The organism is Vibrio kanaloae (assembly GCF_024347535.1).
In the GTDB taxonomy this organism is placed as follows: Bacteria; Pseudomonadota; Gammaproteobacteria; order Enterobacterales; family Vibrionaceae; genus Vibrio; species Vibrio kanaloae.
In genome coordinates this window covers 2,706,862-2,764,532 of record NZ_AP025497.1, presented here as the reverse complement: position 1 = coordinate 2,764,532, position 57,671 = coordinate 2,706,862, and the positions used below count along the sequence as shown (strand labels likewise).

Sequence of the window (57,671 nt, the reverse complement as noted above, 5' to 3'; positions counted from 1 at the left end):
CTCCAGATAAACTCGGAGTGGATGGAGCAGAGGCAACGCCTGCAGATTTTACTGATGTTGATGACTATATCGGTTGTTGGTACACAGATACCACCGAGTCTGCGTGTGTTTCATCACCTAAGTATCCGCTCGCTAATATCCTAGATGAAAATATCAAAGACAGTTATGCCAATTTTCGTGTTGAGGTTTCGGTGTTTTATGATCAAAACATGGATGGAATTGATGATGAATCTATTGGCACAATGAAACGCGTTGAGTTACAGATCTTTGGTGGTAACAACCGTTATAGTTTGGTTGCTTATAAGGGGAACTACTAATGAAACAACGTGGTTTTACCCTAATTGAAATGATTGTGACGATCGTGGTTGTTGGTGTGATTGGGTTGGCTATCGCTGGTTTTGTTGAATACGGCATGAAAGGGTATGTTGAGACTATTGATCGGCAGAAGGTACAAGTTAAAGGACAGTTTGTTGTTGAAAAGATGTCGCGAGAAATCAGCCACGCGGTCCCCAATAGTTTTGATTCGGACTATACTCCTGCATCGGCTTATGACCAAAAATGTCTTACTTTTTACGCTATTAAATACTCAGGCTTTTATCACCTTGATGAAGCGACAGATGAACTGAATTTTATTATCGGCCAAGACTCCCCAATACTCGATGTAAATGATTTTCTTATTATTAACCCAACCGCGTACTCGGAGTTGGTGGCTGGTTCAACTAAGCGGATTCCTGTGTCGGGCTTGGTTTCAACAGCCAATGTATTTACCGCGCCTTCCGTTAACTTAAGTAGTCAGTCTATTGCTCAACGACATTATATTTATGATGGTAGTGATGCGGTGAGTTACTGTTTAGTGAATGATACTGTTCAGAATCAAGGCCTAATTCAACGTAATGGAATTACCGTTGCAGACAGTATCAATTATGCTAAAAGTAACTTCCACTACGAAGAACCAAGTTTGCAGCGTGGTGGTGTGATTCACATCGACCTCGTGCTTGAGCAAAACAGTGAAGTAAGCGTTTACCAACAAGATGTGCAGGTACTCAATGCGCCATAAAAAATCGTCTCAACAAGGTAGTGTTTTGGTTGTCGCCATATTTGTTATTGTGGTGATGGGCTTTCTTGCGACTTCTTTAGTGCAAGTGCAGTGGTCAAATCACGATACCTTGACGCGTAAACAGCTTGGCACACAAGCTTGGCTATTAGCACACTCCGCTAATGAGTGGGCACTTACTCAAGTTTATCCACTAACGGTTTCGCCTGCGGTTTCCACCAGTGTGAGTACTGTATGTAACACCTTAAATGCCAATCAAGTGAGTAGTGGTATGTCGACTATTTGTTCCGTAGACCAATTAACCTGCAGTCAAATTAGTGTTTTGGATGATGTCGGTTTTTTCAAGATTGAATCAACTGCAATCTGTGGTTCGGGTATTAACCAAGTACAGCGTATTCAAGAAGTTTGGGTGAGGGAGTGAGTATGAAATTTTTGGTTGGTCTTTTCAGAACACTTAAAAATTATGTTCATTATGATGTTAATTTTTTGAAGCTAAGTGTAATCATGATTGTCTTATGTGGAGCTTCTTTTGTTTCGATAGCTGATGAATTTTCACCTCAACAATGTGATGACCTCAAAAGACAGGATGGCTTTTCTGTTGCTTTTATTGTGCCAAACCCAAAGACAGTTACAGTAGTACTTGAGTCAAATAAACCAGATGTTGTCTTATGGTCGAGTGTAGCTAGTAGTGCTGCCAAGATAACCGATGAGAGCGTGAACCCTGAAGAAAGAGTCCTGCTAGTTTACAAACCTATATCTAATAATGGTAAGTATGGACGCTTAATTTACAAGCTTGATACAGGTGCGGGGTATATAGAAAAACAGTCATCTCTAATTTTGATTGATGGGGGAAATGGTACTTTACAAGTTTCGGGAGATACTGTTGTCGTTGAGTGTGCCGATGGAGAAGAAGAACCCGACCCGATTCCCGAGTTAGAAGACGTATCCTATGAGTTTGGGTCTATTGAAGGGATGGATTGCACTCATGGTTGTAACCTATTGTTCCAAAAGCAATATGAGAATCCTATTGTATTCTTAATGTCGACTATCAACTCTGATGATATCGTGAATAGCGTACCAACAAAGGCTAGTGTTGCAACTATTTGGGATTCGAAGAAAGGTGCAACAATTGAGAGTGAATCGGCTGAAAGTTATAACTCCACGGATCGAATGTCGCCGATTTATTATTTTGTTACCGAGCCAGGAAGGTTAACATTTTACGATGACAATGGTTCCAAGGTTTATGGTGAAGCTGGAAACATCATAACTTCTAAGGCTCAATGTAAAGGCAATGCCTGTGGCAGTTCTGATTGGGAAACGGTCTCATTTCAGGGAGGTGATATTGCAAACCCCGTGATCATGGCTCAAGTTCAGGGCAAGGACCGAGATTGGGCTACAACTGCTATCTCTGGTTTAACTAACCAAAAATTTAAGCTTGCTTTAGAGCGTGGTCGACAGGGGCCAACTTCTTCAGCTAAGCAAATAGCTTATTTAGCTGTCCCTACTTTTTCAGGGCAAGATGAGTCTAAAACATCAAAAATAGAGTTTTTCCAAGCGCCTGGTACATACAACCAAAAAACTGAAATAGAGCCAGGTAAATCTATAGGCTGGTCATGTCTGAATAACGAAATATCATTACATCAAAACTTTAATAAGTTTGGTGTTATTGCTAATAAGCAAACCCGAAATGGTGGTGATGGTGGTTGGCTACGTTATTGTAAGCAGTATGTGAGTGGAGGAGAGTCGCAATTTACGTTCGCATTTGATGAAGATGCTACTTCTCTTAGTACTCGTAAACATGGTGCTTATGAATCAGTAGGCTATTTCGCATTTGAAATTCCCGAGGTCGAGATTCCTGTTAACGTATGTAACTTGTTCCCTGAGCCTATCCAAAGTTGGACTGGGGTTGAGAGTTCATTGATTATTAATAATGGGGCTGTCACAACTTTCAATGGCTGGTCTCCCGATTATCTTGACGCTTTTTCAATTGAAAATGATCGATCTTGGAGCCCATCTAATCCTAATCCCGAGAGTTTGCTTTTAGTCGGATTTGATTTAGAGGGAGGTACAAATCAAATGTACAACCATGATGTCTGTGGAGATGATTTAGGTTGTGCTGTAGGGAATGAGGATAGCCAACTAAATCGACGAAAGATTGACCATAACTTGCTGCCTAATGTTCCGAGTCGTTCTGTAACAGAAACCCTGCCTATTGATAAAAACATCAAGTCTAGATGTGATGCGTCAAACTTGTGTTCATTTGAGTTAGTAGGAGCTAATGCTAATGTGTATATTAATGAAGACTTGAAACGACTATATATAAATGATTTAGGCAATGAGTATCCAGAAATAAGGGTTCACCTCAAAGATGGTTTATATATTGATGATTTTGAAATATCAAATGGTAGTGGTTTAGTATTAATTATCCCTGAACAATCCTCAGTAACTTTTAATGATTTTTTTGCTTCGGATACAAACCGAAGTGATTTTATATTTGGAAATAACTCTAAAATAAATGTAGTTACAAGTTTTAAATTTAGTAATAGCGTCGATATTGTTAATGAGAACGCATACCCAATCATTTATGCTCCAGATGCAACTGTACAGTTGAAAGGAAACTTTAGAGGCTTTATTTTAGCGAAAACACTTAACCTGCCAAACTTACTTACAGTAGAAGGTGCAGTTACTGCTGCGAGCGTTGTTTCGCAGAGTGGTTTAGTTATTAATAAGCCTGACTATAGCTGTCCACTTCCTCCACTTTCAACTGGTTCTCTTGTCGTTACCCCAAAATATTCGCATGTTCTAACTTGTGAGGTCGCTGAGGTTGAGTTTAAAGTCGTAGATGATGATGGCAACGTGATTAGCACCGTTCAAGATAACTTCACTGCATCACATTCACCAAATTCTACTGGGAAGTGGTGTGAAGATGAGAACGGAAACCGTTGCTCTACATCTTCGGGGGATTACCAAAGTCACTTTGTGAATGGGCAAAAAACTTTGTACTTATCTTCTTATAAATTAGAGAGTTATGATGTCAGTGGTACTTGGAATGATGACTTAGAAACGGCTGCATCACAAATTAACTTTGTACCCTATAAGTTCGATGTTGATGAGCAGTTTGTTGTGGCTGGTGATGGGTACGAAGTGACGGCAAAGGTATCGTCTTGTAATACGCAGGATTCTTCTTTATCACAAGATTATGTAGGCACCCCTAAAGTTAGTTTAGACATCGTTCAACCTGCGAACGGAAATGATGCGATAAGCTTATTTGATTACACTCCAGATTTTGAGCTAAGTGATAAAGGAGAAACAACCGATACACTTTCGATTCACGAGTCAGGTCAATTTAAAGTCACGTTGACTGACAACAGCTTTGACTGTAGTGAGATATCGGGTTGCCCTGAGAGTGGTATTGATAAACTTTCAGGTAGCTTCTTTGTTAACTCTCGTCCTTGGAAATTTGCAATCTGCACGAACAGCAATTCTGATGGTAACAGTAGTGGTGGTAGTGCGTTCGTGGCAGCAGGGGAAGAGTTTGATGTGTTTGCTAAACCTATTAGGTTCACGAGTGACGCTAATGGGTTGTGTAGTAATAGCTTAGTAACACAAAACTATTTACTGTCCTCGGGTGCTGTTGTTGCCACTCATACTCTTGATACACCTAGTATGAGTGGTGCTGTAGTGGGTAGCTTAGAACCAACGAATCAACTTACTCAATCTAGTTCTGATATTGTTTCTTCTGATAATGGTTATAAATTCAAAAGCTTAAAGTATTCAGAAGTTGGTAGTATTAACTTTGAAGTAACTGAAAACTCAAACAGCTTTTACGGCAAGATTCTTGGTGGATTTGCAGGTAACAAGAACATAGGGCGCTTTTACCCTGAACATTTGACACTTATTAGCAACAGCTGGAACTATTCTAGCGACCACGATAGCTTTGCTTATATGGCACAGGGTATTTCTTTCAATTTTATCGTTGAAGCCCGCAATCGAGATAACGAACCAGTGACTAACTATGGTCTATTTACGGGTTCGTTAAAGGCATCGATTAAGCACGTAGCGATAAACGAAGAAGATGGTGCAGTTTTAAATACAAGGGTTTGGTTATCAGGAGGAAATGATGCGGACAGTGTTAGTTGGGGAGAAGATGATTGGTCTTCGGCTCGTTTAACAATTGAAAATTTTGATTATGAATTCTTAAGGTTAGCTAGTGAAGATGGCCCGTACGATCATACTAATAGTCAATTTGGATTGTGGGTCAGTGATAAAGTTGATGGTGTAGATTTACAATTTCTAGACTTAGAAAATACTAATGGAGGCTATACCAATGGGACGAAGTTTAGTTTTCAACCGGATTTTAGATATGGACGAATGTCTCTAAAAGATGTGGGAGGCAATCAAGGTCGTAATATCCAAGTTCCATTAGAAGTTCAGTATTGGTCCGGAAGTAAATTTGAAATTAATTCTGATGATAGTGGAAGCCAGTTTAACGGTAGTGATTACTGTGTGACTAAAATTTGGGATGAGCCTGATGCTACAGATGCCAAACTAACTAGCGATACAGATGATAATGAAAGTGACGATACAGTATCAGTATTGAATGGGATATCAAGTGACCTTATTGCTAAACAAGATACCAGTCGTCGTGAGCAAGTTAGGCTATTTTTAAGGCAGGGTAGTTCACCAAGTGGAGCTACTTGTTTTGGAAGTGAAGGGACTCAACCTTGGCTCCAGTACAACTGGCGCCAGCTAGGTGATGAAGATCCCTCCACCGTCATCACATTTGGTATCTACCGCGGTAACGATCGTGTGATTTACCGAGGTGAAAGTGGTTTAACAGGTCAGTAATAATATAATTTTTGCCTCTTAAGTTAGGAATCTGTAAGAAATTGCGGGTTTCAGTCCATGTTTATACTTCAATGCCTTGCCGTGACAGCAAGGCATTGGTACATTTAGTGCAATTTTTGTCTTCTAATTCTTGCAGGATGAGCGAAGAATATGTTTAAAAAACTTCGTGGCATGTTTTCAAACGACCTATCGATTGATTTAGGTACCGCCAATACCCTTATATATGTAAAAGGCCAAGGCATTGTTCTTGATGAGCCTTCAGTTGTCGCTATTCGTCAAGATCGCACGGGATCGGCAAAAAGTGTTGCTGCTGTTGGTCACGCAGCTAAGCAAATGCTTGGTCGTACGCCTGGTAACATCTCAGCGATCCGTCCAATGAAAGACGGTGTGATTGCCGACTTTTACGTAACGGAAAAAATGCTTCAACACTTCATCAAGCAAGTGCACGACAACAGTGTGCTTAAACCAAGCCCTCGTGTTTTGGTTTGTGTTCCTTGTGGTTCAACGCAAGTTGAGCGCCGTGCTATCCGTGAATCGGCGCTAGGTGCTGGTGCTCGCGAGGTTTACCTTATCGATGAGCCTATGGCTGCTGCGATTGGTGCTGGCCTGCGCGTATCTGAACCAACGGGTTCTATGGTGGTTGATATCGGTGGTGGTACCACTGAAGTTGCCGTTATCTCACTTAATGGCGTGGTTTACTCATCTTCTGTTCGTATCGGTGGTGACCGTTTTGATGAAGCGATCATCAACTATGTTCGTCGTAACTACGGCAGTTTGATCGGTGAAGCGACAGCAGAGAAGATCAAACACGAAATCGGTTCAGCTTACCCTGGCGATGAAGTGGAAGAGATCGAAGTTCGTGGTCGCAACCTTGCTGAAGGTGTGCCTCGTAGCTTTAGCCTAAACTCAAACGAAATTCTTGAAGCACTTCAAGAGCCTCTATCTGGCATTGTTTCTGCAGTAATGGTTGCACTTGAACAGTGTCCACCTGAACTGGCTTCTGATATCTCAGAAAACGGTATGGTATTGACTGGTGGTGGTGCACTACTAAAAGATCTAGACCGTTTGTTAACTGAAGAAACCGGCATCCCTGTTGTTGTTGCAGAAGAGCCATTAACGTGTGTTGCTCTAGGTGGCGGTAAAGCCTTAGAGATGATCGACATGCACGGTGGTGACCTGTTCAGCGAAGAATAATATTTAGTGTTAGGCTCTTTTCTTATCTAGTTTTATGTGAAGAGCCTAGGACCTTGTCTATAGGATCAAATGTAGCTCTAGGACCAAATATAGAATGAAGCCAATTTTTGGTAGAGGTCCCTCTCTACAATTGCGCCTGTTTTTTGCTGTAACTTTATCAGCCAGCCTTATGCTGGCTGATAGTCGTTTAGATGCTTTCTCAAATGTTCGCTATCTATTAAACAGCGTGGTTGCCCCTATTCAGTATGCAGCCAACTTGCCTCGCACTATGTTCGATGGTGTATACGACCGTTTTAGTACCCGTAAAGTGCTAGTCGAATCTAACCATAATATTAAACGAGAAGTCTTACGGTTGAAGAGTGAGCTGATTCTGCTTGACCAATATCAAGAAGAAAATAAGCGCCTTCGTAAACTGTTAGGATCGCCGTTTATCCGTGATGAGAAGAAAGTTGTCACAGAAGTGATGGCAGTCGACACTTCACCATACCGTCATCAAGTCGTGATCGACAAAGGTCAGATTGATGGGGTGTATGAAGGGCAGCCGGTGATTAACGAGAAAGGCATTGTCGGCCAAGTGACGTTTGTTGCTGCTCACAATAGCCGTGTTCTACTGCTTATTGATGCAAACAACGCAATTCCTGTGCAAGTTATTCGAAACGATATTCGGGTGATAGCTTCGGGTAATGGCATGATGGATGAGATTCAGCTAGAGCACATTCCAACCAGCACCGATATCCAACAAGAAGATCTATTAGTGACGTCTGGTTTGGGTGGGGTTTATCCTGAAGGGTATCCAGTGGCTCATGTTTCTTCGGTTGACTACGACCCGAAACGCGAGTTTGCCGTTATTAAAGCAGAGCCAGTGGTTGAGTTTGATAAGCTCAGATACTTGCTTCTTGTATGGCCTGATGAAAACAAACAGATGAAAGCAGAGCAATCCAGCATTGAACAAGTATTGTTAGAGGGTGAAGATGGCCAATAGTGTTTTAAGAAGTAAAATAGTAATTGGCTGCTCATTTTTGATAGCACTTATTCTGCAAACTATCCCTTGGCCTGGTAGCTTAGATCTTTTTAGGCCATCTTGGTTATTACTGGTTACCTGTTACTGGGTTTTGGCTATGCCTCATCGTGTTAACGTGGGTAGCGCTTTGATTCTTGGCTTATTGTGGGACCTCTTGATCGGTTCTACGCTAGGGATTAGAGGAATGATGATGGCAATTGTTATGTACATAATTGCGCTTAACTTCCTTGTCATTCGTAATATGGCATTGTGGCAGCAAGCCATGATCATTGCAGCGTTAACGGTGTTATTTGAAGTATTGATATTCTTTGGTGAATATTTGATTCAAGATGTCGTATTCAATCCATTGTCGTTATGGAGTGCACTGATAAACTGTATACTTTGGCCTTGGATGTTTTTATTAATGAGACGAGTTCGTCGTCATTGGCATGTAAGGTAGCGTGACGATGGAAAAGAAGTCTTTAGTATTAGCATCTGGTTCCCCGCGCCGCAAAGAGCTGCTATCTCAACTTGGTTATGAGTTTTCTGTTCTTGTGACTGATGTGGAAGAGTGTAAACACGCTCAAGAAACCGCCGAAGAATATGTTAAGCGGCTATCATTGGATAAGGCTTTAGCTGCTTTGTCTTTGTTAGGTGTTAGTGATCCTGAAAAGCAGCATGTCGTTCTAGGTTCTGATACCGTAGTCGTCAGTCAAGGGCAGGTACTCGAGAAGCCTGCGGATTTTTCTGATTCTAAGCGAATGCTTACTCAATTAGCTAATCATCGCCACCAGGTGATGACGGCTGTCTCTGTTGTCTCGGCTACACAACAAAATACAAAAATCGTTATTACCGACGTATGGTTTAAACCCCTCAGTGAAAAAGAAATAGAACAATACTGGGAAACAGGGGAGCCATGCGATAAAGCCGGTAGCTATGGGATCCAAGGTTTGGGTGGACGCTTTGTTACCCGAATCGAAGGTAGTTATTACGCCGTTGTCGGCTTACCTTTATTTGAAACGGACCAGCTACTGCAAGAATTCTTATAATTACAGATCTGAGGTGCACCATGAGTGCTGAATTGTTGCTGAACGTGACCCCGAGTGAAACTCGTGTGGCCATGATTGAAGGGGGAACTCTTCAGGAGATCCATGTCGAACGAGATGCTCGACGCGGCATCGTAGGAAATATCTATAAAGGACGTGTCAGTCGTGTTCTGCCAGGGATGCAGGCAGCTTTTGTGGATATAGGTCTTGAGAAAGCAGCTTTTTTACACGCCTCTGATATTGTTCCGCATACTGAATGTGTCGCTGAAAATGAAAAGAAACAGTTTCAAGTTCGTGATATATCAGAGCTTGTTCGCCAAGGGCAAGATATCGTGGTTCAAGTCGTCAAAGATCCCCTAGGTACCAAAGGGGCCCGGTTAACGACAGATATCACTCTACCATCTCGTTATCTGGTCTTTATGCCGGGTGCTAGCCATGTTGGTGTTTCTCAGCGTATCGATAGCGAGTCTGAACGTAATCGCCTTAAGAAAGTGGTCTCTCGTTACTGTGACGAACACGGTGGCTTCATCATCCGTACCGCAGCCGAAGGTGCTGATTCTAATGAGCTTGCACAAGATGCCGCATTCTTGAAGCGACTTTGGCTAAAAGTGTTAGAGCGTCGTGGTAAGCACAAAGCACGCACTCGTTTGTACGGTGAGCTTTGCTTAAGTCAACGTATCTTGCGTGACTTTGTAGGGACTGAGCTGAGCAAGATCCAAGTCGATTCTCGTTTAGAATATGAAAACCTAAAAGAATTCACTTCTGAGTATGTGCCAGAGCTGACCGACAAGCTAGAGTTGTATGAAGGCGATAAGCCGATCTTTGATATGTACGATACCGAGAACGAGATTCAGCGCTCTTTGGATCGGAAAGTCGAATTAAAGTCTGGTGGTTATCTGATCATTGACCAAACAGAAGCGATGACGACTGTCGATATTAACACTGGCGCATTTGTCGGCCGTCGTAACTTAGAAGAGACGATCTTCAATACTAACGTCGAAGCGACACAGGCGATTGCCCGTCAGCTGCGTCTGCGTAACTTAGGCGGCATTATCATTATCGACTTTATCGATATGCTGTCTGAAGAGCACCGTAAGCGAGTACTAACTTCTTTGGAGGCGGCGCTGGACAAAGATCGTGTGAAAACCAATATTAACGGCTTCACACAGCTTGGGTTAGTGGAGATGACGCGTAAACGAACTCGTGAAAGTATTGAGCATATTCTGTGTTCGAGTTGCCCTGCCTGTGAAGGTCGCGGCAGTGTGAAAACGGTTGAAACGGTTTGCTATGAAATTCTTCGAGAGATCACGCGAGTGAATCGTGCGTACGACGCCGATAAGTTTGTGGTCTACGCAGCGGCAGCTGTGGCTGAGGCGCTAGAAGGCGAAGAGTCTCATGCGCTTGCGGAGCTTGAAGTCTTTATTGGCAAGCAAGTTAAAATCCAGGCTGAGCCTCTGTACATACAAGAGCAGTTTGATGTGGTTATGATGTAATGGAAATTTTGTGAGCTCAAGCGTTACTCTGATTCTACGTGCATGTTTGTGGTTAGTGGTTACTATCTTAGTAACGCTAGCCATTGCCGTTACTACACTACGTGTAGCTTTACCCAATTTAAATAAGTATCAATCTGAGATTGAGCTTTGGGTAAACCAACATTCCGGCTTTGAGTTTTCTATTCAAGATGTGAGTGGTTTTTGGCGTAACACTCACCCTTCCATTGCACTACAAGGTGTTAAAGCCAGCCTTCCTAACGTAGAAGATACGACTTTTTCTGTAGAGCGTGTTGAAGTTGAGTTCGACTTGATTCAATCACTTGTTCAAATGCGTCCTGTGGTTGCCGATCTTGTGATGAATCAAATGTATCTTGATATACGTTCAGTTGAGCTGTTTCCTGACCGGAATGAAGATGATAAGAATCCAACGAAATCAAACACTTCAAAACGGGTTATACAAGAGCTAGATAATTTACTGTTGAAAACGCTGGTGGACGTGACCGCTACAAATTCAACTCTCGTATACCGCACGATTTCTGACGAAGAGCGTCAACTCGATATCGAAACATTAAAGTGGCAAAACTCCGGTAAACATCACCTGGCAGAGGGCGTGGTGAGTATTAAAGAAGCCAACCTAAACTCTTTGTCAGTGAGTGCTAACTTTGTCGATGGTGGCTCGTTAGCCGATGTTACGGGTGAGTTCTATGTCAGCGCTGATAGTATCTCGGTGAATCCGTGGCTAACGCATTATATGCAAGCTGAATCCGGCATTGAAAGCGGAACAGTGAGCCTCAATAGTTGGGTAACTCTGCGAAACAGTCAGCCTGTGAGCGCTTATGTTGAGGTATTGCCTTCTGAATTGACGTGGAACGAAGATGGTCAGCATGACTTGATGGTTGAGTCGGGCATCTTTAAGTTGGCTCCAGTCGATGATGGATGGCAAGTGAATGGTCACTCACTCAATTTAAGAACGGATTTCAGACCTTGGCCTGAGTTTGACGTTGCGTTTAAGTGGATTAAAGGTTCATGGCAACTCAACGTGTCTGAACTTGATATTGCAACCATTACCCCGCTGATTAAGTTGTTGCCAGATTCCGAGCAATCTACTCAAATGATTCATTCGTTGGCTCCAGGAGGCTCTGTTTCAGATATTCGTGTCTCGATGGGATCAGAAATGGAAAGCTTACGTTATTCAGCTCGCTTTTCTGACCTTGCAATCGAGCAATGGGAATTATTGCCAGGTTTTAGTCAAGTTTCCGGTAGTGTCTTTGGGTCGTTATCAGAAGCGAAAGCCAGCCTGAATGTTATTGACGATGTATTTCCTTATGGTGACGTATTTCAAGCCCCTCTGAATATCAAACAGGGTCAGGTTGATATTGTTTGGCAACAAGATGAAAACGGCTGGAAGCTTTGGTCTGACAAAGTCACGGCAGCCACGCCAGATCTACAAGTACTAGGCGCATTCCGCTTAGACTTCCCAAAAGATGCGAGCCCGTTCTTATCCTTTTATGGAGAAGCAGACGCTTACAACGTCGGTGAAACCTGGCGTTACTTACCAACGTTGGCACTTGGCCAAGACTTAACCGACTACCTTTCCACTGCTATCCAAGCAGGTAAAGCCGACACCGTTAAATTACTTTGGCATGGTGAATTAGCTCAATATCCGTATACCAATCATGATGGAATTTTCCAAGTTTGGGTTGGTTTAGAGGACGCTAAATTTAGCTTTGACACAAGCTGGCCATTGATCACTGACCTTCAGCTTGATCTACTGTTTGAAAATGCTGCGATGCATCTGGATTCTCGTTCAGCTCAATTGATGGATGTCACTGCAGATCGTATTACGGGGCGAATTCCTTATTTAGGGGAAGGCGGCCATATCGAAATTGAAGCTAAGGCGACAGCGTCAGGTAATGCGGTACGTGATTACATGACGGCTTCGCCATTAGTCGACTCTGTAGGAGCTGCCTTAACCGCACTTCAGGTCAGTGGTGATGTTTCTTCTGAATTTCAGCTTAATATTCCGTTTGACTCTGAAAAAGAACCAAGGGCTTGGGGTTATGCCGACCTGAATGGGAATCATGTTGAGATTGAAGCCCCGCCGATAGTGCTTGAAAATACCACTGGACGTATTGAGTTTGATAATGATGTGGTAACGGCACATGGCCTGGCGGCGGAGCTACTTGAGCAAGGGGTCTCGATTGACTTCAAAGGATTGAATGATGGCCCTGGTTATGCAGTCGATATCGATGTGTTAGGGGATTGGGACGTTAAGCCTCTAGAACCTTATATTGGAGAAAAGTGGTTAAGTCGCCTATCCGGTCATGCGTTATGGCAAAGTCAGATTGATATACAGCTCAATGATATCGGTTTTAGTTATCAATTGGATTTGCAGTCCGACCTTAAGTATCTGGCGAGTGATTACCCATATCCATTAGCGAAGAAATCTTTAGAAAGTGGCTCTGCGCGGTTGCAGGCATCGGGTAACCAAGAAGCTATTACTGCACGTTTACAGCTCCCTAGCACCAAATATCAGGCTGAGATTGATATTAAAGGTGATATTCCTGAGCTAACAGCCACCAGTTTAGTGCTTGGTCGTGGCGGTTATAAAATTAGCCCTGTTGTAGGGCATCATGCGTTAATTCGTACTGACAAATTCAATGCCGATGATTGGTTATCGGTCTTGATGAACTCCAGTAGCCAACCCTCAAATGCAGTGCTTAGCCAGATGGACACACCAAGCATTCCGGCACCAAGCCGTGTGACTTTCGAGAGTAAAGAGTTGATCTTAGGTGGTATTTCTTGGAACGATGTCGACTTTAGCGCTCGAAAGAATAAGCAAGCGTGGCAAATGGAAATCTCTAGCCAAGAGTTAGAAGGTGATATTAATTATCTCCCTCCTTATGATTTAACGGTTTCACTTGACCGTCTGCACTTATTCTTCCCTGAGTGGAGCGAGAAAACAAACCAAGAGACTCTGCTTCGACGAAAAGAGAAAGAGGCTCCATTGGTCTCTGAATTAGATAAAAAGGTTCATGATTCGATGCCCAACTTGACGATGACACTTAACGACTTTTGGTTGCAAGGTTATAAGGTCGGCAAGGTGGACGTCGAAATGACCAGAAAAGAAGATCGCATTGAGTGGAACAAGATTCAGGTTCGAAGTGGCGGCAACAAAGCGGATGTAAGTGGTTGGTGGAAGCTGAAAGGCGACACAAGCCATTCATCCTTAACCGTTGATTTTGAAGGTGAAAACAATAGTGAGTTAATGGAGCGTTTTGGAATCACTTCCGGGATTCAAAAAGCACCTTTTGCGTTAGAGGGGAAGCTGGACTGGGATGGTTCACCTTGGGGGATCAAAATAGATACCCTTAGTGGTAATGTTGAAACTCAGTTTGGTAAAGGCATTATTTCTGATGTAAGTGGTGCCGCCCGCTTACTGGGTTTGTTTAGCTTAGATTCCATACTTCGTAAGATGCAACTCGATTTCTCAGACGTGTTTGATAAAGGCATGGCATTCAATAGCATCACAGGAACTGGCGAGATCCAAAATGGTATCTTCCTGACTAATGATCTGAATATGGATGCGGTCGCGGGTGAGATGAAGATCAAAGGCATCGCTAACCTCAATACTCGTCAGGTTGATGCTGAGGTGAACTTTACTCCCGATATTACCTCGGGTATTCCTGTGTTAACAGCCTTTGCGGTCACCCCACAAACCGCTTTGTACGTATTGGCGGTGACGACGGTTATTTCGCCTGTGGTTGAGGTATTTACTCAAGTTAACTACTCGGTTAAAGGGCCCTTGGAGTCGCCAACGGTGAGTGAGCTTTCCCGTAGTTCTGGTGAGTTCAAATTACCAGAGAAGCTGAGAAAGTTGGCGCAATAGACGTTAGTACACGAGTTGTTTATTGGCGAGTTAGTTAATTGATGAGCTAGTTAAATGACGAGCTAGTGAAGACGGCCGTCGTTTAATAGGGTAAGTGGTTAATACGGTCAATGCTGGTTTCTGAATCAAATGAATGGAGGAGTAATACGCATGGATTGTGTTGGATTGATTCAAATGACATCTGGCCCTAACCCTGAGCTAAACTTTGATTACCTTGTTCAAGAAGTGGCAAAGTGCAAAGCTTTAGGGGCTAAGTGGGTGGTTTGCCCTGAAAACGCGTTAGTTTTTGGTAGCAAGGCTGATTATCACAAATATGCGGAACCTTTAAATAATGGTCCATTGCAAAATAAACTGTCTGAGTTAGCAAAACGTCATCGAGTTTGGATCGTAGTTGGCAGTATGCCAATAAGTACGACAGAAGGTGTGACGACCACAACCTTAGTGATTGATGACTTTGGCAGTTTAGTGGCTCACTACGACAAGTTACACATGTTCGATGTTGATGTCGCTGATGCACACAAGTGTTATCGAGAGTCCGATATTTTTGCGCCGGGTGATCGAGTTGTGACAACAGAAACGCCTTTTGGTCGCTTAGGTTTGAGTATTTGTTATGATGTGCGCTTTCCTCACTTGTATTCAGAATTACGCAAGCAAGGTGCGCAAATTATAGTTGTACCCGCAGCGTTTACCGCAGTGACAGGTCAAGCGCACTGGGAAGCATTATTGAGGTGCCGTGCGATCGAAACACAGTCGTGGGTTGTCGCGGTGGGGCAAGGGGGGAAGCATCCTTGCCAAAGAGAAACATGGGGACACTCAATGGTGGTTGATCCATGGGGACGAGTGGTCTCACAGTTAGGCCAAGATCCTAAAAGTATGGTGGTTGAGATAGACACATCCAGTTGCGAATCTATTAGGCAAAATATGCCAATCGCGCAACACTCTCGATTTACCAATCAATTTTAATTACAAACAAGAGCCATTTATGAGCATTAATCAAATTGAAGAAGCGCTACTGAACCCAACAGGGCTTACGGAGCAGAATATCGCAGATACATTGGCGAGCATTGCTACCCGCCAAATTGATTATGCTGATATCTACTTTCAGTCAAGCTGGCACGAGTCTTTAGTGCTAGAAGACAGCATTATTAAAGACGGCTCTTTCAATATCGATTGCGGTGTTGGCGTTCGTGCAGTATCGGGTGAAAAAACCGGTTTTGCTTACGCGGATCAAATCCAATTGGATGGACTTAAACAGAGCGCGATTGCGGCTCGTGGTATCGCTAAGCAAGGCCAAAACGGCAAGGTACAGGCTTTCAAACGTAACTCTAACCAAGCTTACTATGACGCGGTAAACCCACTAGCAAGCTGGGAAAAACAGCAAAAGACAGAACTGCTTAAAGCGCTTGATGCTTACATTCGTACTAAAGAGCCGATGGTGACTGAAGTATCGGTAAGCCTAAGCGGTGTGCATGAGCAGATGCTGGTTGCCGCGACTGACGGCACTTACGCTGGTGATATTCGTCCACTAGTTCGATTATCGATTAGCGTGCTTGCTCAGAAAGGCGATCGCCGTGAACGCGGTAGCGCGGGTGGTGGTGGCCGCTTTGGTTACGACTTCTTCCTAAGTGATGACAACGGTACTCAAGTTGCTTACCAATTTGCTGACGAAGCGATTCGTCAAGCTCTCGTTAACCTTGAAGCGGTGGCTGCGCCTGCTGGTGCAATGCCTGTTGTCCTTGGTTCTGGTTGGCCGGGCGTTCTTCTACACGAAGCAGTAGGCCACGGTTTAGAAGGTGACTTCAACCGTAAAGACTCTTCGGTATTTTCTGGTAAAGTTGGCGAGCAAGTAACGTCAAGCTTATGTACGATTGTCGATGACGGCACATTGACCGATCTTCGTGGTTCATTGAATGTGGATGATGAAGGTGTTAATGGTCAGTACAACACGCTAATCGAAAACGGTATCCTAAAAGGCTACATGCAAGATAAGCTGAACGCTCGTCTAATGGGTGTGGCACCGACAGGTAATGGTCGTCGTGAGTCTTACGCGCATCTTCCAATGCCACGTATGACCAATACATACATGCTACCGGGTGAGCACACGCCGGAAGAGATCATTGCTACGGTTGAGAAAGGCATCTACGCGCCGAACTTCGGCGGTGGTCAGGTTGATATCACCTCTGGTAAGTTTGTGTTCTCTGCTTCTGAAGCGTATATGATTGAAAACGGTAAGATCACCCACCCTGTGAAGGGCGCAACGCTGATCGGTTCTGGTATTGAAGCAATGCAGCAAGTGTCTATGGTCGGTAATGACCTAAGCATCGACCGTGGGGTTGGCGTGTGTGGTAAGGCAGGTCAAAGTGTGCCCGTCGGTGTTGGTCAACCAACTTTAAAGTTAGACTCGCTAACCGTTGGTGGTACTGAGTAATTCAGGCTAATCTCTGCCAATTTACTTTAAGATATTAAATTGAAAAGCGCCTCCAATGTGAGGCGCTTTTTGTTTTTAGATTACTGATTCAGTGAGCGTATAGAGTCACTACATGTTCTCTTCAGCAAACTCTGCCAGTCGGCTACGTACTACACCGTTGAGGTGGATATTGGCGCTGCCTTCGAAGTTTTTAAAACGCTCGACCATATAGGTTAAGCCAGAAGTCACAGGGGTTAAGTAAGAAGAATCTATCTGTGCTAGGTTACCAGAACAGACAATCTTGGTGCCTTCACCACAACGGGTGATGATGGTTTTGATTTGTGATGCGGTCAGGTTCTGACACTCATCCAGAAGCACAAAGGCATTCTGGATTGAACGGCCACGCATAAAGTTAATCGATTTGAACTGAATGTTGGCTTTGTCACAGATGTATTTCATTGACCCTTCGGTGCAGTGGTCATTCTTGTGCAGTGCTTCGAGTGTATCGGTCACCGCGGCCAACCAAGGCAACATCTTCTCTTCTTCGGTACCCGGAAGGAAACCAATCGACTCACCGATATCCGGTGTATTTCGGGTTACGATGATCTTATCGAACTGTTTACGTTCGATGGTTTGTTCAAGCGCAGCAGCCATGGCTAACAGTGTCTTACCACTACCCGCGGCGCCGGTGAGAATTACCAGATCAATATCAGGGTCGAGCAGGGCATCGATCGCCATACCTTGATAGATGTTCTTTGGTGTAATGTCCCATGCTCTGCGATTCATTAAGCGTTCTCGGCTTAGATCGCGAAGCGTGATCGTTTCGGACTCAATCTCTTCGACTCGAGCGGCAAAGTCACTCTCTTCGTCAATCACATATTGATTGAGGAAGGTGGGCTCGAAAGGGGCTCTTGCTAGAGTGTGTAACGTCTTTCCCCCTAGAGCCTTACTCTCGACATTATCAATGCCATCCCAAAATGCCCCTTCGAGTTGTTGAAAGCCTTTGGTGAGGTATTGGATGTCATCAATCAGCTGATCGGTTTGATAATCTTCAACAAAGCGAACACCAGCGCCTTTGGCTCGTAAGCGCATGTTGATGTCTTTGGTGATGAGAACCACTTCGCGTGGTGCGCGTTTATTCTGAAGATAGAGGACAGCGTTGAGGATTCGGTTATCACCTGCCTTATCGTCGGCGAAGGCCTTAATGCTTTCTTGAAGTTCGTAGTCAGCGAGTATGGAAATACTGCCGGATGCGTTTATTTCTTTAGAGAAAGGAATGCCTTCCGAGATTTGATCGGGTGTGGTTTCCCTGAACAAGTCTTCGAGCGTGCGAATCGCAATTCTCGCGTCTCGAGCAACGTCTCTTTTACTGTCTTTGATTCTGTCGAGTTCTTCTAGCACTGTCATGGGGATAACGACATCGTGCTCTTGGAAAGAAAATATAGCGAAGGGTTCGTGAAGTAGAATATTGGTGTCTAAAACAAATAGCTTCCGGTTGGTCTCGCCCATAGCATCTCCTTGCCGACATGCGGCTTGCCTTGCATTCATTGAACGTAGATAAAGCTCATATAAAGATTAGTATCTGATTCTGCAGATAGTCAACTACTTACCTAAACTTCATCTTGAGGAACAGCGCCATATCGTTGTCGATGGATATGACGTATTCGTCTGAGAGCAGCAATCTGCTACCTATAGATTAACCATGATTTTTTTACAGTTTGATTGCACTAGCGAAAACAGAAAAAAAGCATGAAATCATTGCCTTTAGGCGTGACCTAAATCACAGCATCGAGTAAGATTAGCGACCTTTTTCTGCACCATTTCCTCAAGATATTTATTATCTAGAGCGCACTTAAAAAGTGGCTGCAAACTAGGCGTTTTTGGCTATATTTTCAGTTCGGGAGTGAGAACGCTCGTGTTTAAAAATGCAGTTAAAAAAGACCAAATTCCAACTATAAGATTGAGGTAGTCGATTCATGACATTTGCTTTGGGGCAACGCTGGATAAGCGATACGGAGAGCGATTTAGGTTTAGGTACCGTTGTAGCAATGGATGCTCGCACAGTGACACTAATGTTTGCAGCGTCAGAAGAAAACCGTGTCTATGCACGTACTGATGCTCCCGTAACCCGAGTAACGTTTAATGTAGGCGATGTCATCGAATGCCAAGAAGGTTGGTCTCTGTCTGTCGAAGAAGTTATCGAAGACAAAGGGCTGTTAACCTACTTAGGTACTCGCGAAGATACCCAAGAAACAGAAGTCACTCTGCGTGAAATCTTCTTAAGCAACCAGATCCGCTTCAACAAGCCACAAGACAAGCTATACGCAGGTCAAATCGACCGTATGGATAACTTTGTGCTGCGTTATCGTGCGCTGAGCAATCAGTACCAACAACACAAGAGCCCTATGCGTGGCTTGTGTGGTATGCGTGCTGGCTTAATTCCTCATCAGCTGTACATTGCTCATGAAGTGGGTCGCCGTCATGCTCCACGTGTTTTACTGGCCGATGAAGTGGGTTTAGGTAAAACCATCGAAGCGGGCATGATCATCCACCAACAGGTGTTGTCTGGCCGTGCTGAACGTATTCTGATTGTGGTGCCTGAAACTCTGCAACACCAATGGTTAGTTGAGATGATGCGCCGTTTTAATCTGCATTTCTCTATCTTTGACGAAGAGCGTTGTATTGAAGCGTTTGCTGAATCAGACAACCCATTCGATACCCAGCAATACGTTCTGTGTTCTTTGGATTTCCTACGTAAGAGCCGTAAGCGCTACGAGCAAGCACTTGAAGGTGAGTGGGATCTTTTGGTTGTCGATGAAGCACACCATCTTGAGTGGAGCCAAGACAAACCAAGCCGCGAATACCAAGTGGTTGAAGGATTAGCTGAAAATACTTCTGGCGTACTGCTACTGACAGCAACCCCTGAGCAATTGGGTCGTGAGAGTCACTTTGCACGTCTGCGCCTGCTGGATCCTGATCGCTTCTACGATTTCGAAGCCTTTGTTGAAGAAGAAGACCAATACGCCCCTGTTGCTGATGCAGTAACGGCACTGTTTTCTGGTGTGAAGCTGGAAAACAGCGCGAAGAATCAGATAACAGAGCTACTTTCTGAGCAAGATGTAGAGCCCCTATTCCGCATTATCGAAGGTGATAGCAGCGAAGAAGAGCAAGCACTAGCTCGCCAAGAACTGATTGATAACCTTATGGATCGCCACGGCACAGGTCGTGTTCTATTTAGAAACACACGTGCGGCTATCAAAGGCTTCCCTAAGCGTAACGTAAACCTACTGCCGATGGACATTCCAACGCAGTACACAACGTCGATGCGTGTATCGGGCATGATCGGTGGCAAGATGGCTCCAGAAGCTCGTGCAATGAAGATGCTGTATCCAGAAGAGATCTTCCAAGAGTTTGAAGGTGAAGATTCAAGCTGGTGGCAGTTCGACTCACGTGTTAACTGGTTGATTGAAAAGATCCAAGATAAGCGCAGCGAAAAGATCCTAGTGATCGCATCACGTGCAAGTACTGCTTTGCAATTAGAGCAAGCACTGCGTGAGCGCGAAGGTGTACGTGCAACCGTATTCCATGAAGGCATGTCGATTCTAGAGCGTGATAAAGCGGCGGCTTACTTTGCTCAAGAAGAAGGCGGCGCTCAGGTTCTTATCTGTAGTGAGATCGGTTCTGAAGGCCGTAACTTCCAATTCGCTAACCAATTAGTGATGTTCGATCTACCGTTCAACCCTGACTTGCTTGAGCAACGTATTGGTCGTTTGGACCGTATCGGTCAGCTACGTGATATCGACATTCATGTCCCTTACCTAAAAGGCACATCACAGGCGATCCTTGCGCGTTGGTTTGATGAAGGTCTGAATGCGTTCGCTGAGACCTGTCCAACGGGGCGCACGGTTTACGACAAGTACTCTGATGTACTTATCGAAATGCTGGCTTCTGGTAATACAGAGCAGCTTGATGAAGTGATTGAAGAGTCTGCCAAGCTAAACCAAAGCCTAAAAGCGGATCTAGAGAAAGGCCGAGATCGCCTGCTAGAGATGCACTCAAACGGTGGCGACAAAGCGCACGACATTGCAGAGAAGATTGCATCGACTGATGGCGATACTAACTTAGTAACGTTTGCACTGAGCCTGTTCGACACGATTGGTTTGAACCAAGACGACAAGGGTGAAAATGCGCTAGTTGTGACACCATCTGAGCACATGATGGTACCAAGCTACCCAGGTTTACCTTATGAAGGCGCAACCATCACGTTCGACCGTGATACCGCCCTTTCTCGTGAAGACATGAACTTCATCAGCTGGGAACACCCAATGATTCAAGGCGGTATCGATCTGCTACTGAGTGAAGGTGTTGGTGCGTCAGCGGTATCACTGCTGAAAAACAAAGCGTTGCCTGTAGGTACTATCCTGCTTGAACTGGTTTACCTTGTGGATGCGCAAGCACCGAAACGCAGCGGTATCAGCCAGTTTTTACCTAAAACGCCAATTCGCTTGATGATGGATGGCCGTGGTAACGATTTATCTGCTCAGGTTGAATTCGATAGCTTTAACCGTCAGTTAAGCCCGGTAAACCGTCACTTAGCAAGTAAGCTAGTAAATTCGGTACAAGGTGAGATTCACAAGCTTATCGAAGCGGGTGAGACGCATGTACTTCCGAAAGTGGAAGAAGTGCGTGAACAAGCTCAACGAGACATGCAGACTAATCTAAACGGTGAATTAGAGCGTTTACAAGCGCTTAAAGCGGTTAACCCTAATATTCGTGATGAAGAGCTAGAGGTTATCGAAGCTCAAATCAATGAACTGACCGGTTACATCAGCAAAGCTCAAGTTCAGCTAGATTCATTACGCTTGATTGTGGTTTCTCACAACTAATTTTGAATCAGCGAAATGCTTTAACAAAAGAAGGCCTTCATCATGAAGGCCTTCTTTTTATCTCGCGTTTGAAAGGTGTAAGAGCCGAGGAATTACATTAACCACTTCCACCAAACAAATACCGCTAGGAAGCCAAATAGGTAAACAAGACCCGCAACTGACAACCATTTCAGTTTTGCACCAATCGCCAGCGCTTCTGGTAGTTTGGCTTTGCTTACCAAAATGAAGTTAAGCAGAGCGAAGAAGGGTGTCGTTGCAAACGCAAGCACCATCGCAAAATCAAGCATTGTCATCAATGCGGCACTGAAGAACATCACAATTGCGAGTGCTGTGATAGATACGATAACGATCCAACCCTGTAGCATTTTTGGGCTGCTTTCTTTTTTAAGCAATAGACGTTGTGATTCAGCAAGCACGCGTGAGTAGCCGTCGATAACGGTAATCGTACTACCAAAGATACAGAAGAAAGCGATAAGAGCGATCAGTGGGCGAGACCATTCCCCAATGGTAGAGGCGTAAATGCCGACTAATTGATGAGTGAAGCCAACGCCAGAACCAGACAATTCAACACCTGAACCGTGAAGGACCAGAGCGCCTAAAGCAACAAATACCAGTGCCAGCAATGCCGTGCCAATATAACCTATATTGAAGTCGAACAGCGCTGATTGAGCGGTTACTTCTTGTTTCTCTTTTTGGCTCTTTAGCCACATTGAAGTGATGCTTGAGATCTCGATAGGCGCCGGCATCCAACCCATGGTTACCACGATAAAGCCGATAGCAGCCAATGACCAAGGCGACGGTGGAACAAAAGCCGCGTCAGGCTCGACTGGAGATCCGATAGCAATGGCAACCGCGGCTAAGGTTGTGATGGTCAGGATCGCCATGATTGCTTTAGATAGGGTGTCAAGCGCACGATAATGGCCAGCAAACAGAATGATCAAACAGGTTGCTAGTACGATCATGCAAAGCGTGCTAGTCGCTAGATCAAAAGGAACAAAGTAGCTAAGTAGGCTCGCACTGAATAGTAACAAAGCAGCCGTGTTCACGACGGCGGAAATGGCGCTCAGCATCGAAAAGATCACTAGATATGGACGGCCTAGGTTAGAGTAACCTTCAACTAAACTTTGACCTGTGCCTAGCGTATATTGAATGCCAGCTCTAAAAAATGGGTACTTAAATATATTAACGAGGATAATAAGAGCAGCGAGCTGCCAGCCATAAATGGCACCAGCTTTGGTTGAGGCTACTAAATGAGAGCCTCCCACCGCCGCCGCAGCCATCATGATACCTGGGCCAAGAGACTTAATTAAGCTTGATAGGGGAGTAGAGGTTTGTGCTTTTTTTGTGGTTGTTTTAACCGTACTTTCCATTATTTTTCCTTTAATGCTGACTTCTTATTTTCCATTCCCCCTATCAATACCATGTTTTGTAAAGTCGTCAACTTTTATGTACGAAAATGTTGAAAATCGTATTTATTAATAAACGAGTTAACCATAAGTTATTTATTCACCAGCAATTAAGAGGCTCCAATGGCGTTAGAAGAGTACACACCACCACGTGAACCGTGGATTGATATTGTTTATCAAGATGACGATATTCTTGTGGTGAACAAGCCAGCAGGTCTGCTTTCTGTGCCGGGGAGATTACCAGAGCATTACGACAGTATGTGGAGTCGGCTGGTTGAGGAGTTTGCTGATATTCAAGTCGTGCATCGATTGGATATGTCGACATCGGGCTTGATGCTGCTCGCTAAACACAAACACGCTGAGCGCCATTTGAAGAAGCAATTCCAATATCGGCTGACCCATAAGCTCTATTACGCACGAGTATGGGGAAAGGTAGAAGGAAAGGAAGGCGTGATCGACCTTCCGCTTATTTGTGATTGGTCAAACCGCCCTCGTCAGAAAGTGTGTTTTGACGAGGGAAAACCATCACAGACTCGGTATGTGGTGGAGCAAGAAGACGCTCAAACGACCTTATTGAAGTTATTGCCGATTACCGGTCGTTCTCATCAGCTGCGTGTGCATTGTATGGAAATAGGTGCGCCTATTGTTGGCGACGAGTTTTATGCAACGCCAGAAGCGTTTGAGTATAGCGATCGGCTGGCTTTGCATGCGTGTGAACTGAGCTTCTATCATCCAGCGACTAATCAACGCTTCAAAATCTTTGTTCCTTGTGAGTTTTATCCTCAAGCTTTACCACAAATTGAACAGCACTTTGAAATTGCGCCAGAGCTTCCAGACTACAGTAAGCTAAAAGCTTAGAATAAGACCATTCAATCGACTGAACCAAGGAAGTACAATGCCGAAGTTGAAAGTGGTTTTTCTCGACCGAGCCACCATCCCATCTCAAATTATTTTAAAACCTCTTAGCTTTGAGCATCAGTGGGTTGAGTATAATTTCACCGCGCCAGAGCAAGTGTCTGAGCGAATTGAGGGAGCGGATATCGTGATCACCAATAAAGTGGTGCTCAGTGAATCGAATTTGGCTCAAGCACAACAGCTTAAGCTCATAGGCGTTTCAGCGACGGGTGTGAACAATGTCGATGTTGGCTACTGTAAAAGTAACAACATCGCAGTGGCTAACGTACAGGGCTACGCGACTCAATCGGTACCGGAACATGTTATCGCGATGCTATTTGCGTTAAAGCGTAACCTCGTTGGTTATCATCAAGATATTGAAGCGGGAGAGTGGCAAAAGGACAAGCAGTTCTGCTTTTTTACTCATCCGATTCAAGATGTGGCGGGTAGCACATTCGGCATAATGGGCAGTGGTAGCTTAGGGCAAGCAACCGCGATACTAGCGAAAGCCATTGGCATGAACGTCATCTTTGCTGAGCGTAAAGGGGCTGAATCTTGTCGAGAAGGGTACCTGCCTTTTGAGACTGTGTTGCAGCAAGCGGATGCGATCAGCTTACATTGTCCGTTGACCGAAGCGACTCGAAACCTGATTTCAGAGCGAGAGTTAGCAATGATGAAACCAAGCACGGTACTAATTAATGCTGGGCGTGGTGGGTTAGTGGATGAGCAAGCCTTAGTTGAGGCTTTGAAAAATCATGAGATAGCCGGCGCGGGGATGGATGTGTTCACACAAGAACCGGCAGACAACTCGAATCCACTGTTAGCTAACAGTCGCTTACCTAATTTACTGCTGACACCTCACGTGGCATGGGGGAGTGATAGCTCCATTCAAAAGCTGTCTGATATCTTAATGGATAACATAGATGGGTTTGTTGCGGGTAAGCCACAAAATCTCGTTGGTTAATTGAGCTTGTATTCAGCACTCTGTGCTTGATGACGTAGAAATAAAAAAGGTTGGCTTTTAGGCCAACCTTTTTAAGTCTTTTATTTCAGCTCGACAGGGCTTAGTAGCGTACTAGCTTATTAGCTAGGAGCCATTAGCCTTGAGGCTTAACTACCAATACATTGATTGGCGAGTTCTGTACCACTTTGCTCGCAACAGAACCAAGCATAACTTTGTCAATTTTTGAACGCTTATGACTTGGCATCACGATAAGGTCGGCGCCAAGCTTTTCTGCGTAATCTAGAATTGTTGTGTAAGCCTTGCCTTCGGCAACGTGAACCTTATACACCACATTATCGTCGATGTGTTTGTTTGCAAACTCTTTGAGCTGGTTTTTAACATCAATCTTCATTTGGTTCGCCGCATCTTTCGGGAAGTAAGATGCAACCATTGACATGTGAATGCCCGGTAGTACGTTTAAAATATGTATTTCAGCATTACTGTGTTTTGCGTGCCATACCGCTAGCTCGACTGCTTTATCAGAAAAGCCTTTGTCGTTAAGATCGACAGGAACAAGGATTTGTTTATACATGTCTTCGTCTCATTTTAAGCAGCGCCCAGTCGTATTCCCCAAGCGCTGTCATTATCTTTTCCATGTAATCAAAAAGCCAAATAGAGTTGAGCGCTACCTGGCTCTATCCATTACGCGCTAATCTCATCCTTACGAGCACGTCGTCTTTGGTTCATCGCTAAACCAATTAAAATGAGTAGGGCCGGTAAGAATACCCACTCTTTCATTGGTCGTTCTGCATCTTGGATTACAGATTTAATTTCCCAATCAAAGTCAATTCCAGCGGCTTCAGCTGGGCTACCAAATTCAACCATATCGACAATCATCTTGCCTTCAGTTTCTGTCAGCATTAAACCCATTGAAGCTATGCGGTCTTCACTTGTTGTTGCAGAATCTTCAAATGGAAGACGAACTGTTTTCTCAGAATAATCGCCTTCTAAGTTCTCGCCACCCACTCTTAACTCCACAGATTGTCCCACAGATAGGTTTTCTGTGATTTGAGCTATCTCAACTCCAGGTGAAAGAACTTTCGCTGGATAGATCATGTCCCACCAGAAACCAGGGCGGAAGAACGAGAAAGTCAGAACCAACAATAGTATTGTTTCCCACCACTTGTTTTTGGTAAACCACCAACCTTGTGTAGCTGCGGCAAAGATAAGTACCGCAGTCACAGAAGATAAGATGGTTAGCGCTAAATGCCACCATGAGTCAATGCCCATCAATAGTAGCTGAGTGTTGAAAATAAACATGAATGGTAAGATCGCAGTACGGATATCGTAGGTGAAACCTTGAATACCTGTGCGAATTGGATCTGATTTCGCAATCGCTGCCGCTGCAAAAGCAGCGAGACCAACCGGAGGCGTATCATCCGCAAGAATCCCGAAGTAGAACACGAACAAGTGAACGGCAATCAGTGGAATGATTAGGCCGTGTGCTGCGCCTAGGGTAACAATTACTGGGGCCATCAGTGTTGATACAACGATATAGTTTGCTGTGGTTGGTAAGCCCATGCCTAAGATTAAGCTGATTACCGCAGTAAATAGCAGCATAAGAATGATGCTACCACCTGAGATAAATTCAACGAAGTCGGTCATCACAAGGCCGATACCGGTCAGCGTTACCACACCAACAACCGTACCAGCAGCCGCTGTTGCGACACCGATACCTATCATGTTACGTGCGCCTGAAACTAAACTCTCTGCTAAGTCAACGAAGCCCGCTTTAGTTTGTTCAGCAAGATCGTTTGATTTGTTCATCAGAGTCATTAAAGGACGTTGAGTGAGCAAAATAAAGATCATGAATACCGTTGCCCAGAAGGCAGAAAGACCTGGAGAGAATCGCTCTACAGTCAGACACCAAACAAGAACCACGATAGGCAGTAAGAAGTGCAGGCCAGATTTAATGGTTGGGCCTGGATCTGGTACTTCGGTTAGTTCGGCATCGATGTCCATGCCGCCTTCAGCGGCGTATTTTGCAGATACACGAACTAGAGCAACATAAGCAATCAATAGCGCAACTGTCACTATTGGTGTCGCTGCATCGCCAAAGACATCTTTTGTCCAGCCGACACCGTAGTAAACAGCAGCACTGATCACACATAGCCCAAGAATGGTACCTGTGAACGAAAGCAGGCTGTGCAATATCGTTGGCGTGTGGCGGCGAGGTAGGCCTGTCATACCTGCTTTACATGCTTCTAAGTGAACAATGTAAATTAGGGCGATGTAAGAAATAAGAGCGGGTAATAGCGCTGCTTTAATAACCTCGACGTATGAGATACCTACATATTCGACCATTAAGAAGGCCGCGGCACCCATGATTGGTGGGGTTAATTGACCATTGGTTGAAGCGGCAACTTCTACAGCTCCGGCTTTTTCACCTGAGAATCCTACTCTTTTCATTAGAGGGATCGTGAAAGTCCCCGTCGTTACCACGTTAGCAATAGATGAGCCAGAAACTAGACCGGATAGGCCAGATGCTACAACGGCTGCTTTTGCTGGGCCGCCTTTCATGTGGCCAAGCAGTGAGAATGCAACCTTGATGAAGTAAGCACCAGCGCCAGCACGTTCTAGCATTGCACCAAACAGTACAAACAAGAATACAAATGACGTTGATACGCCAAGAGCTACACCGAATACACCTTCTGTTGTTAACCACAAATGCGACATCGCCTTATTTAGGCTCGCCCCTTTATGGGCAATAACGTCTGGCATGTGTGGGCCGCCAAAGGTGTAAAGTAGGAATACTGCTGCCACAACCATAAGAGGTGGACCCAAAGCGCGTCGTGTTGCTTCCAGCAGTAGAACCATACCAATGACAGCCGCAACAATATCGAATGTTGTCGGGGCCCCCGAACGACCGGCAAGCTCAGTATAGAAAATATAAATATAAGAAGCTGAAAAACTACCAGCAAGTGCTAATACCCAATCGACTGCAGGGATGCGATCCCGAGGCGAGTTCTTCAAAGCTGGGTAAGCGGTAAAAGCTAGAAAAATAGCAAACGTCAGGTGAATTGCTCGAGCTTCGGTATCATTTAAAATAGCGAAGTTAAAAATAAACGGTAGCGGAGATGCATACCAAAGTTGGAACAGTGACCAACATAAAGGCACAAACCATAAAATACGGCCTTGGATACCGCGAGGGCTACGCGCACCAGTGTCTGATTGTGCCACCATTTCTTGCACATCTGGAGACGGTGATGTTGTCTGCGTCATGTACTTTATCCTTATTATTGATGGTCTGCCTTTCTTGAGAACAACGAGACGTTACTTACTCCCTATCTAGTGTAGTGAACTGGTAGGGAAATGCGTCTTTGTTTGTCTTAGGCTTGATATGAAGGTAAGTCCTCCAATTTGGAGAAACTTAAAGGATTGTCATTTTTCTCTTAGGTTATTTTTATAAACATGAAAAGCCAATAAGGAGGGCGTGCCTCCTTATTGGTTGAGTAGGTTTAAGTAGAGTTACTTAAGAAGACCTACTTCTTTGTAGTATTTTACTGCACCAGCATGAAGTGGGATGGAGATACCCGCTTTAACCATGTCTTCTTTCTTCAGGTTTGCAAATGCAGGGTGTAGGCGCTTGAAAGTGCTGAAGTTTTCAAATACAGCCTTAGCAACGTTGTATGCCACTTCTTCAGAAACGTCTGAAGTTGTTACCATAGTTGCAGCAACACCGAAGCTATTTACGTCAGCGTCTGTACCACGATACATACCTGCTGGAACTGTACTGTATGCGTAATATGGGTTTTCAGCGACGATTTTGTCGATCTGAGGACCAGTTGCTGAAACCAATTTTGCATCACAAGACGTTGTTGCTTCTTTGATTGATCCGTTCGGGTGACCAACCATGTAGATGAATGCATCAATCTTGTTATCACAAAGTGCTTGTGAACGCTCAGAACCTTTCAGTTCAGAAGCAAGTTTGAAGCTGTCATTAGTCCAACCCATAGCGTCCATTACAACACCCATGGTTGCACGGTCACCAGAGCCTGGGTTACCAATGTTTACACGCTTACCAGCTAGGTCAGACACATTGTTGATACCAGCATCGGTACGAGCGATGATGTTGAACGGTTCTGTATGTAGAGAGAACATAGCGCGAAGTTTCTTGTATTCGCCCTGATCTTTAAATTTACTTGTACCGTTGTAGCCGTGGTATTGCCAGTCCGATTGAACAACACCGAAATCTAGTTCACCAGCACGGATAGTGTTAACGTTGTATATTGAACCACCAGTAGACTCTACAGAACAACGGATGTTGTGGTCTTTGCGGCCCTTGTTCACTAGTTTACAAATTGCACCACCAGTAGGGTAGTAAACACCTGTAACTGAACCAGTACCAATTGTGATGAACTCTTGAGCGTTAACTGCGCCAGCGCCCATTACAGCTGCTGCAATAGCACCAACTTTAACAAGTTTGGTAAATGCCATGAATTTCCCTTCCTTTACTCATTATTAACCCTGAAACAAGTGTAGTCGTTTCTGGAGTTTCCTATTTGGAAACGGCATCTTTTTCAATCCATGTGATGAAAAAGTGTCTGAATAATATCAAAAATTGGCAGAAAATTACTCAAATGTTAAAAGATATAGCTAAAAAATCTAACAAATGATGCATAGATCTCATGTTTAATTTGCTATTGAGCTTTTTAAAATCAATGACTTAGTGTTATTGGCTTAGGGGGAGGTAGATATTCTAGGATGTGATTCGGATCACGAAGTAGATAGATATTCGTGATCCATTAATGCAATTGATAGCTGTGAAATTACCCAGCGTATTCAAACAGTTCGCAAACGGAATCAAACAGTTGCTTAGTCGTCACTGCTAAGGTTGGAGTAATAAAGATAGTGTCATCGCCCGCAACTACGCCCAGTATGCCTTCTGACTTACCTAATGAGTCTAGCAAGCGAGCAATAAGTTGTGCGGCACCAGGACCCGTGTGTATCACAACTAACGCATTGTTGTGATCAATATCCAGTACTAATTCTCTAAGAGAGCTAGAAACGGTTGGAACCCCAAGCTCAGCAGGAAGGCAGTAAACCATTTCCATTTTTGCGTTACGAGTTCGAACTGCACCAAACTTGGTTAACATACGCGAAACTTTAGATTGATTGATGCTTTCAAAGCCTTCGTGTTTGAGGGCATCAACAATTTCACCCTGCGATCCAAAACGTTCTTCTTTTAATAACGATTTAAAAGCGCGAACTAAGTTGTCTTGTTTTTCTGTATTGCGCATATGTCATTCTTATTCATTAACAAATATATTTGCATATTCTCGCATACATATTCAGATTTAGCCAAAATATCCCAACGATTTGTTAGTCATATCACTGTAAATATTTAATAGAATAATGTGTTATTTACGGCGGCTTATTTTGTTATTTCAGTCAATTATCGCCATAATGCGAATTCGCTGTGTAGCACGGTTTTATTGACTTGCGCGAAGTCGCAAAGCTGGCGTTAATTGATTGTAATCACTTTGTGATTAATATAGTTTTTTAACGATAATTTAGCTCAAGCACTACCCTACCCAAAATTTATAAGAGAAAGCTCTCAAGGAGAATAACAATGAAAGTAGCTGTTATTGGTGCCGCTGGTGGCATCGGTCAAGCCCTAGCCCTACTACTTAAGAACCGCCTACCTGCTGGTTCAGATCTTGCACTTTACGACATTGCACCGGTTACTCCGGGTGTCGCTGCTGATCTTAGCCATATCCCAACGCCTGTTTCGATCAAAGGTTATGCGGGTGAAGATCCAACACCAGCACTGGAAGGTGCGGATGTTGTGCTTATTTCTGCGGGTGTTGCTCGTAAGCCGGGTATGGATCGTGCGGATCTTTTCAATGTGAATGCTGGTATTGTTAAGTCTCTTGCAGAGAAAATTGCAGTTACTTGTCCTACTGCTTGTGTTGGTATCATCACTAACCCAGTAAATACTACAGTGCCAATTGCTGCTGAAGTTCTTAAGAAAGCGGGCGTTTACGATAAGCGCCGTTTGTTCGGTATTACGACTCTCGATGTGATCCGCTCTGAAACGTTTGTTGCTGAATTGAAAGGTAAAGATCCAAGCGACATCCGTGTTCCTGTTATCGGCGGTCACTCTGGGGTTACGATCCTTCCTCTGCTATCTCAAGTTGAAGGTGTAGAGTTCACAGACGAAGAAATTGCAGCGCTAACAACTCGTATCCAAAATGCGGGTACTGAAGTCGTAGAAGCGAAAGCTGGCGGCGGCAGTGCAACACTATCGATGGGTCAAGCAGCTTGTCGCTTCGGTCTTGCTTTAGTGAAAGCGCTTCAAGGCGAAGAGAACGTAATTGAATGTGCATACGTTGAAGGTGAAGGCGAGCACGCACCGTTCTTCGCACAACCAGTGAAACTAGGTAAAGAGGGCGCAGAAGCGATCCTTAGCTACGGTGAGTTGAGCGACTTCGAGCGTAATGCATTAGATAGCATGCTAGAAACGCTAAATGGCGATATTGAGATTGGTGTTGAATTCGCTAAGTAAGCGATACAGCATTTAATTCAGTTTAAAATCGTTAGTTAATAGAGCCGATCATTATGGTCGGCTTTTTTGATCTTAGCATTGGTCCCATTCGTAAATAGTGTTTTAAAGATACGAGTGGAGCAACAGCGATGAGCCGTATTCAAAAAGGAATGAACGTACATTTTCATTTAGGTCGTTTGGGAAAGATCCTAGTTATAGATGAACAAGAACAATTTGCCTTGATCGAGTCTTATAACAGCCACGAGCAGTATGCTGTGCCGCTGGCAGAGATAGAAGAAGTTGAAGCTCAGCTTCCATTGTCGCTAGAATCGAGTCGCTATTGAAACTGGTTCGGATACCAATTTTGTTAGGATAAAAAAAAGAGCCCTAAGGCTCTTTTTGTCTATCTATATAAGACAGTGCTTTTAAGATGGAGTATTCATCTTAACTCGGTTACTTACTGCGTTTAACGGCCAAGTGTGCGAGGGTTATTAGGGCTTGCTTATATTCGGAATCAGGAACTACGGATAGTTCAGCAATCGCTTTATCTGCTTCTTCATACGCCTTATTTGTCGTGTATTCCAAAGAGCCTGTCTCTTTCATTACAGACATAATGTCGTCGAGACGTTCCATCCCGTTGGCTTTTTCAATCGCTTCACGAATCATACTCGCTTGTACTGGAGCAGCGTTGTGCATAGCGTACAATAGAGGCAGTGTTGGTTTGCCTTCAGCAAGATCGTCACCAACGTTTTTACCCATCTCTTTACCATCAGCAGTGTAATCCATCACATCATCAATCAGTTGGAATGCAGTGCCTAGGTATTTACCGTAGTTTTGCATTGCCGTTTCGACTTCAGGTGAAGATCCTGAAAGAATTGCGCCGATTTGTGTCGCAGCCTCAAATAAGCGAGCGGTCTTAGAGTAGATCACCTGCATGTAGTTTTCTTCTGTGGTATCCGGATTGTTGCAGTTCATCAATTGTTGAACCTCACCCTCGGCAATCACGTTTACCGCTTCACTCATTAGCTCAAGGATCTTTAAGGATCCTAAGGTTGTCATCATTTGGAACGAACGAGTGTAAATAAAGTCACCAACCAAAACACTAGCGGCATTACCAAAAGCGGCATTGGCTGTGGCTTTACCGCGTCTCATATCCGATTCGTCGACGACATCATCATGAAGCAGAGTGGCGGTGTGAATAAACTCAATAAAGGCTGCAGAAGTAATATGAGCTTCACCTTGATAACCAAGTGCGCGAGCAGATAAAAGAGCAAGCAAAGGGCGTAGGCGTTTGCCACCACCGCTAACGATATAAAAACCAAGCTGGTTGATTAAACTTACGTCAGAATTAAGTTGGGCTTGAATTGTTTCATTCACTTTTGCCATATCATTGGCAGTAAGCGTTTGGATAGCTTTAAAATCCATTGTTCATCCGGCTGAAGTTAGACCCTGTAAGGCTTATACGTTGTGTTTAATTGTTGAATAATACACTAAAAAACGTTGATTAATACATCACTTAAAGGCATGATTGCCGCACTTTTCTTTGGCGAACAGGTTTTCGCCAATTTTTTAAAAATATGGCTTGTCATAGCGGCATGATTCCCGTAGAATCTGCGCCCTATTGATTAGTTTAGCGCACACCCGAGTTGTACAAATAACAACCATAGGCTGTGCGGAAAAAGCGGAGTAAAATATGTACGCTGTTTTCCAATCTGGTGGCAAACAACACCGAGTAAGCGAAGGTCAAACACTTCGTTTAGAGAAATTAGACGTTGAAACTGGTGCAACTGTTGAATTTGATAAAGTTCTTCTTGTTGCTAACGGCGAAGAAATCGCTGTTGGTGCACCTCTTGTTGAAGGTGGCAAGGTTACTGCAGAAGTAGTACAACACGGTCGTGGCGATAAAGTAAAAATCGTTAAGTTCCGTCGTCGTAAGCACTCGCGTAAGCAAGCTGGTCACCGTCAGTGGTTCACTGAAGTGAAAATCACTGGCATTAACGCTTAAGTATTAGGAGAGTTTAACAATGGCACATAAAAAAGCTGGCGGTTCTACTAATAACGGCCGCGATTCAGAAAGCAAACGTCTTGGTGTTAAGCGTTTTGGTGGTGAATCTGTTCTTGCAGGTAACATCATCGTTCGTCAACGTGGTACTAAGTTCCACGCTGGCACAAACGTTGGCATCGGTAAAGACCATACTCTTTTCGCTCTTACTGAAGGTAAAGTGAAATTTGCAGTAAAAGGTCCTAAAAACCGTAAGTTTGTAAGCATCGAAGCTGAGTAATTTAATCTTTAACTAGATTATTTTATTAGCTTTCAAGCTGAATTCAAAAGCCCTGCCGATTCGGCAGGGTTTTTTATTTATAGCGAGAATAAAAAAGTAGATGCTCTTGCTTTGGTTTTGAGAAGCCGTTTGATTTTTGATAAACAGTTTGGTTTGTTAGAAGTCACTTGTTTTTTTTATAAACAGAAAGCAAAGAACCTCTCCTTATTTGTTCCCTGATTGCAGATCGATCTAGATCTTAGGTGATCGATCTAAACTCGGATCTGCTAGAATTTATATCACTCCTTGGTGAGTGGTAACGCAACGTAAGTGCGGAGTTGAAAAATGAAATTCGTTGATGAAGCGGTAGTAAAAATAGAAGCCGGTGATGGCGGTAATGGTACAGTAAGTTTTTGGCGCGAAAAGTTCGTCGCTAAAGGTGGCCCAGATGGCGGTGACGGTGGCGATGGTGGTGATGTCTACATCCAAGCAGATGAGAACTTAAATACACTGATCGATTATCGCTTCCAACGTTTCTACAACGCAGAACGTGGTGAAAACGGTCGTGGTGGTAACTGTACGGGTAAACGTGGTAAAGACACGACACTGAAAGTGCCTGTAGGTACTCGTGCCGTTGATATCCACACTAATGAAATTGTTGCTGAAGTTGCTGAACACGGCAAAAAAGTAATGGTGGGTAAAGGTGGTTGGCACGGTCTTGGTAATACGCGTTTTAAGTCGTCTGTTAACCGCGCCCCTCGTCAAAAGACAATGGGTACTAAAGGCGAAGTTCGCGAACTACGTTTAGAGCTTCTTCTGCTCGCTGATGTTGGTATGCTTGGCCTACCAAACGCAGGTAAATCTACCTTTATTCGTTCAGTATCTGCAGCGAAACCAAAAGTAGCGGATTATCCGTTCACCACTTTGATCCCAAGCTTGGGCGTAGTGAGTGTGGTTCCTGAGAAGAGCTTTGTCGTTGCCGATATCCCAGGTCTAATCGAAGGCGCAGCCGATGGCGCTGGTCTTGGTATTCGCTTCTTGAAGCACCTTGAGCGTTGCCGTGTTCTGCTACACATGATCGACATCATGCCTATCGATGGTTCTGATCCTATTCAGAATGCGCTGACGATTATTGATGAGCTTGAACAATACAGTGAGAAAGTGGCACAGAAGCCTCGTTGGTTAGTGTTCAACAAAGTTGACCTAATGCCTGAAGAAGAAGCAGACGAAAAGATTCAAGAAATCATCGATGCTTTGGGTTGGGAAGACGAGTACTTCAAGATCTCTGCTGTGAACAAAATCGGCACCAAAGATCTTTGCTTCAAGCTCGGTGAGTTTATGGAAAACCTACCTCGTGAAGCTGTAGAAGTGGAAGAAGAAGAAAAAGTGGACTTTATGTGGGATGACTACCATAAAGATGCAATGAGTGGTAAGAATGTCGTTACTGAAGATGGTGATGACTGGGATGATTGGGATGACGAAGAAGATGACGGCCATGTTATCTATGTTCGTGACTAATCCTCGCCGTTTCTTATGAGCACTTTGGGCGCTTTTTCTCAGATAGGCTGATAATTTTATTAAACCGCAATGAAAATTGCGGTTTTTTTGTATCTGCATCATTATGTACTTCCTATGTTTAATGCAAAATTTATCTCTATATATTTAACGCCTATGGGAAGGGAATCATGGCATCAAAGCAAAGAGCGATCTCAAGACTCGTCGCTCAATCAGGACAAATGCTACTAGCACATGGTGCCGAAAGCACACTGGTTGGCGATATCATGCGTCGTATTGGTATCGCTTGTGGAGTAGATGAAGTAGAAGTCGCACTATCAGCCAATGCGCTTGTTGTGACAACGATGATGGATGATCACTGTATTACCACCACTCGAAGCTGTGCTGACCGGGGTCTCAACATGCAGGTGATCACTGATATTCAGCGAGTTTGTATCATGATGGAGAAGGGGATTCTCGATTATGGACTGGCCTATAGAAAGATCCAAAAGATTAGCCCTGAACGCTACAATCGCTGGTTAGTTGTCATTATGATAGGTTTTTCGTGTGCTTCTTTTAGCCGCCTTGCTGGTGGAGATTGGCAGGTATTCATGATGACTTTTATTGCTTCAGCCTGCGGTATGATCGTCAGACAAGAGATTGGTCACCGTCACTTCAATCCGTTATTGAACTTCGCTATCACAGCCTTTGTTACTACTACTATTTCTGCTCAAGCGGTGCTTTATAATATTGGAGGCCAACCCACAATAGTGATGGCATCTTCAGTATTGATGCTAGTGCCGGGTTTTCCTCTCATTAATTCTGTTGCCGATATGCTTAAAGGTCATATCAATATGGGGTTAGCCCGTTTTACCATGGCCAGTTTATTAACTCTGGCAACCAGTTTAGGTATTGTCGCAGCGATGAGCCTGTCAGGTGTATGGGGGTGGGTGAGTTAATGAGTCTTTTTGAATTGTTGGTTGGTTTGCTCAATGATATGTTTTTTGCGGCGGTACCAGCGGTAGGGTTCGCTCTGGTCTTTAATGTTCCGCAGAGAGCCTTAATTTATTGTGCGTTAGGAGGCTCTATTGGCCATGGTAGCCGTTATTTGATGATGCACTTCGGTATTCCTATCGAATGGGCGACATTCTTTGCCGCGACATTGGTTGGCATGATAGGGGTACAGTGGTCGCATAAGCTGTTAGCGCACCCTAAGGTATTTACGGTTGCAGCCTTGATTCCTATGGTCCCAGGCGTGTTTGCCTTTAAGGCTATGATTGCGATGGTTGAAATTAACCGAGCTGGGTACAGCCCTGAATTACTCGCTATTTTGATGGAGAACTTTTTAAAATCGATGTTCATTATCGCTGGGCTGGCGATTGGCTTAGCGGTGCCTGGGCTGTTATTCTACCGCCGTAGACCTATCGTTTAGCGTTAATTTTCTTTTTAAGAACAGGACTTTCGATTTATGATCATCAGTATGATAGCAGCAATGGCAGACAATCGTGTCATTGGTAAAGACAACCAGATGCCATGGCATTTGCCTGCGGATTTCGCATGGTTTAAACGCTCTACAATGGGAAAACCAGTAGTGATGGGGCGTAAGACCTATGAGTCGATTGGACGACCTTTACCTGGTCGATTGAATGTTGTAATCAGTCGTGATGAGAATTTGAAAATTGAAGGTGTGACAACCGTTACTTCGATAGAACAAGCTTTAGATCTAGTCAGTGATGTTGAAGAGGTAATGATCATTGGTGGTGGTTCGATTTATGAAACTTGCTTACCTAAAGCTGACAAGCTTTACCTTACTTATATCGATTTAGCCGTTGATGGTGATACAAAGTTCCCTGATTGGGGAGAAGGTTGGAAGCAGAGCTTTAATGATACCTACCAAGCGGATGAGAAAAACAAACACAATATGGAATTTGTGATCCTTGAGCGTTAACTGTGGTTATTAATAGTTAGGTTCTGAAAAATACTTGCGTTACTGGTTCAGTAGCGCAAGCTTCTCGTAATTTCTATAGCGCAGCTTGAGTGAAAAACTGTTTGTCCTCCCAACGAAGTGCCGTTAGCTCTCCGCCCCAAACACACCCCGTATCAAGTCCAATAACGTCTTTTCCGTTATAACCTTCAAGTGCTGCCCAGTGGCCAAATAATACGGTTTTATCTAGCTGAACTCTTTGAGGAAGGTCGAACCAAGGGATGTATTCGTGGTCGGCCACCTCTTTTGGAGGAAGCTTGCAGCCCATGTCTAAACGTCCGTCAGGAAAGCAGAAGCGCATGCGTGTAAAACTGTTGATGGCGTATCTATAACGCTCTATATCGCTCAATTCTTTTGACCACAAGTCAGGAGAATTGCTGTACATGTTCTCAATCAACCACTTCCATTTTTTTGAGCGCAATAGTCCTGTGACCTTTTTGTTCTCTTTACGCGCTCGCTTGATTGTCCATTGTGGAGAAATACCAGCATGGGTCATGACAAATTGGTCATGCTCTTGCATTAAAGGCTGTTCTCTAAGCCATTCAAGCAACTCGTCTTTGTCATCAGCATCTAAAATAGGCTGAGTTTGATCTTTCTTCTTTGCTGGAAAAAGACCAAGCGAAACTGCGAGCAGGTGTAAGTCATGATTGCCCAGTACTACCTTCGAGGACTCTCCTAAAGACCGGATAAATCTGAGTGTCTCAAGTGACTTAGGGCCTCTTGCGACCAAGTCACCAGCGACCCACAAAGTATCTTTTTGCTTATCAAATTTGACGGTTTCAAGTAAGAGTTGAAGTTCGTCGAAGCAGCCTTGGATGTCTCCGACAATATAATTCGACAAAGTAATTTCCTATAGATGCTGGTGTATGTTCTTTATACTTGAAGCTGCAGCGTCGTTAACGGCGCAAGTTCACCCTAATCACATAGAAAGAATACCGATGATCATAGATATTCTTTCTTGTTACCTAACAGCAACTCCAATTATTTTTAGTATATAGCTAATTAAGAATGTTGGGGATCGCTAGCCTGAAAGGCTCGACTTCGGCTATAAAATCAATCCCCTTGTGGTCTGTCATAACATAATGACCTTGCATAACGCCTACAGGGGTTTCGATGACGGTACCACTTGTGTAGGTGTATTCGTCGTTGGCTTCAATAACAGGTTGCTGCCCAACGACACCATCACCTTCTATGGTGAGTTGCTTACCGTTAGAGTCGGTAATCAACCAGCGGCGAGACATCAGTTGCACCGTTGTTTTACTGAGGTTTTTTATCGTAATAATGTAGGCGAAGACGTAACGATTCTTCGTTGGCTCAGATTGCTCTGGTATGTATTTAGAGTGAACCTGGCATTTGATACAAGGCGTAGATATATCCATATTCGCACCTTTTATTGTTGGTATGCTGAGGGCGAAAGCCCCTAGAAGTGTTAAATAAAAAACAGGCTCCTTACCGAAGTGTAGGAGCCTTTTTATTTATTTGTCAGCGTTGTGGCTGTCGTACAACCAGTTCGCCATATCGACAAATTGCTCGAGCGTTAAATTCTCAGGGCGCATGCTTGGGTTGATACCTAGCTCTTCAAGCACTTCCTTATCGATTAAGCTCTTGTAGCAGTTACGAACCGTTTTACGGCGTTGGTTGAAGCCTTCACGACAGACTCGCTCTAGCCACTTGAGATCTTTTGCAGGGTAAGGTAGCACTTCGTATGGCTGAAGGCGCACGACTGCAGAATCTACTTTCGGTGGCGGAACGAAGGCTGTTGGCGGTACTTCGAGCACAGGAGTCACTTTACAGTAGTATTGAGCCATGACAGTAAGACGACCGTAAGCTTTGCTGCCTGGCCCCGCTGCTAAACGGTTAACTACTTCTTTTTGAAGCATAAAGTGCATATCTTGTATGTCTTTATGGAATTCAAAAAGATGGAACATCAAGGGGGTAGAGATGTTGTATGGCAAGTTACCAAAGATACGAAGCTTGTTGTTGGGTTTCACGAGTTGTTCGAAGTCGAACTTCATCGCATCGCCTTCATGGATCGTTAACTTATCAGTAAGATCCGGATGGTTGCGCAGACGTTCCGCTAGATCTCTATCTAGCTCAATTACCGTGAACTTGTCGACAAGTTTACCAACTGGCTCTGTAATGGCACCAAGACCTGGGCCGATTTCAACTAAATTCTGACCTGGTAGTGGGTTAATGCCCGATACGATTCCATCAATAATGTATGGGTCGTTAAGGAAGTTTTGACCAAAACGTTTACGCGCTTTGTGCCCTAAGTGGACATCATTTTTCATTGCTTTTTCTCTACTAATTCAATGGCGTGCGTGAGCGCTGTTCTAAAGCTCCCTGTATCGGCTTGGCCTGTTCCTGCCAAGTCTAAGGCAGTACCGTGATCGACTGATGTGCGAATAAATGGTAAGCCAAGTGTGATGTTCACTGAGCGACCAAAGCCTTTGTATTTCAGTACTGGGAGCACTTGGTCGTGATACATACCTAAAACAGCATCTGCATCTTGCAAATATTTTTCATTAAAGATGGTGTCTGCTGGCAATGGGCCAACTAAATTAATACCATCTTTTTGGCGAATTTTTTCTAGCGTAGGAGTAATAGTTTCTATCTCTTCGTGACCTAAACAACCATCTTCGCCCGCGTGCGGGTTCAAACCACACACATAAATAGTTGGTTTCTCTATAGCAAATTTTTCGACCAAATCTTTATTCAGAATCGTAATAACTCGCTCTAATCTGTCTTCGGTCACGGCTTGAGATACATAAGCTAGTGGGATGTGTGTTGTTACTAGTGCAACACGCAGCCCTTCAGTTGCCAACATCATCACCACGAGCGGTGTATTGGACTTCTCTGCAAAAAACTCGGTATGGCCACTAAAAGCAACGCCAGCCCGGTTAATTACACCCTTGTGAACAGGGCCGGTGACAATAGCATCAAATTCATCATTCATACAGCCAATTGCTGCGGTTTCTAAAGTATTTAATACGTAATGGCCGTTGGCCTCGTTGAGTTGACCTGCAATGGTGCTTTCAGATAATGGAACGTGTTTCACAACCAGTGTGCCAGAGCGTTGAGGCTCCTTAGCTGCGGTTGCGTCGTAATCCAGAAACTCTACTTCGATACCGAGGAGCTTAGCTCGCTCCGCAAGTAGTGTCTTATCGGCACAAACCACAAGTTGATGTGGCCAGCTTTCTTGAGACAAGGCCAGAGTTAAATCTGGGCCTATTCCAGCAGGTTCACCCGCGGTAATGACAATACGTTTAGTTGTCATCTTGGTCTTCCTCAACTATTTCAACAAAGGCACTGGCTCTTATTTCTTGTAGCCAAGCGCCTGCTTCTTCATTGAACTTACGGTTAAATAGAATTTGGTAAGCTTTGTTTTTTAAAGCTGAATCGGTACGGTCAACTTCTCGACGGTCGAGTACTTCGACGATGTGCCAGCCATGAACCGTTTTAAATGGTGCACTGATTTTGCCTTCAGGCAATGTTTCTACTTGGTGTTTGAATTCAGGCACGTACAAATCAGGTGTCTGATAGCCTAATTCACCATCTTGAACTGCTGAGCCTGGATCTTGACTGTATTGCTGAGCGAGATCACCAAAGCTAGCTTCACCAGCGTTGACACGACGAGTGATCTCCTCAAGTTGCTCCTTTGCCCCGTCGTCACTTAAGATGACGGTCGGTTTAATCAATATATGGCGCGCATTCACTTCGGTAACGGCAACAGTCTCTAAGCCTTTTACATCTTCAATTTTCAGGATATGGAAACCCACACCGCTGCGGAAAGGACCGATGATGCTGCCTTTATTCTGCATTTTGATTTGGTCTGCAAAAATGGTTGGCATTTCTTCTTTACGCATCCAACCCCAGTCACCGCCTTGCAGTGCTTTAGGACCTTTAGAGTAAGTATAAGCCATGGTGCTGAAATCTTTGCCTGAGTTGAGTGCTTCAACTAGCTCTTTAGCTTGAACTTCTAGCTCTTCTTTTGTTTGCTCGTCATTGAAGCGTAGTTGAATGTGTCCAATTTGGTATTGAACAGTGGCATTGGTCTCTTGCGCTAAGATATCCGTTAGGTTATCCACTTCTGCTGGAAGAATATTGATACGGCGACGAACTAAGGCGTTACGAGCTTCGCTTGCTGCAATCTCTTTTCTTACTTGTTCACGAAATGCATTGTAGCTCAGGCCTTCTTCGGCAACTGACGCGGTAAGTTGTTCTACCGTTTGGTTGTTGTTTTCCGCGATGCCTACAATTGCTTGATCAAGTCGAGCATCATCAATACGAACACCGATACGCTCCGCTTCTTGAGTCTGAATGGTATCGATAATCAGCTTTTCCAGTACTTGCTCATTGAGTACATCTTGTGATGGTAATGTTTGACCGCTTTTCTTAGCGTTTGCGCGCAGTGTCTTCATCGAAGCGTCGATATCGCTTTGTAAGATCACGCCTTCGTTCACGATCACTTTTACGCTGTCGAGTTCAACCGGGGCTGCGTAGCTTGTTGATAAAGTACAAGCCGCTGCGATAGCAATTAATGTGCGTTTCCACAATGTCATGTGTAATCCTTTAAATTTATTGATGTTTTATCAATAAAGAAAATTAGTTGTTTAAGAAGAATGGACGGCCATAGCTCAATGCGTTATCCGAGCTGCTTTCACCGACAGCGCCAGAATCTGAGCCAATGTTGGTACCAAAGCCGACAATACCGAAGTTCACGCTGAAGTTGTTTTCATAAACGGGTGACGCGTTCGATGTGTTGATGTAATCGCCTTCCCAGCTGCGTAATTGGTTGCTGTAGGTAAAGCCAATGTACCAACAATCTGATTTATAATTGATTCGAGCTAACCATTCGAGCTCTTCTTCGGTGGTCAAGTCATAGAAGTATTGAGCGCTTGCGTTCCATTTAGGTGAAATTTGGTAAGCACCGAGTAAACCAGCTTGAGAGATACCATCTTTAGTAATTGAGCCAATATTAAAATCAACGGTGTCTTCAATGTACTCTTTGGTTACATAGCGGTAGTTTGTTTGTATGTAACCGCCAGTAAAGCGATATTCAATAGTACTATTCGCAAGCTGCATTGCAGAGGTATCAATATCGTACTGTACACCACCGTGATAGAACAGGTAATCGTCGTAGTTAAAGTCAACCTCTACCGCCCAAGATGAATAATTGGAATTTTTACTTGAGTCATCATCATTTAAGTTTTGTTTAGTATCTTTATCGATATAAAAGATCTGCCCAAAAGAGATGTTAAGACGTTCTTTATACTCATCATCAAAAAAGCGAGATGAAGCTCCATAACTTACCTGGTTTGCTGAGGCAATACGGTCTACACCACTGTATTTACGGCTTCTGAATAGACCGTAATAATCCGTTTGCAGTAAAGTGGTGTCGTAACGACCAATGTTAGATTGATCTTCTTCCGGGACATAAAGGTATTGGACTTGTGGTTCGAGTGTTTGAGTGTAGTTGTCAACAATCGTGGTATCTCGTTCCAGAACGATACCAGCATGGCTTCTAAATTCAGGGATCACTCGACTTGCTGACTCTTCTAAGCCTTCATAATCAGACCCCGTACCAGTATCAACGCCATCAAGATCTTGTTGGTAGTATGTACCCAGTAATCGCGCTTCTGTTGTCCAAGTTCCCCAGGTATTTCCGACTGGGATAGTAATGCCAGGCTCAACGTGAACACGAGTAGCTGAAGGCTTACCTTTTGCGTCTGTATCGAACAACGAAACATGACTGATTAGATCAAAATCCAGGTACTTCATTACTTCAGGAGCATAATAGTTATACTCGAGTTGTGGCATGAGACGATAAGGCAAGTTATTGGTGGTTGTAAGGACTTGGAAATCTCGGACAAGTACAGAAGCATCCCAATTTTGAGAACGGTAGGTTGCTTTACCTTCTTGAAGCAGTTGCCCATCTTCACGGTTACCAATGCTGCTTGAGTTGACATCGGTAAAGTAATCGATATCACTCACTTTGGAGTAATCGAGTTCAAATAACCAAGATTGTTGGAATATTCCAGAGTGCTCTAATTGAGCCCCCCAACGGTCGCCTTTTTCTTCGTATTTTTTATCATCAGGTAAGTACTCAGACTTGATACTGCCCGAACCAAAGTCGCTCAAATATCTGAATTTACTGTTTAGTTGAGTACCACGCTCTTGCATGTACTTGAATGTGGTTTCCAAATCGTAGTTTGGCGCTAAGTTCCAATACACCGGGATTTCAGCTTCGAAACCATCGCTTGAACCGTACGAAACGGTTGGATACAAGAAGCCGGTTTTACGGGTATCGCCGACTGGTACAGTTAAATACGGTAAGTAAAAAACGGGAACACTTTGGATCTCAAAGCGAGGGTTGTAAAAAGTGGCTTGTTCTTCGTCTTGGTCGACACTGATACTTGAGGCTCTTAGGCGCCAAGCGTTGTCGCCAATAGGGCAAGAGGTGATTGAGCCATCTTCAATTTCATAAACCGCTTTGCCTGTCTTAGATACGTATACAGCATCACCACGACCTGGTTCACAAAGAAATTCGTAATCGGTATTTTCTAATGTCATTTCGTCGGTAGTCAGATTGTTGGTTGCTCTGTCCGATACTGACTTTATTTGACCATCACTAAAGTTTACGTTGCCTTCAGCTACAACGATGTTTTCTTGTTGGTGCAGGGTTACGTTATCAGCAAGGATGGTCTTGTTCCCTTGCGTAACTCTTACGTCACCTGAATATATTGCCTTGTCACCATTGATAGCTTCTAAGCGATCTGACTCAACATGTGCGGGTAGCTGCGTCTCGTTTTCTGCAGCGGGCTCGATCAAGCATTGATCTATAGAGGGCATTTCCTGCACACTACTATCGGTGATTGTTTCAGCTTGAGTTGTCGACACGTATAACGCCGTACTTATAGACGCGGCTAACAAGGTGCGGGAAAAAGATTGCATGAAGTTGAACTATCCTGTGTCACTAGATGAAGGGTTGATCTAGTATCAATCCAATTAATAAAGCATTTTCCTTATGATAAAGGAAATATTAGCATTCAGCATCATCAGACAGCATTACTCAGATAAAATTCATAGATAGAGAACACATAATGCAAATATTTGGCAAAATTTTGGGCGCTTTTTTTGGCTTTTTATTTGGAGGTCCGCTTGGTCTGATTTTTGGCCTATTTTTAGGACACCAGTTCGATAAAGCTCGTCGGTTGAACCAATCGGGTTTTAATAGTTCTGGTTTTGGCCGAGGGCCAAGCCAAGTAGAAAGGCAGAATGAGTTTTTTAAAGCCGCTTTTGCGGTTATGGGGCATGTCGCTAAAGCTAAAGGTCAGGTAACACCTGAAGAAATTCAGTTAGCTTCCACTATGATGGAGCGCATGAATCTGCATGGTGAACAACGTCAAGCCGCGCAAGATGCTTTCCGTGATGGTAAAGAGAGCGACTTTCCGTTAAGTGATGCGCTTGAACGCGTGAAGATTTCATCAGGCGGTCGTTTTGATCTATTGCAATTCTTCTTAGAACTGCAAATTTCAGCAGCGTTTGCTGATGGGATTTTGCATCCAAGCGAGCGTCAGGTTCTCCATAAGATCGCTCAAGGCCTTGGTTTTTCTTCGGAACAACTAGATCGCCGCTTACAGATGCAAGAAGCGGCATTCCGCTTCCAGCAGCAAGGTGGAAGCTTTGGTGGTCAGCAAGGCCACGGACAGTCATCAGGTTGGCAACAGGCTTCGCAACAGAACCAGCTTGGCGATGCATATAAGGTTCTTGGTGTGAGTGAAAGTGCTGACGGTAAAGAGGTGAAGAAAGCCTACCGTAAACTGATGAATGAACATCACCCAGATAAACTGATGGCGAAGGGCTTACCGCCTGAGATGATGAATGTTGCGAAAGAGAAATCGCAAGAAATTCAGAATGCTTATGATCTGATAAAGAAGGTCAAAGGCTTTAAGTAGTTGAACACTAAACCGAGTAATAACAAAGTTACTCGGTTTTTTATTAAAGGGAATTATATGACGGTAACGTATCAGGCTGTTCTAGAGTTTTGGTTCGATGAGTTGACGCCTAAAGATTGGTTTACTGGCGGCGCCGAGATTGACACTTTGATAGAGTCTCGATTTTCTGAATTGCATAAAGCAGCCATTCAAGGCGAGCTATTTGAGTGGCGCCAAACTGCGCAAGGGCGATTGGCTGAGATTATCGTGCTTGATCAGTTTTCTCGAAATATAGGTAGAAACAGCCCGACAGCATTTTCTTCTGATCCGATGGCGTTGGCTCTAGCCCAAGAGGCGGTAGCGGGTGGTTTTGATCACCAGCTGAACGAGCAACAGAAAAGCTTCCTGTATATGCCTTATATGCACAGTGAATCTTTGTTAGTCCATGAACAAGCCGTGGAACTCTTTTCTCAAACGGGATTAGAACATAATCTGGATTTTGAGTTTAAGCACAAGGTTATCATTGAGCGATTTGGTCGCTATCCGCACCGTAATGAAGTGTTAGGGCGAGCTTCGACTCCCGAAGAAATTGAATTCTTGCAGCAACCGGGCTCAAGTTTTTAATCGTAGAAATACGCTCAAAGAATTGAGAAGAGGCTAGTGGTTAATCAAAACCTCTAGCCTCTTTTTTATTTCTCTTTAATGATGAACTTTAGCGTTAGCGTTAGAGCTAGTTTGCTTGGTTGAGTGACCAATCGTACTCATAGCTGATTTTGTTAGTATTCGTGATAGGTTGAGTTCGATATTGTTCTAAGTGCTGAATAAGTTGTTTCTTCGTACCAAAATCCACAGCAAACCATTCGTAAATCGATGATAGTTGAAGCTTATTGTTTGTAACCATCACGCCTTTGTCACTGCTTACAAACTCAGTTGCAGCTTGTTCTAGCAAGGCTTCAGTATTGTTAGAGGTAAAAGCGTCAGGTTGTAAGTTAGGGCAACCTAGGCTGGCACAGTTCACTGCATAATGCGTGCGAGGATCTTGCCAAATCGGTCTTAGGATTCGGTGTTCAATGTCATTGAGTGTCAGTGATTTCCCGTTAACGACTACCACATCATCTCCCCACGGCCCGAAACTAAATAGTCCGCCAAGTTTAGTTATGGATTTGATCGGGTAGGCATCAAGAATCAAATCGACAGTCACGGCGTTATATAGATTAACCCAGTAGGCATACTGCTCCGCTTTTGAATAGTCGAGCGGATTCACCTGTTCGAGTTGCTTGATGTATTGCTTAAGTTTGGTCTTATCGGCAGTGTTCACCGCTTTATATCTAACTAACGTATTTTGCCCCTGTTTAACCAAGTAGCTATCGAGGAATTGCTGCCAATCTTGATGAGATACCTGTTCTAGGTTGGTATCGTCGCTTTGCTTCCAGTATGGCCAAAGATCGGATTTAGGCGCAGACCAAGCTAAGGTTGAAAAAAGTAGGCTGACAATAAAAAGTAGTTGTTTCATGGCATTCTCCTGATGACTGACTACTAAGACCTTAAGGCTTACCATTTTCTTTCATTGCTCTTCATTTAAATAAACATATGAAGTTAAGTTAAAAGCTTAGCCAAATAAAAAAGGTTGGCACTAGGCCAACCTTTAGATTTATTCAGAAACGTCTGATTATTTCAGGAAGTTAGGAATCTTAGCTTCAAACTCAGAGATCTTATCGGCGTGTTGAAGTGTAAGGCCGATATTATCTAAACCATTCAGTAGGCAGTGACGACGGAACTCATCAATTTCAAATGAGTACTCTTTACCATTCGCGCTGACTTTCATTGCTTCTAGATCAACCGTAATTTCTGCACCTTCATTCGCTTCAACGAATTGGAATAGCTCATCCACTTCTTGCTCAGTCAATCGAACTGGCACCATTTGGTTGTTGATCGAGTTACCGTAGAAAATGTCGGCAAAGCTTGGTGCGATCATTACTTGGATACCATAATCGGCAAGCGCCCAAGGTGCGTGTTCACGAGATGAGCCACAACCGAAGTTTTCACGAGCTAGAAGAATTGAAGCGCCTTGGTAGCGAGCTTCGTTCATTACAAACTCAGGGTTTGGTTGTTGGCCTGCGTCATCTAGGAAGCGCCAATCGTGGAACAAGTGTTTACCAAAACCGATGCGGTTTACTTTCTGTAGAAACTGCTTTGGAATGATCGCATCAGTATCGATGTTGGCCGTATCTAGAGGAACGACTAATCCGGTGTGTTGTTGAAAACCTGACATGTTAAATCCTCTAATTAAAGTTCACGAATATCGACAAAGTGACCAGCGATTGCCGCTGCGGCTGCCATTGCTGGGCTAACTAGGTGCGTACGACCATCACGGCCTTGGCGACCTTCAAAGTTACGGTTTGATGTAGAAGCACAGCGCTCTTGTGGACCTAGACGGTCGTTGTTCATAGCAAGACACATAGAACAGCCTGGTAAACGCCATTCAAAGCCTGCTTCGATGAAGATCTTATCTAGGCCTTCAGCTTCAGCTTGTGCTTTAACTTGCTCTGAACCCGGAACGATAAGCGCTTGAACATGTTTCGCTACTTGACGGCCTTTCGCTACCGCTGCTGCTGCACGCATGTCTTCGATACGCGAGTTAGTACAAGAACCCACGAACACTTTATCTACGTTGTAATCAGATAGAGATTTACCGGCTTCAAGGCCCATGTAAGCCAGAGCTTTTTCTGCAGATGCTTTTTCAACAGGGTCAGCGAAGCTTTCTGGTGCAGGGATTGGCGTGTCTACCGAGATAACCTGACCTGGGTTAGTACCCCAAGTAACTTGTGGTTTAATGTCTGCTGCTTCTAATGTAACAACTGCATCGAATTCAGCGTCAGCATCGGTTTTCAATGTGTTCCAGTATTCGATTGCCGCTTCTAAGTCTTCGCCCTCTGGAGAGAATTTACGACCTTTGATGTACTCGTAGGTGATTTCATCCGGTGCTATTAGGCCTGCTTTAGCGCCCAACTCGATAGCCATGTTACACACCGTCATACGACCTTCCATCGTAAGGTCGGTAATCGCCTCACCACAGAATTCCACTACGTAGCCTGTACCGCCAGCGGCTGTTGTCTTGCCGATGATCGCTAACACGATGTCTTTTGCAGTAATGCCCGGAGCAACCTTGCCTTTTACTTCGATCTTCATGGTTTTAGCGCGTGCTTGTTTTAGCGTTTGAGTGGCTAGAACGTGCTCAACTTCTGAAGTACCGATACCGAATGCAAGAGAACCAAATGCACCGTGTGTCGCCGTGTGCGAGTCACCACATACGATGGTCATGCCCGGTAGCGTAATACCCAGTTCAGGGCCCATTACGTGCACAATACCTTGGTATTTGTGGTTTAGGTCGTAAAGCGTGACACCAAACTCTTCACAGTTCTTCGATAGCGTTTCCATTTGGATACGAGCCATCTCGCCAGAAGCGTTGATGTCTTTAGTTTGTGTTGATACGTTGTGATCCATGGTCGCGAAGGTTTTGCCTACTTGGCGAACTTTACGGCCCTTTTCACGTAGACCATCAAAGGCTTGTGGCGATGTTACTTCGTGGACAAGGTGACGATCGATGTAAAGAATGGGAGTTTCGCCTTCTGCTGCTACTGCAACGTGAGCGTCATACACTTTCTCGTATAAGGTTTTTGCTTGCTGGTTTGTCGACATAGCTTTTCTTCCTTGGGAGCATCAGTCCCAGTGTGTGTTTCGAGCCAAGTCATGTGATTTAAGCTGACTTGGCTTGATATTATTCTTATGTACTTGCTTTAATTCTAGAGCGTCTAGCTTATGAAGCTAAGATATACTCTGCAATCTTGTCACCCATTTCAGATGTCGTCAGCGCCTGGTTGCCGCCTGCTAGGTCTGCTGTTAGCTCGCCTGCTGAAAGCGCTTTAGATACCGCAGTTTCTATATCTTGTGCTGCCGCTTCTTCGCCTAGGCTGTAACGAAGCATTAGCGCGGCAGAAAGAATCTGTGCGACTGGGTTCGCGATGTTCTTGCCTGCAATATCTGGAGCGCTGCCACCTGCAGGTTCGTATAGGCCGAAGTTACTTTCGTTCAAGCTTGCAGAAGGAAGCATACCCATAGAACCCGTGATCATTGCGCACTCATCAGAGATAATGTCACCAAAGATGTTTGAACATAGCATTACGTCAAACTGAGATGGGTCTTTGATTAACTGCATGGTCGCGTTGTCGATGTACATATGGTTTAGCGTGACATCTGGGTAATCTTTTGCGATCTCTTCAACCACTTCACGCCATAAGATAGAGCTCTGTAGAACGTTCGCTTTGTCGATTGAGTAAACATTTTTGTTACGTAGACGTGCAGATTCAAACGCAATTTTTGCAATACGTTCGATTTCGTAACGGTGGTAAACCTCTGTATCAAACGCTTTTTCAGTTGCGCCTTCGCCTTCGCGACCTTTAGGTTGGCCGAAGTAGATGCCGCCTGTTAGTTCACGTACAACCACGATGTCAAAACCACGCTCAGAGATATCAGCGCGAAGTGGAGAGAACGACTCTAAGCCCTTGTGGATTTGTGCCGGGCGTAGATTACAGAACAGTTGGAAGTGCTTGCGTAGAGGAAGTAGGGCACCACGCTCTGGTTGATCGTTTGGTGGAAGGTGCTCCCACTTAGGTCCGCCGACAGAACCAAAAAGTACCGCGTCAGATTCTTCACAGCCCGCTACTGTTGCTTCTGGAAGTGGACTGCCGTGATTATCAATCGCAATTCCACCAACATCATACTCTTCGCGAGAAAAGCTAATCGCGTGCTTCTTTTCGATCGCGTCTAGCACTTTATGTGCTTGTTGCATTACTTCTGGGCCAATGCCATCACCAGGTAGTACGGCAATTTTGTATGATTTATCTGTCATGTTAATCCTTTAATTCTTGTTACTGAGCTATGACAGCTCTTTAAAATTTTGTCCCTAAAGCCAATAACATCGGCTCTAGGGCTCTGTTATTGGATATTAAACTGTCGCGATTCTTTGCTGTTTCATTTCTGCAATGGTGTCTGCGCGCTGAATGCTATTAATAACGTGCAGTAGCGCTTGACCAGAAGCCTCAACGATATCGGTTGAAACGCCCGTACCGTGGTACTTACGGCCTTTATAGTTAGCAATAATATCGGCTTGGCCTAAACCATCTTCGCCTTCACCTTTTGCGGTTAGGTCGAATTTGTCTAGCACGATTTCATAACCCGTTAAGCGGTAGATGCATTGGTATAAGGCATCAACAGGGCCGTTACCAACAGCCGCTTCGCATTTCTCTTCATCTCCACATTGCAGTTTGATGCTGGTGGTGGACATAACACTACCAGATTGTACGCTTAGGTAATTCAGTTTATAGAAGTCATCTTCATCACGTAGGTTTGCGAAGTGCATTAGTGCTTCTAGGTCGTAATCGAACACTTGGCCTTTGCGGTCAGCAAGCTTTAAGAAGTCTTCGTACAATGAATCTAGGTTGTACTCATTGTCTTTGTAACCCATAGCGTCCATGTGGCTCTTAACGGCAGCACGGCCACTGCGGCTTGTTAGGTTCAATGCCTTGTTTTTCAAGCCAATGGACTCAGGGGTCATGATCTCATAAGTGTTTTTGTTCTTTAGCATGCCATCTTGGTGAATGCCTGAAGAGTGGCTGAATGCGTTAGCACCAACGATAGCTTTGTTGTCTTGAATTGGCATATGGCAAAGCTGGCTAACCAACTTACTGGTACGGTGAATCTCTTTATGATCCAAACCAGTATGAACACCCAAAAGCTCTTGGCGAGTTTTGATGATCATCGCGACTTCTTCTAAAGAACAGTTACCCGCACGTTCACCAATACCGTTAATCGTGCCTTCAATTTGGCGAGCACCCGCTTGTACCGCCGCAATGGAGTTAGCAACCGACATGCCTAAGTCATCGTGACAGTGCACCGAGATGATGGCTTTATCAATGTTTGGAACTCGGTTGAATAGAGTTTGGATAATACCACCAAACTCATTAGGCACTGTGTAGCCTACCGTGTCTGGAATGTTGATGGTTTTCGCGCCAGCGTTGATGGCGGCTTCCACCATGCGACATAGGTTATCAATTGGGGTGCGCCCTGCATCTTCACAAGAGAATTCAACATCATCGGTATAGTTACGAGCGTGTTTAACGGCTTTTACTGCCATCTCAACAACATCGTCATAGCTACGGCGCAATTTATCTTGTACGTGAACCGTTGAGGTTGAAATGAAGGTATGGATACGGAATTGTTCTGCGACTTTTAGTGCTTCTGCTGCGGCGTCTATATCCTTGGCAACGGCACGAGAAAGCGCACAAATTCGGCTATCTTTGATGTGTTTCGCAATCGTTTGAACCGATTCGAAATCACCGGGAGAAGAAACTGGGAAGCCAGCCTCAATAACGTCCACACCCAGCCTCTCAAGAGCGTAAGCGATCTGTAACTTCTCTTTTACCGTGAGACTTGCTGCAAGAGCTTGCTCGCCGTCACGTAAGGTCGTATCAAAAATTATTACTTGATCGTTCATGGGTGCTTCCTTATATCGACAATAAATCGATTGCTATCCAAATTATTATTAAGAATGATGTTCTTTTAAAAGTGCCAGTTACAAAAAAACCCGCTCAGCGCGGGTTTTAATATTTGTGTAGTTCTTGACCCACAACTTACCCGCGCGATTGGTTCACGATAAGGAGAAGTTTCAGCAGTCGAGAAGAAGAAAAAATCATTACACAAATATCCGTAAATAAACTGTTAACACCATATTTACCGCAATTTATTCTGAGCGTCAAACGAGAAAATCCAATATCAGTGTGCTTTGGTGGTGTTTTTGTTTGGTTTGTGCTGTTTTTTTCTTTCATGTTGGATGTATCGACTGATTGGTGGTTTTGTACTGGCGGGTTAGTTTATCGATTGGCTTATGTATAGGTTAAAACTTTGTAGTAAATCTTTTTGTCGGAACGATTCATCAACTAAATCGAAGGTATGGGCAAATTAATTAATCAATCGATTAAATAGTGAGTAATTAATGTTCTACTACTGTGTTGATTTATCCCTATAATTAATCGTGTGATTAATTAATAGGATAGGTCTCAATGATGGCAGCGCGTAAAGCAGGGCGACCTCAACAAAACCTTGATGTCAGGCAGCTACTCATCGAGCACGCTCGAGATCTGTTCGTTATTCAACCTTACGATAAAGTCTCGACACGTTTAATTGCAGAGCGTGCTGGAGTGAACATTGCGATGATCCGTTACTACTTTGGCAATAAAGCCGGATTGTTTGAAGCGATGCTGCGTGAAACGCTACGTCCGATGCAAATACAGATGCAGAAGTTGGTGGCAGAGAGCAGCCATGAGAATTTTCTTGATTTAATGCGAACTTATTATAAGGAGATGGTTAAGGTGCCTAAGTTTCCTCGCTTGATTGCCCAAGTGATGAATATGCCTCCCTCTGAGGTTCAAAGAGAATTGTTAGAAAAAGTATTTCAAGATGTGGCTAAGCCAGCCCAAGATGTCATCTTTGAAAAGTTAGTCGAGCAGGGCATATTGAAGAAGAACATGGATCCAAAACTGTGTCGCGTTTCGTACATTAGCCTAATGGTATTTCCTTTTATCGCACCGCCACCTTTGTTAGCGATCCACGGTATTGAGCTTAACGAAGCCTTTCTTAATCGTTTAATTGAACACAACATTCAATTGATGACCGAAGGTTTTATCAATGTATCTAGCGCTACTCCCTTGCAGGAATCAAGATAATGAAAATAAGTAAAAAGCTCCTCTTTTTTCCAGCACTAGCGGTTGGTGTTATTGGTTTGGTGGTTGCGATTAATTTTAAGCTTGATCTGCCGACTAAACCCGCGGGAGATAGGGCTCGTTTAGTCGAAACGGTCAGCTTAGAACAACAGATGATCGCGCCGTTGGCGGTGGGCTTTGGCAGAGTGGTGCCTAAGGTTGAATGGAAAGCGATTGCCGAGGTGACAGGGCAAATAGTCTATCGGCATCCAGATCTTGAAAAAGGGCAGGTGATCCCAGAGGGAACGGTCGTACTTAAGGTTGATCCCTTAGATTACGAATTGAAGCTGATACAAGCCGAGGCGGATCTTAAATCAAGCCAGACCTCACTCGCGAAGTTGAATCAAGAAGAAGACAACCTACAACAAACATTAAAGATCGAAAAGAATCGTTTAGTGATCAGTAACAAAGAGCTGCAACGTAAACAGGATCTTCGTAAGAAAGGGCTTACCTCGCAATCGGATGTCGACCTGCAACAACAAAGCGCACTCTCTCAACAGAAGTTGGTGTTAGATATACAGAATCAAATCGCTTTAATGCCAGATGAAAAGCGCGTCGCGGAAGCGGTGATTAAGGTCAATGTATCTAAAGTGAAAGAGGCGCAACGTTCTTTGGATAAAACGACCATCACTTTGCCAAGAGCAATGCGAATCGCTCAGGTTGATATTGAACAAAACCAAGTGGTTAATCTTCAGCAAGAGATGTTTGTTGCTCATGGGATTGACGTTATGGAAGTTGAGGCGCAACTCTCTATTCACGATATGCAAACTTTAGCCTCAAGCTTTACTCAGTTCCCTCGTGATGCAGCAGGCATTCCTAACCCTTACCAAGCACCGATTAAAGCGACGATCCAGATGAACAGTGGCAGCTTGAATCTGAGCTGGCCTGCGAAGGTCGCAAGAATCAGTGAAACCGTTGATGAACACCAAGCCACCGCGGGGATCATTCTTGAAATCAATCAAGATTATTCAGCCTTACAGCCAAGCAGTGCTACTCCGTTGGTGAATGGCATGTTCGTCAAAGCGGAGATTGAAGGTATGGCGAACCTGAGTTGGGTTGTACCTGAGCGTGCTTTGCATGGCGATAAGGTTTACCTGATGAATGACAGCCAGCGTCTGCAAGTGGTGAGTGTTGAAGTGCTTTATCGCAGAGATAACCAAGTGGTTGTGAGTGGCGATCTACAAGCCGGAGATAAATTGATCCTTAACGATGTTCTCCCTGCGATTGAAGGCATGTTATTGAAAGAGTCTCGCTCAAATGATGATGAGCTTTCCGCTGATACTGAGGAGATCGCCTCATGATCAAGTTCTTCTCTAGGCACCCAACGGCAGCCAATTTGTTGATGCTTGGGTTGCTGATCATGGGTTTGGCTTCTTTGTCTACCATCAAGCGTGAAACCTTCCCCGCGTATGATCCACCTTATATTATGGCGGCGATCGTTTACCCCGGCGCTTCGCCACAAGAAGTAGAAGAGAGCTTGTGTGTAAGAATGGAAGACGCGGTCGATGGATTAGCTAACATTGAAGAGACTCAATGTGAGGCGATCGAAGGCAGTGCGCGTTTAATTCTCAAGTTGAATGAGAAAGCAGATATCGGTCGAATGCTGGTGGACGTGCAAACTCAGATCAACTCGATCAATGATTTCCCAACTGAGATTGAATCGCCTGTTGTTCAAGAGCTGGATTGGAACGAACCGGTTGTTGATATCGCTATAACAGCTGAAACGTCATGGCCAGAACTTAAGGCCTACGCGGAAAATCTTAAGCGCACCATGAAGCTTGATTACGATGTCTCATTGGTCGAGGTCAGTGGTTTCTCTGATCATCAATATCGTGTGGAACTGGATACCCAAGCCATTCGTCAGTTAGGTTTGAGTGTTGGAGATATTGCCGATCAAATTGGTCGTCAGAACGTAAAGCTGCCGAGTGGTAACGTTGAAACACCAGATAAAAACTTTCTGATTCGTTTTGATGAAAGACGTATCACTCCGGTTGAATTAGAGAGTATCGTGGTTGGATCGGCGCCGAATGGCTCTGTGATCCGCTTGAGGGATATTGCCAAGATAACCGATCGCTTTGAACTGGATGAACAGAAGGTTTTGTTTGATGGCAAGCCATCTGCACTACTAAAGATCAGCAAGAATAAGGAAGACGATGCGTTGCGAATCAAAGAGAATGTGACGCGATTCGTGGAAGACCAGAGCGCAATTGCCCCTGATGGCGTGACACTGCAAATGACCAATGATCTCTCGTCTGTACTTTGGGATCGACTAACCATGATGGTACGCAATGGCTGGCAAGGTATTGTGCTAGTGTTTGCAACTATGTGGCTGTTCTTCAGTTTACGCTATTCATTCTGGGTGGCGGCTGGATTACCCGTTGCCTTCCTAGGTGGTTTATTCTTAATGGCTAACCTTGGCTTGTCGATCAACATTATGTCGCTGGTCGGCTTGTTGATGGCGATCGGTATTATGATGGATGACGCCATCGTGATCGCCGAATCGATAGCCTCCCATTTAGAGCGGGGACAAAACGTTGATGACGCGGTATACAACGGCGTTAAGAAAGTGCTCCCCGGTGTGTTGTCTTCTTTCCTAACCACAGTCTGTATTTTCGGTAGTTTACTATTTCTTGATGGAGAAATTGGAGCGGTGCTTAAAGCCGTGCCTCAAGTACTTATTTTAGTGCTGTCGTTGAGCTTGATTGAAGCCTTTCTTATTCTGCCAAACCACTTATCTCATTCATTACATAAAGAAAAAAATGACAAGCCAGCGCTGCGCTTCAAAGTGGTGCTGCTAGAGAAATTCGAGAACTTCCGTAATACCACTTTGATGAACATGGTCGAGAAGGTCGTGACCTTCCGCTACGCCTTTATGGGCGGAGTGATAACCTTGTTGCTTCTATCTATCTCGTTGATTGCTGGTGGGGTTGTCAAATTTCAGCCTTTCCCTGAGTTGGATGGCGATATTGCCGAGGCGCGTATCATTCTTCCTCCGGGGGCATCACTGTCTCAAACCGAGAGAGTGGTCGACAAAATAGTCGCGTCTGCTGAGCGTTTGAACAAGCAATGGAGCGAAGAGGTCGAAGAAGGCAACACACTGGTTGAGCACATCACCAGCCAATTTAATGCCAACGCTGATGCCAATGAATCAGGCCCGCACTTAGCCACTGTGCGTTTAGATTTGCGTGGTGCAGAGAGCCGTAACACGGTTATCGATGACTTCATTGATGCATGGCGCGAAGACATTGGTAACTTGGCAGATCCTATCTCGTTAGTGTTCAAGCAACCTACAATGGGGCCGGGCGGTCGTGCTATTGAAATTCGAGCCAAACATGATGACCTGAGTGCGTTGAAATCGGCTTCTTTGGATATTCAGGAATACCTCAATCAGTTCGATGGGGTGCACGGTGTGCTGGATGACATGCGCATGGGTAAAGAAGAGATCTTGGTGAAGCTGCGTCCAGGTGCTGAGACTTACAACGTGAATGGGCAGATGATCGCTTCCCAATTGCGTGCGGCTTTCTTTGGGCAAACGGCGGACGAGATTCAAATCGGTGTTGAGAATATCTCGATTGAAGTGCGTCTTGATAAGGAGCAAGCGGGCGACATACAGCAGCTAGCTAACTTCCCAATCATTACCGCAGATGGTAGTCAGATCCCGCTAGCAACGTTGGCGACATTAGATTTCCAACGTAACTACGTGCGAATCCAACGTATTGATGGGCTGAGAACGATCAGTATCTTCGGTGACATAGATAATAAGAAAGCGAGCTCTTCCGCGATTTTGGCTCAGTTCCAAAAAGAAGAAGCGGCTAAGCTCATTCAAGAATACCCGGGTTTACGTTTTGATTTCGAAGGCGAAGCCAAAGATGCGGCTAAGACGGGCGCTTCGATGGGCAAAGGCTTTTTACTCGGCTTATTCGGTGTGTTTGCGATTCTTAGTTATCAATTCAGGAGCTACCTAGAACCTGTGGTCGTAATGTTGGCAATTCCACTGGCTTTTATTGGTGTCGTTGTGGGTCACTGGTTGTTAGGGCACGCGTTAAGTATGCCAAGCATGATGGGCTTTGTGTCGCTTGCTGGGATCGTGGTCAATGATTCCATCTTGTTGGTGCAATACATTCGCCACCATGTCGATGAGGGTGATAGCGTGCATGACTCGGTTGTTAAAGCCAGCCGCGAGCGGTTCCGTGCGGTATTTTTAACGTCAATGACCACAGCAGCTGGTCTATTACCACTATTGACGGAAACCAGCTTGCAGGCTCAGGTTATTCAGCCTCTGGTGATTTCGATTGTGTTCGGGATATTTGCCTCAACTTTGTTGGTGCTGTTTATGATCCCAGCGGCCTATTCGATATTGGCTGATTTTGGTTTGGTTAAGAAGCACGAGCCCCTTTCGCTATAGAGCTTTGAAGCCAGAAAGTAAGCAATAAATGATAAAGCGGCCTAGAGTCGCTTTATTTTTATGATAGATGAGTAAGCCATCCGATACCGCTGAATCAGCCACATCTCAACCATGGAAAATTTCATTTTAGTTCATTCAAAACGTCACTTAACTGTCATTTGTTGGG

46 protein-coding genes (1 of these 46 running past the window's edge) are annotated in these 57,671 nt (G+C 44.3%); 28 read left to right on the top strand and 18 right to left on the bottom strand.

The window, feature by feature from the left end; genetic code table 11:
• The 12 genes from OCV24_RS12420 to tldD form a co-directional block, all read left to right on the top strand.
• Positions 1-317, top strand: partial view of a type IV pilus modification PilV family protein gene (locus OCV24_RS12420; RefSeq protein ID WP_102507117.1) — the 3' portion only. 253 nt of this gene lie to the left of the window's left edge; only the last 317 of its 570 coding nucleotides appear in the window; its start codon lies beyond the left edge, outside the window; it ends in the stop codon at positions 315-317.
• Entirely contained in the window at positions 317-1,057 is a 741-nt protein-coding gene (locus tag OCV24_RS12415) for a prepilin-type N-terminal cleavage/methylation domain-containing protein (protein ID WP_046224499.1), read from the top strand. The genes OCV24_RS12420 and OCV24_RS12415 overlap by 1 nt, the downstream gene beginning before the upstream one ends.
• Entirely contained in the window at positions 1,047-1,475 is a 429-nt protein-coding gene (locus tag OCV24_RS12410; RefSeq protein ID WP_136998468.1) for an MSHA biogenesis protein MshP, read from the top strand. The genes OCV24_RS12415 and OCV24_RS12410 overlap by 11 nt, the downstream gene beginning before the upstream one ends.
• 2 nt (positions 1,476-1,477) lie before the next feature.
• A complete protein-coding gene (locus OCV24_RS12405) occupies positions 1,478-5,902 on the top strand; it encodes a DUF6701 domain-containing protein (RefSeq protein WP_150878688.1) in 4,425 nt (1,474 codons plus the stop codon).
• A 150-nt stretch (positions 5,903-6,052) separates the two neighbouring features.
• Positions 6,053-7,096 (top strand): rod shape-determining protein, encoded by a 1,044-nt coding sequence (locus OCV24_RS12400; protein ID WP_017055947.1) that lies wholly within the window; start codon positions 6,053-6,055, stop codon positions 7,094-7,096.
• A gap of 94 nt (positions 7,097-7,190) precedes the next feature.
• Positions 7,191-8,078: a rod shape-determining protein MreC gene (mreC, locus tag OCV24_RS12395; RefSeq protein WP_017055948.1), complete on the top strand. Its 888-nt coding sequence runs from the start codon at positions 7,191-7,193 to the stop codon at positions 8,076-8,078.
• A complete protein-coding gene (gene mreD, locus OCV24_RS12390) occupies positions 8,068-8,556 on the top strand; it encodes a rod shape-determining protein MreD (protein ID WP_060467090.1) in 489 nt (162 codons plus the stop codon). Before mreC ends, mreD begins: the two co-directional genes overlap by 11 nt.
• Positions 8,557-8,563: 7 nt before the next feature.
• A complete protein-coding gene (locus OCV24_RS12385; RefSeq protein WP_017055950.1) occupies positions 8,564-9,145 on the top strand; it encodes a Maf family protein in 582 nt (193 codons plus the stop codon).
• Positions 9,146-9,165: 20 nt separating this feature from the next.
• Positions 9,166-10,635, top strand: a complete 1,470-nt coding sequence (rng, locus tag OCV24_RS12380; protein ID WP_017055951.1) for a ribonuclease G — start codon at positions 9,166-9,168, stop codon at positions 10,633-10,635.
• A 10-nt stretch (positions 10,636-10,645) separates the two neighbouring features.
• A complete protein-coding gene (locus OCV24_RS12375) occupies positions 10,646-14,524 on the top strand; it encodes a YhdP family protein (protein ID WP_150878686.1) in 3,879 nt (1,292 codons plus the stop codon).
• Positions 14,525-14,674: 150 nt separating this feature from the next.
• On the top strand, positions 14,675-15,487 hold the full coding sequence (locus OCV24_RS12370; protein WP_077679919.1) for a carbon-nitrogen hydrolase family protein: 813 nt from the start codon (positions 14,675-14,677) through the stop codon (positions 15,485-15,487).
• A 19-nt stretch (positions 15,488-15,506) separates the two neighbouring features.
• Positions 15,507-16,952 (top strand): metalloprotease TldD, encoded by a 1,446-nt coding sequence (gene tldD / locus OCV24_RS12365; RefSeq protein ID WP_046224508.1) that lies wholly within the window; start codon positions 15,507-15,509, stop codon positions 16,950-16,952.
• A 108-nt stretch (positions 16,953-17,060) separates the two neighbouring features.
• Here tldD and OCV24_RS12360 read toward each other — a convergent pair whose 3' ends face one another.
• Entirely contained in the window at positions 17,061-18,440 is a 1,380-nt protein-coding gene (locus tag OCV24_RS12360) for a PhoH family protein (protein ID WP_017055955.1), read from the bottom strand.
• Positions 18,441-18,907: 467 nt separating this feature from the next.
• On the opposite strand from OCV24_RS12360, the gene rapA reads away from it, so the two are divergent.
• On the top strand, positions 18,908-21,817 hold the full coding sequence (gene rapA, locus OCV24_RS12355) for an RNA polymerase-associated protein RapA (protein WP_137008218.1): 2,910 nt from the start codon (positions 18,908-18,910) through the stop codon (positions 21,815-21,817).
• Positions 21,818-21,909: 92 nt separating this feature from the next.
• Here the strand turns inward: rapA and OCV24_RS12350 are convergent, their stop codons facing one another.
• Positions 21,910-23,187, bottom strand: coding sequence for an NRAMP family divalent metal transporter (locus OCV24_RS12350; protein ID WP_150878684.1), 1,278 nt, complete (start codon positions 23,185-23,187; stop codon positions 21,910-21,912).
• A gap of 159 nt (positions 23,188-23,346) precedes the next feature.
• Between OCV24_RS12350 and OCV24_RS12345 the strand changes: the two genes are divergently transcribed.
• Together OCV24_RS12345 and OCV24_RS12340 are read left to right on the top strand one after the other, a co-directional pair.
• The gene (locus tag OCV24_RS12345; protein WP_150878682.1) at positions 23,347-24,081 is read left to right on the top strand and encodes a pseudouridine synthase; all 735 of its coding nucleotides are present in this window, start codon (positions 23,347-23,349) and stop codon (positions 24,079-24,081) included.
• A gap of 37 nt (positions 24,082-24,118) precedes the next feature.
• Positions 24,119-25,081, top strand: a complete 963-nt coding sequence (locus tag OCV24_RS12340) for a D-2-hydroxyacid dehydrogenase (RefSeq protein ID WP_150878680.1) — start codon at positions 24,119-24,121, stop codon at positions 25,079-25,081.
• Positions 25,082-25,214: 133 nt separating this feature from the next.
• Here the strand turns inward: OCV24_RS12340 and OCV24_RS12335 are convergent, their stop codons facing one another.
• From OCV24_RS12335 to argR, 4 genes are all read right to left on the bottom strand, one after another.
• Positions 25,215-25,652 (bottom strand): universal stress protein, encoded by a 438-nt coding sequence (locus OCV24_RS12335; RefSeq protein ID WP_017055960.1) that lies wholly within the window; start codon positions 25,650-25,652, stop codon positions 25,215-25,217.
• Positions 25,653-25,762: 110 nt separating this feature from the next.
• A complete protein-coding gene (locus OCV24_RS12330; RefSeq protein WP_077679924.1) occupies positions 25,763-28,342 on the bottom strand; it encodes a TRAP transporter permease in 2,580 nt (859 codons plus the stop codon).
• Positions 28,343-28,588: 246 nt separating this feature from the next.
• Positions 28,589-29,557: a TAXI family TRAP transporter solute-binding subunit gene (locus OCV24_RS12325; protein ID WP_017055962.1), complete on the bottom strand. Its 969-nt coding sequence runs from the start codon at positions 29,555-29,557 to the stop codon at positions 28,589-28,591.
• Between the two features lie 332 nt (positions 29,558-29,889).
• On the bottom strand, positions 29,890-30,360 hold the full coding sequence (argR, locus tag OCV24_RS12320; RefSeq protein ID WP_017055963.1) for a transcriptional regulator ArgR: 471 nt from the start codon (positions 30,358-30,360) through the stop codon (positions 29,890-29,892).
• Between the two features lie 332 nt (positions 30,361-30,692).
• Between argR and mdh the strand changes: the two genes are divergently transcribed.
• Both mdh and OCV24_RS12310 read left to right on the top strand, forming a co-directional pair.
• A complete protein-coding gene (gene mdh, locus OCV24_RS12315) occupies positions 30,693-31,628 on the top strand; it encodes a malate dehydrogenase (protein WP_017055964.1) in 936 nt (311 codons plus the stop codon).
• A 128-nt stretch (positions 31,629-31,756) separates the two neighbouring features.
• Entirely contained in the window at positions 31,757-31,951 is a 195-nt protein-coding gene (locus OCV24_RS12310; protein ID WP_017055965.1) for a hypothetical protein, read from the top strand.
• 109 nt (positions 31,952-32,060) lie between these two features.
• Here OCV24_RS12310 and ispB read toward each other — a convergent pair whose 3' ends face one another.
• Positions 32,061-33,032 carry an octaprenyl diphosphate synthase gene (gene ispB, locus OCV24_RS12305; RefSeq protein WP_150878678.1) on the bottom strand — a complete coding sequence of 324 codons (972 nt, stop codon included), beginning with the start codon at positions 33,030-33,032 and terminating at the stop codon, positions 32,061-32,063.
• A 268-nt stretch (positions 33,033-33,300) separates the two neighbouring features.
• Between ispB and rplU the strand changes: the two genes are divergently transcribed.
• From rplU to folA, 6 genes are all read left to right on the top strand, one after another.
• Positions 33,301-33,612 carry a 50S ribosomal protein L21 gene (gene rplU / locus OCV24_RS12300; RefSeq protein WP_004740823.1) on the top strand — a complete coding sequence of 104 codons (312 nt, stop codon included), beginning with the start codon at positions 33,301-33,303 and terminating at the stop codon, positions 33,610-33,612.
• A 19-nt stretch (positions 33,613-33,631) separates the two neighbouring features.
• Positions 33,632-33,889 (top strand): 50S ribosomal protein L27, encoded by a 258-nt coding sequence (gene rpmA / locus OCV24_RS12295; RefSeq protein WP_004735905.1) that lies wholly within the window; start codon positions 33,632-33,634, stop codon positions 33,887-33,889.
• A 324-nt stretch (positions 33,890-34,213) separates the two neighbouring features.
• Positions 34,214-35,386 carry an Obg family GTPase CgtA gene (cgtA, locus tag OCV24_RS12290; RefSeq protein WP_017055967.1) on the top strand — a complete coding sequence of 391 codons (1,173 nt, stop codon included), beginning with the start codon at positions 34,214-34,216 and terminating at the stop codon, positions 35,384-35,386.
• A gap of 167 nt (positions 35,387-35,553) precedes the next feature.
• Positions 35,554-36,321: a threonine/serine exporter family protein gene (locus OCV24_RS12285; protein WP_017055968.1), complete on the top strand. Its 768-nt coding sequence runs from the start codon at positions 35,554-35,556 to the stop codon at positions 36,319-36,321.
• Positions 36,321-36,794, top strand: coding sequence for a threonine/serine exporter family protein (locus tag OCV24_RS12280; RefSeq protein ID WP_017055969.1), 474 nt, complete (start codon positions 36,321-36,323; stop codon positions 36,792-36,794). The genes OCV24_RS12285 and OCV24_RS12280 overlap by 1 nt, the downstream gene beginning before the upstream one ends.
• Before the next feature lie 36 nt (positions 36,795-36,830).
• On the top strand, positions 36,831-37,310 hold the full coding sequence (gene folA, locus OCV24_RS12275) for a type 3 dihydrofolate reductase (protein ID WP_077679927.1): 480 nt from the start codon (positions 36,831-36,833) through the stop codon (positions 37,308-37,310).
• A 73-nt stretch (positions 37,311-37,383) separates the two neighbouring features.
• Here the strand turns inward: folA and OCV24_RS12270 are convergent, their stop codons facing one another.
• The 6 genes from OCV24_RS12270 to lptD all read right to left on the bottom strand — a co-directional run bounded on the left by OCV24_RS12270 (position 37,384) and on the right by lptD (position 44,300).
• Positions 37,384-38,187, bottom strand: coding sequence for a symmetrical bis(5'-nucleosyl)-tetraphosphatase (locus OCV24_RS12270; RefSeq protein ID WP_046224518.1), 804 nt, complete (start codon positions 38,185-38,187; stop codon positions 37,384-37,386).
• A 157-nt stretch (positions 38,188-38,344) separates the two neighbouring features.
• A complete protein-coding gene (gene apaG, locus OCV24_RS12265; protein ID WP_017055972.1) occupies positions 38,345-38,725 on the bottom strand; it encodes a Co2+/Mg2+ efflux protein ApaG in 381 nt (126 codons plus the stop codon).
• 96 nt (positions 38,726-38,821) lie between these two features.
• Positions 38,822-39,637 (bottom strand): 16S rRNA (adenine(1518)-N(6)/adenine(1519)-N(6))-dimethyltransferase RsmA, encoded by an 816-nt coding sequence (gene rsmA, locus OCV24_RS12260; protein ID WP_017055973.1) that lies wholly within the window; start codon positions 39,635-39,637, stop codon positions 38,822-38,824.
• Entirely contained in the window at positions 39,634-40,623 is a 990-nt protein-coding gene (gene pdxA, locus OCV24_RS12255) for a 4-hydroxythreonine-4-phosphate dehydrogenase PdxA (RefSeq protein ID WP_046224519.1), read from the bottom strand. The genes rsmA and pdxA overlap by 4 nt, the downstream gene beginning before the upstream one ends.
• Positions 40,613-41,908, bottom strand: a complete 1,296-nt coding sequence (surA, locus tag OCV24_RS12250) for a peptidylprolyl isomerase SurA (RefSeq protein WP_017055975.1) — start codon at positions 41,906-41,908, stop codon at positions 40,613-40,615. The genes pdxA and surA overlap by 11 nt, the downstream gene beginning before the upstream one ends.
• Before the next feature lie 43 nt (positions 41,909-41,951).
• On the bottom strand, positions 41,952-44,300 hold the full coding sequence (lptD, locus tag OCV24_RS12245) for an LPS assembly protein LptD (protein ID WP_137008232.1): 2,349 nt from the start codon (positions 44,298-44,300) through the stop codon (positions 41,952-41,954).
• A 149-nt stretch (positions 44,301-44,449) separates the two neighbouring features.
• Here lptD and djlA point away from each other — a divergent pair, with 149 nt between their 5' ends.
• Both djlA and OCV24_RS12235 read left to right on the top strand, forming a co-directional pair.
• Positions 44,450-45,304, top strand: coding sequence for a co-chaperone DjlA (gene djlA / locus OCV24_RS12240; RefSeq protein ID WP_150878676.1), 855 nt, complete (start codon positions 44,450-44,452; stop codon positions 45,302-45,304).
• 57 nt (positions 45,305-45,361) lie between these two features.
• Complete coding sequence (locus tag OCV24_RS12235; protein WP_150878674.1) at positions 45,362-45,907, top strand: DUF924 family protein; 546 nt, start codon at positions 45,362-45,364, stop codon at positions 45,905-45,907.
• 106 nt (positions 45,908-46,013) lie between these two features.
• Here the strand turns inward: OCV24_RS12235 and OCV24_RS12230 are convergent, their stop codons facing one another.
• The 5 genes from OCV24_RS12230 to leuA form a co-directional block, all read right to left on the bottom strand.
• Positions 46,014-46,796 (bottom strand): DUF547 domain-containing protein, encoded by a 783-nt coding sequence (locus OCV24_RS12230; protein ID WP_150878672.1) that lies wholly within the window; start codon positions 46,794-46,796, stop codon positions 46,014-46,016.
• Positions 46,797-46,952: 156 nt separating this feature from the next.
• The gene (gene leuD / locus OCV24_RS12225; RefSeq protein ID WP_136998479.1) at positions 46,953-47,555 is read right to left on the bottom strand and encodes a 3-isopropylmalate dehydratase small subunit; all 603 of its coding nucleotides are present in this window, start codon (positions 47,553-47,555) and stop codon (positions 46,953-46,955) included.
• A gap of 14 nt (positions 47,556-47,569) precedes the next feature.
• A complete protein-coding gene (gene leuC / locus OCV24_RS12220) occupies positions 47,570-48,982 on the bottom strand; it encodes a 3-isopropylmalate dehydratase large subunit (RefSeq protein WP_150878670.1) in 1,413 nt (470 codons plus the stop codon).
• Positions 48,983-49,100: 118 nt separating this feature from the next.
• Positions 49,101-50,192 carry a 3-isopropylmalate dehydrogenase gene (leuB, locus tag OCV24_RS12215; RefSeq protein ID WP_060467115.1) on the bottom strand — a complete coding sequence of 364 codons (1,092 nt, stop codon included), beginning with the start codon at positions 50,190-50,192 and terminating at the stop codon, positions 49,101-49,103.
• Positions 50,193-50,288: 96 nt separating this feature from the next.
• Positions 50,289-51,836 (bottom strand): 2-isopropylmalate synthase, encoded by a 1,548-nt coding sequence (gene leuA, locus OCV24_RS12210; RefSeq protein WP_150878668.1) that lies wholly within the window; start codon positions 51,834-51,836, stop codon positions 50,289-50,291.
• 568 nt (positions 51,837-52,404) lie between these two features.
• Between leuA and OCV24_RS12205 the strand changes: the two genes are divergently transcribed.
• From OCV24_RS12205 to OCV24_RS12195, 3 genes are read left to right on the top strand one after another with little or no spacing between them, the layout of a single operon-like run.
• Entirely contained in the window at positions 52,405-53,064 is a 660-nt protein-coding gene (locus tag OCV24_RS12205) for a TetR/AcrR family transcriptional regulator (protein ID WP_029626927.1), read from the top strand.
• Positions 53,064-54,401: an efflux RND transporter periplasmic adaptor subunit gene (locus OCV24_RS12200; RefSeq protein ID WP_146442338.1), complete on the top strand. Its 1,338-nt coding sequence runs from the start codon at positions 53,064-53,066 to the stop codon at positions 54,399-54,401. The genes OCV24_RS12205 and OCV24_RS12200 overlap by 1 nt, the downstream gene beginning before the upstream one ends.
• Positions 54,398-57,505: an efflux RND transporter permease subunit gene (locus OCV24_RS12195; RefSeq protein WP_150878666.1), complete on the top strand. Its 3,108-nt coding sequence runs from the start codon at positions 54,398-54,400 to the stop codon at positions 57,503-57,505. Before OCV24_RS12200 ends, OCV24_RS12195 begins: the two co-directional genes overlap by 4 nt.
• Positions 57,506-57,671 lie beyond the last annotated feature (166 nt).

Excerpts from the sequence above, each read along its gene's own strand:
- leuD (WP_136998479.1), bottom strand. The coding sequence starts at position 47,555 with ATGTCAGGTTTTCAACAACACACCGGATTAGTCGTTCCTCTAGATACG.
- OCV24_RS12400 (WP_017055947.1), top strand. The coding sequence starts at position 6,053 with ATGTTTAAAAAACTTCGTGGCATGTTTTCAAACGACCTATCGATTGAT.
- mreD (WP_060467090.1), top strand. The coding sequence starts at position 8,068 with ATGGCCAATAGTGTTTTAAGAAGTAAAATAGTAATTGGCTGCTCATTT.
- cgtA (WP_017055967.1), top strand. The coding sequence starts at position 34,214 with ATGAAATTCGTTGATGAAGCGGTAGTAAAAATAGAAGCCGGTGATGGC.
- rpmA (WP_004735905.1), top strand. The coding sequence starts at position 33,632 with ATGGCACATAAAAAAGCTGGCGGTTCTACTAATAACGGCCGCGATTCA.
- OCV24_RS12200 (WP_146442338.1), top strand. The coding sequence starts at position 53,064 with ATGAAAATAAGTAAAAAGCTCCTCTTTTTTCCAGCACTAGCGGTTGGT.
- leuB (WP_060467115.1), bottom strand. The coding sequence starts at position 50,192 with ATGACAGATAAATCATACAAAATTGCCGTACTACCTGGTGATGGCATT.
- apaG (WP_017055972.1), bottom strand. The coding sequence starts at position 38,725 with ATGGATATATCTACGCCTTGTATCAAATGCCAGGTTCACTCTAAATAC.
- OCV24_RS12205 (WP_029626927.1), top strand. The coding sequence starts at position 52,405 with ATGGCAGCGCGTAAAGCAGGGCGACCTCAACAAAACCTTGATGTCAGG.
- lptD (WP_137008232.1), bottom strand. The coding sequence starts at position 44,300 with ATGCAATCTTTTTCCCGCACCTTGTTAGCCGCGTCTATAAGTACGGCG.
- OCV24_RS12310 (WP_017055965.1), top strand. The coding sequence starts at position 31,757 with ATGAGCCGTATTCAAAAAGGAATGAACGTACATTTTCATTTAGGTCGT.
- OCV24_RS12415 (WP_046224499.1), top strand. The coding sequence starts at position 317 with ATGAAACAACGTGGTTTTACCCTAATTGAAATGATTGTGACGATCGTG.
- mreC (WP_017055948.1), top strand. The coding sequence starts at position 7,191 with ATGAAGCCAATTTTTGGTAGAGGTCCCTCTCTACAATTGCGCCTGTTT.
- leuA (WP_150878668.1), bottom strand. The coding sequence starts at position 51,836 with ATGAACGATCAAGTAATAATTTTTGATACGACCTTACGTGACGGCGAG.
- OCV24_RS12280 (WP_017055969.1), top strand. The coding sequence starts at position 36,321 with ATGAGTCTTTTTGAATTGTTGGTTGGTTTGCTCAATGATATGTTTTTT.
- rsmA (WP_017055973.1), bottom strand. The coding sequence starts at position 39,637 with ATGAAAAATGATGTCCACTTAGGGCACAAAGCGCGTAAACGTTTTGGT.
- surA (WP_017055975.1), bottom strand. The coding sequence starts at position 41,908 with ATGACATTGTGGAAACGCACATTAATTGCTATCGCAGCGGCTTGTACT.
- ispB (WP_150878678.1), bottom strand. The coding sequence starts at position 33,032 with ATGGATTTTAAAGCTATCCAAACGCTTACTGCCAATGATATGGCAAAA.
- OCV24_RS12370 (WP_077679919.1), top strand. The coding sequence starts at position 14,675 with ATGGATTGTGTTGGATTGATTCAAATGACATCTGGCCCTAACCCTGAG.
- rng (WP_017055951.1), top strand. The coding sequence starts at position 9,166 with ATGAGTGCTGAATTGTTGCTGAACGTGACCCCGAGTGAAACTCGTGTG.
- leuC (WP_150878670.1), bottom strand. The coding sequence starts at position 48,982 with ATGTCGACAAACCAGCAAGCAAAAACCTTATACGAGAAAGTGTATGAC.
- OCV24_RS12350 (WP_150878684.1), bottom strand. The coding sequence starts at position 23,187 with ATGGAAAGTACGGTTAAAACAACCACAAAAAAAGCACAAACCTCTACT.
- OCV24_RS12385 (WP_017055950.1), top strand. The coding sequence starts at position 8,564 with ATGGAAAAGAAGTCTTTAGTATTAGCATCTGGTTCCCCGCGCCGCAAA.
- OCV24_RS12325 (WP_017055962.1), bottom strand. The coding sequence starts at position 29,557 with ATGGCATTTACCAAACTTGTTAAAGTTGGTGCTATTGCAGCAGCTGTA.
- OCV24_RS12340 (WP_150878680.1), top strand. The coding sequence starts at position 24,119 with ATGCCGAAGTTGAAAGTGGTTTTTCTCGACCGAGCCACCATCCCATCT.
- folA (WP_077679927.1), top strand. The coding sequence starts at position 36,831 with ATGATCATCAGTATGATAGCAGCAATGGCAGACAATCGTGTCATTGGT.
- pdxA (WP_046224519.1), bottom strand. The coding sequence starts at position 40,623 with ATGACAACTAAACGTATTGTCATTACCGCGGGTGAACCTGCTGGAATA.
- OCV24_RS12410 (WP_136998468.1), top strand. The coding sequence starts at position 1,047 with ATGCGCCATAAAAAATCGTCTCAACAAGGTAGTGTTTTGGTTGTCGCC.
- OCV24_RS12285 (WP_017055968.1), top strand. The coding sequence starts at position 35,554 with ATGGCATCAAAGCAAAGAGCGATCTCAAGACTCGTCGCTCAATCAGGA.
- djlA (WP_150878676.1), top strand. The coding sequence starts at position 44,450 with ATGCAAATATTTGGCAAAATTTTGGGCGCTTTTTTTGGCTTTTTATTT.
- argR (WP_017055963.1), bottom strand. The coding sequence starts at position 30,360 with ATGCGCAATACAGAAAAACAAGACAACTTAGTTCGCGCTTTTAAATCG.
- OCV24_RS12345 (WP_150878682.1), top strand. The coding sequence starts at position 23,347 with ATGGCGTTAGAAGAGTACACACCACCACGTGAACCGTGGATTGATATT.
- rapA (WP_137008218.1), top strand. The coding sequence starts at position 18,908 with ATGACATTTGCTTTGGGGCAACGCTGGATAAGCGATACGGAGAGCGAT.
- tldD (WP_046224508.1), top strand. The coding sequence starts at position 15,507 with ATGAGCATTAATCAAATTGAAGAAGCGCTACTGAACCCAACAGGGCTT.
- OCV24_RS12195 (WP_150878666.1), top strand. The coding sequence starts at position 54,398 with ATGATCAAGTTCTTCTCTAGGCACCCAACGGCAGCCAATTTGTTGATG.
- OCV24_RS12230 (WP_150878672.1), bottom strand. The coding sequence starts at position 46,796 with ATGAAACAACTACTTTTTATTGTCAGCCTACTTTTTTCAACCTTAGCT.
- OCV24_RS12360 (WP_017055955.1), bottom strand. The coding sequence starts at position 18,440 with ATGGGCGAGACCAACCGGAAGCTATTTGTTTTAGACACCAATATTCTA.
- OCV24_RS12235 (WP_150878674.1), top strand. The coding sequence starts at position 45,362 with ATGACGGTAACGTATCAGGCTGTTCTAGAGTTTTGGTTCGATGAGTTG.
- rplU (WP_004740823.1), top strand. The coding sequence starts at position 33,301 with ATGTACGCTGTTTTCCAATCTGGTGGCAAACAACACCGAGTAAGCGAA.
- OCV24_RS12330 (WP_077679924.1), bottom strand. The coding sequence starts at position 28,342 with ATGACGCAGACAACATCACCGTCTCCAGATGTGCAAGAAATGGTGGCA.
- OCV24_RS12335 (WP_017055960.1), bottom strand. The coding sequence starts at position 25,652 with ATGTATAAACAAATCCTTGTTCCTGTCGATCTTAACGACAAAGGCTTT.
- OCV24_RS12405 (WP_150878688.1), top strand. The coding sequence starts at position 1,478 with ATGAAATTTTTGGTTGGTCTTTTCAGAACACTTAAAAATTATGTTCAT.
- mdh (WP_017055964.1), top strand. The coding sequence starts at position 30,693 with ATGAAAGTAGCTGTTATTGGTGCCGCTGGTGGCATCGGTCAAGCCCTA.